General features: G+C 72.2%; 62 protein-coding genes, 1 tRNA gene and 2 pseudogenes (2 of these 65 only partly in view). 31 read left to right on the top strand and 34 right to left on the bottom strand.

The features are described 5' to 3' along the window. Positions 1 to 578, top strand: partial view of a hypothetical protein gene (locus ACTWLT_RS06850; RefSeq protein ID WP_445317573.1) — the 3' portion only. 553 nt of this gene lie to the left of the window's left edge; the window shows 578 of its 1,131 coding nt (coding positions 554-1,131); the start codon falls outside the window, past its left edge; it ends in the stop codon at positions 576 to 578. Between the two features lie 33 nt (positions 579 to 611). Here the strand turns inward: ACTWLT_RS06850 and rsmI are convergent, their stop codons facing one another. Further along, positions 612 to 1,451, bottom strand: a complete 840-nt coding sequence (gene rsmI / locus ACTWLT_RS06855; RefSeq protein WP_445317574.1) for a 16S rRNA (cytidine(1402)-2'-O)-methyltransferase — start codon at positions 1,449 to 1,451, stop codon at positions 612 to 614. Positions 1,452 to 1,544: 93 nt separating this feature from the next. On the opposite strand from rsmI, the gene ACTWLT_RS06860 reads away from it, so the two are divergent. From ACTWLT_RS06860 to ACTWLT_RS06870, 3 genes are all read left to right on the top strand, one after another. Further along, complete coding sequence (locus ACTWLT_RS06860) at positions 1,545 to 3,257, top strand: dolichyl-phosphate-mannose--protein mannosyltransferase (protein WP_445317575.1); 1,713 nt, start codon at positions 1,545 to 1,547, stop codon at positions 3,255 to 3,257. Between the two features lie 497 nt (positions 3,258 to 3,754). Continuing rightward, positions 3,755 to 5,038, top strand: a complete 1,284-nt coding sequence (locus ACTWLT_RS06865; protein WP_445317576.1) for a VWA domain-containing protein — start codon at positions 3,755 to 3,757, stop codon at positions 5,036 to 5,038. After that, a complete protein-coding gene (locus ACTWLT_RS06870; RefSeq protein ID WP_445317577.1) occupies positions 5,038 to 5,820 on the top strand; it encodes a peptidase in 783 nt (260 codons plus the stop codon). Before ACTWLT_RS06865 ends, ACTWLT_RS06870 begins: the two co-directional genes overlap by 1 nt. Positions 5,821 to 5,866: 46 nt before the next feature. Here the strand turns inward: ACTWLT_RS06870 and ACTWLT_RS06875 are convergent, their stop codons facing one another. Then, positions 5,867 to 6,136 (bottom strand): hypothetical protein, encoded by a 270-nt coding sequence (locus ACTWLT_RS06875; protein WP_252415901.1) that lies wholly within the window; start codon positions 6,134 to 6,136, stop codon positions 5,867 to 5,869. A gap of 208 nt (positions 6,137 to 6,344) precedes the next feature. Between ACTWLT_RS06875 and ACTWLT_RS06880 the strand changes: the two genes are divergently transcribed. Both ACTWLT_RS06880 and ACTWLT_RS06885 read left to right on the top strand, forming a co-directional pair. Continuing rightward, positions 6,345 to 7,001 (top strand): 4'-phosphopantetheinyl transferase family protein, encoded by a 657-nt coding sequence (locus tag ACTWLT_RS06880; RefSeq protein WP_445317578.1) that lies wholly within the window; start codon positions 6,345 to 6,347, stop codon positions 6,999 to 7,001. A 186-nt stretch (positions 7,002 to 7,187) separates the two neighbouring features. Further along, positions 7,188 to 8,204 (top strand): DUF4352 domain-containing protein, encoded by a 1,017-nt coding sequence (locus ACTWLT_RS06885; RefSeq protein ID WP_445317579.1) that lies wholly within the window; start codon positions 7,188 to 7,190, stop codon positions 8,202 to 8,204. A 63-nt stretch (positions 8,205 to 8,267) separates the two neighbouring features. Here ACTWLT_RS06885 and ACTWLT_RS06890 read toward each other — a convergent pair whose 3' ends face one another. Continuing rightward, the gene (locus ACTWLT_RS06890) at positions 8,268 to 9,014 is read right to left on the bottom strand and encodes a ferritin-like domain-containing protein (protein ID WP_445317580.1); all 747 of its coding nucleotides are present in this window, start codon (positions 9,012 to 9,014) and stop codon (positions 8,268 to 8,270) included. A 189-nt stretch (positions 9,015 to 9,203) separates the two neighbouring features. After that, positions 9,204 to 10,211: a hypothetical protein gene (locus ACTWLT_RS06895; protein WP_445317581.1), complete on the bottom strand. Its 1,008-nt coding sequence runs from the start codon at positions 10,209 to 10,211 to the stop codon at positions 9,204 to 9,206. Between the two features lie 227 nt (positions 10,212 to 10,438). Here ACTWLT_RS06895 and ACTWLT_RS06900 point away from each other — a divergent pair, with 227 nt between their 5' ends. Beyond that, positions 10,439 to 11,107, top strand: a complete 669-nt coding sequence (locus tag ACTWLT_RS06900; RefSeq protein WP_445317582.1) for a hypothetical protein — start codon at positions 10,439 to 10,441, stop codon at positions 11,105 to 11,107. Between the two features lie 10 nt (positions 11,108 to 11,117). Here ACTWLT_RS06900 and ACTWLT_RS06905 read toward each other — a convergent pair whose 3' ends face one another. Beyond that, a complete protein-coding gene (locus ACTWLT_RS06905; protein ID WP_445317583.1) occupies positions 11,118 to 12,203 on the bottom strand; it encodes a Gfo/Idh/MocA family protein in 1,086 nt (361 codons plus the stop codon). A gap of 103 nt (positions 12,204 to 12,306) precedes the next feature. Between ACTWLT_RS06905 and ACTWLT_RS06910 the strand changes: the two genes are divergently transcribed. Beyond that, complete coding sequence (locus ACTWLT_RS06910) at positions 12,307 to 13,044, top strand: hypothetical protein (RefSeq protein ID WP_445317584.1); 738 nt, start codon at positions 12,307 to 12,309, stop codon at positions 13,042 to 13,044. A gap of 39 nt (positions 13,045 to 13,083) precedes the next feature. Then, positions 13,084 to 13,536 (top strand): hypothetical protein, encoded by a 453-nt coding sequence (locus ACTWLT_RS06915; RefSeq protein WP_445317585.1) that lies wholly within the window; start codon positions 13,084 to 13,086, stop codon positions 13,534 to 13,536. Between the two features lie 349 nt (positions 13,537 to 13,885). Here ACTWLT_RS06915 and ACTWLT_RS06920 read toward each other — a convergent pair whose 3' ends face one another. Further along, a complete protein-coding gene (locus ACTWLT_RS06920; RefSeq protein WP_252415911.1) occupies positions 13,886 to 14,329 on the bottom strand; it encodes an Lrp/AsnC family transcriptional regulator in 444 nt (147 codons plus the stop codon). A gap of 93 nt (positions 14,330 to 14,422) precedes the next feature. Here ACTWLT_RS06920 and ACTWLT_RS06925 point away from each other — a divergent pair, with 93 nt between their 5' ends. The 3 genes from ACTWLT_RS06925 to ACTWLT_RS06935 all read left to right on the top strand — a co-directional run bounded on the left by ACTWLT_RS06925 (position 14,423) and on the right by ACTWLT_RS06935 (position 16,889). Continuing rightward, positions 14,423 to 15,274: an LLM class flavin-dependent oxidoreductase gene (locus ACTWLT_RS06925; protein WP_445317586.1), complete on the top strand. Its 852-nt coding sequence runs from the start codon at positions 14,423 to 14,425 to the stop codon at positions 15,272 to 15,274. After that, complete coding sequence (locus tag ACTWLT_RS06930; RefSeq protein WP_445317587.1) at positions 15,271 to 15,696, top strand: nucleoside deaminase; 426 nt, start codon at positions 15,271 to 15,273, stop codon at positions 15,694 to 15,696. Before ACTWLT_RS06925 ends, ACTWLT_RS06930 begins: the two co-directional genes overlap by 4 nt. Before the next feature lie 134 nt (positions 15,697 to 15,830). Then, a complete protein-coding gene (locus tag ACTWLT_RS06935; RefSeq protein WP_445317588.1) occupies positions 15,831 to 16,889 on the top strand; it encodes a hypothetical protein in 1,059 nt (352 codons plus the stop codon). A gap of 34 nt (positions 16,890 to 16,923) precedes the next feature. Here the strand turns inward: ACTWLT_RS06935 and ACTWLT_RS06940 are convergent, their stop codons facing one another. Then, entirely contained in the window at positions 16,924 to 17,520 is a 597-nt protein-coding gene (locus ACTWLT_RS06940; protein ID WP_445317589.1) for a DUF4304 domain-containing protein, read from the bottom strand. Positions 17,521 to 18,415: 895 nt separating this feature from the next. On the opposite strand from ACTWLT_RS06940, the gene ACTWLT_RS06945 reads away from it, so the two are divergent. Together ACTWLT_RS06945 and ACTWLT_RS06950 are read left to right on the top strand one after the other, a co-directional pair. Then, the gene (locus tag ACTWLT_RS06945) at positions 18,416 to 18,766 is read left to right on the top strand and encodes a hypothetical protein (protein WP_445317590.1); all 351 of its coding nucleotides are present in this window, start codon (positions 18,416 to 18,418) and stop codon (positions 18,764 to 18,766) included. Positions 18,767 to 19,166: 400 nt separating this feature from the next. After that, positions 19,167 to 19,614: pseudogene (locus ACTWLT_RS06950) on the top strand (IS5 family transposase); the annotation flags it as partial. Positions 19,615 to 19,756: 142 nt separating this feature from the next. Here the strand turns inward: ACTWLT_RS06950 and ACTWLT_RS06955 are convergent. The 6 genes from ACTWLT_RS06955 to ACTWLT_RS06980 form a co-directional block, all read right to left on the bottom strand. After that, positions 19,757 to 19,833: transfer RNA gene (locus ACTWLT_RS06955), tRNA-Ala, on the bottom strand. A gap of 218 nt (positions 19,834 to 20,051) precedes the next feature. Continuing rightward, positions 20,052 to 20,834, bottom strand: a complete 783-nt coding sequence (gene sepX, locus ACTWLT_RS06960; protein ID WP_252415914.1) for a divisome protein SepX/GlpR — start codon at positions 20,832 to 20,834, stop codon at positions 20,052 to 20,054. Positions 20,835 to 21,010: 176 nt separating this feature from the next. Further along, the gene (locus tag ACTWLT_RS06965; protein WP_109820724.1) at positions 21,011 to 21,661 is read right to left on the bottom strand and encodes a GNAT family N-acetyltransferase; all 651 of its coding nucleotides are present in this window, start codon (positions 21,659 to 21,661) and stop codon (positions 21,011 to 21,013) included. Positions 21,662 to 21,770: 109 nt separating this feature from the next. Continuing rightward, entirely contained in the window at positions 21,771 to 23,084 is a 1,314-nt protein-coding gene (locus tag ACTWLT_RS06970) for a molybdopterin molybdotransferase MoeA (protein WP_089017844.1), read from the bottom strand. Further along, entirely contained in the window at positions 23,081 to 24,043 is a 963-nt protein-coding gene (locus ACTWLT_RS06975) for a UTP--glucose-1-phosphate uridylyltransferase (protein WP_445317591.1), read from the bottom strand. The genes ACTWLT_RS06970 and ACTWLT_RS06975 overlap by 4 nt, the downstream gene beginning before the upstream one ends. 9 nt (positions 24,044 to 24,052) lie before the next feature. Next, positions 24,053 to 26,416, bottom strand: a complete 2,364-nt coding sequence (locus ACTWLT_RS06980) for a diguanylate cyclase (RefSeq protein WP_445317592.1) — start codon at positions 26,414 to 26,416, stop codon at positions 24,053 to 24,055. Positions 26,417 to 26,501: 85 nt separating this feature from the next. On the opposite strand from ACTWLT_RS06980, the gene ACTWLT_RS06985 reads away from it, so the two are divergent. After that, positions 26,502 to 27,179 carry a 5-formyltetrahydrofolate cyclo-ligase gene (locus ACTWLT_RS06985; RefSeq protein WP_445317593.1) on the top strand — a complete coding sequence of 226 codons (678 nt, stop codon included), beginning with the start codon at positions 26,502 to 26,504 and terminating at the stop codon, positions 27,177 to 27,179. Further along, positions 27,176 to 27,334, top strand: a pseudogene (locus ACTWLT_RS06990) (FmdB family zinc ribbon protein); the annotation flags it as partial. The gene ACTWLT_RS06985 and the pseudogene ACTWLT_RS06990, both read left to right, overlap by 4 nt. A 62-nt stretch (positions 27,335 to 27,396) precedes the next feature. Here the strand turns inward: ACTWLT_RS06990 and ACTWLT_RS06995 are convergent. Beyond that, positions 27,397 to 27,696: a hypothetical protein gene (locus tag ACTWLT_RS06995; RefSeq protein ID WP_445317650.1), complete on the bottom strand. Its 300-nt coding sequence runs from the start codon at positions 27,694 to 27,696 to the stop codon at positions 27,397 to 27,399. Between the two features lie 227 nt (positions 27,697 to 27,923). Here ACTWLT_RS06995 and ACTWLT_RS07000 point away from each other — a divergent pair, with 227 nt between their 5' ends. Continuing rightward, a complete protein-coding gene (locus ACTWLT_RS07000) occupies positions 27,924 to 28,502 on the top strand; it encodes a flagellar biosynthesis protein FlgA (RefSeq protein WP_445317594.1) in 579 nt (192 codons plus the stop codon). 112 nt (positions 28,503 to 28,614) lie between these two features. Here the strand turns inward: ACTWLT_RS07000 and ACTWLT_RS07005 are convergent, their stop codons facing one another. Continuing rightward, positions 28,615 to 28,797, bottom strand: a complete 183-nt coding sequence (locus tag ACTWLT_RS07005) for a hypothetical protein (RefSeq protein WP_252415919.1) — start codon at positions 28,795 to 28,797, stop codon at positions 28,615 to 28,617. A gap of 104 nt (positions 28,798 to 28,901) precedes the next feature. On the opposite strand from ACTWLT_RS07005, the gene ACTWLT_RS07010 reads away from it, so the two are divergent. Then, positions 28,902 to 29,234, top strand: coding sequence for a hypothetical protein (locus ACTWLT_RS07010; protein WP_445317595.1), 333 nt, complete (start codon positions 28,902 to 28,904; stop codon positions 29,232 to 29,234). A gap of 11 nt (positions 29,235 to 29,245) precedes the next feature. Here the strand turns inward: ACTWLT_RS07010 and ACTWLT_RS07015 are convergent, their stop codons facing one another. Further along, positions 29,246 to 29,728: a DUF2231 domain-containing protein gene (locus tag ACTWLT_RS07015; protein ID WP_445317596.1), complete on the bottom strand. Its 483-nt coding sequence runs from the start codon at positions 29,726 to 29,728 to the stop codon at positions 29,246 to 29,248. A gap of 203 nt (positions 29,729 to 29,931) precedes the next feature. Between ACTWLT_RS07015 and ACTWLT_RS07020 the strand changes: the two genes are divergently transcribed. Beyond that, the gene (locus ACTWLT_RS07020) at positions 29,932 to 30,360 is read left to right on the top strand and encodes a Fur family transcriptional regulator (protein ID WP_445317597.1); all 429 of its coding nucleotides are present in this window, start codon (positions 29,932 to 29,934) and stop codon (positions 30,358 to 30,360) included. Positions 30,361 to 30,384: 24 nt separating this feature from the next. Further along, positions 30,385 to 31,248 carry an oxygenase MpaB family protein gene (locus tag ACTWLT_RS07025; protein ID WP_445317598.1) on the top strand — a complete coding sequence of 288 codons (864 nt, stop codon included), beginning with the start codon at positions 30,385 to 30,387 and terminating at the stop codon, positions 31,246 to 31,248. A 19-nt stretch (positions 31,249 to 31,267) separates the two neighbouring features. On the opposite strand, the gene ACTWLT_RS07030 is transcribed toward ACTWLT_RS07025, so the two are convergent. From ACTWLT_RS07030 to ACTWLT_RS07080, 11 genes are all read right to left on the bottom strand, one after another. Then, positions 31,268 to 32,095 (bottom strand): RecB family exonuclease, encoded by an 828-nt coding sequence (locus ACTWLT_RS07030; protein ID WP_374558023.1) that lies wholly within the window; start codon positions 32,093 to 32,095, stop codon positions 31,268 to 31,270. A gap of 137 nt (positions 32,096 to 32,232) precedes the next feature. Beyond that, the gene (locus ACTWLT_RS07035) at positions 32,233 to 32,847 is read right to left on the bottom strand and encodes a MarC family protein (protein WP_030329175.1); all 615 of its coding nucleotides are present in this window, start codon (positions 32,845 to 32,847) and stop codon (positions 32,233 to 32,235) included. Positions 32,848 to 32,887: 40 nt separating this feature from the next. Next, positions 32,888 to 33,760, bottom strand: coding sequence for a PHP domain-containing protein (locus ACTWLT_RS07040; RefSeq protein WP_445317599.1), 873 nt, complete (start codon positions 33,758 to 33,760; stop codon positions 32,888 to 32,890). Between the two features lie 67 nt (positions 33,761 to 33,827). Further along, positions 33,828 to 35,024 (bottom strand): hypothetical protein, encoded by a 1,197-nt coding sequence (locus ACTWLT_RS07045; RefSeq protein ID WP_445317600.1) that lies wholly within the window; start codon positions 35,022 to 35,024, stop codon positions 33,828 to 33,830. 56 nt (positions 35,025 to 35,080) lie between these two features. Then, a complete protein-coding gene (locus tag ACTWLT_RS07050; RefSeq protein ID WP_445317601.1) occupies positions 35,081 to 35,839 on the bottom strand; it encodes a SigE family RNA polymerase sigma factor in 759 nt (252 codons plus the stop codon). Between the two features lie 101 nt (positions 35,840 to 35,940). Beyond that, entirely contained in the window at positions 35,941 to 36,816 is an 876-nt protein-coding gene (locus tag ACTWLT_RS07055; protein WP_252415927.1) for a PH domain-containing protein, read from the bottom strand. A gap of 6 nt (positions 36,817 to 36,822) precedes the next feature. Further along, a complete protein-coding gene (locus ACTWLT_RS07060; protein ID WP_165942702.1) occupies positions 36,823 to 36,981 on the bottom strand; it encodes a hypothetical protein in 159 nt (52 codons plus the stop codon). Between the two features lie 99 nt (positions 36,982 to 37,080). Next, a complete protein-coding gene (locus ACTWLT_RS07065) occupies positions 37,081 to 37,842 on the bottom strand; it encodes a DUF6758 family protein (protein ID WP_445317602.1) in 762 nt (253 codons plus the stop codon). Between the two features lie 10 nt (positions 37,843 to 37,852). After that, positions 37,853 to 38,476, bottom strand: coding sequence for a TrmH family RNA methyltransferase (locus tag ACTWLT_RS07070; RefSeq protein ID WP_445317603.1), 624 nt, complete (start codon positions 38,474 to 38,476; stop codon positions 37,853 to 37,855). A 52-nt stretch (positions 38,477 to 38,528) separates the two neighbouring features. Beyond that, a complete protein-coding gene (locus ACTWLT_RS07075; RefSeq protein WP_445317604.1) occupies positions 38,529 to 39,065 on the bottom strand; it encodes a hypothetical protein in 537 nt (178 codons plus the stop codon). 89 nt (positions 39,066 to 39,154) lie between these two features. Beyond that, positions 39,155 to 39,670 (bottom strand): MaoC family dehydratase, encoded by a 516-nt coding sequence (locus tag ACTWLT_RS07080; protein WP_252415931.1) that lies wholly within the window; start codon positions 39,668 to 39,670, stop codon positions 39,155 to 39,157. A gap of 548 nt (positions 39,671 to 40,218) precedes the next feature. Here ACTWLT_RS07080 and trxA point away from each other — a divergent pair. From trxA to ACTWLT_RS07095, 3 genes are all read left to right on the top strand, one after another. Next, the gene (gene trxA / locus ACTWLT_RS07085) at positions 40,219 to 40,581 is read left to right on the top strand and encodes a thioredoxin (protein ID WP_030329190.1); all 363 of its coding nucleotides are present in this window, start codon (positions 40,219 to 40,221) and stop codon (positions 40,579 to 40,581) included. A 143-nt stretch (positions 40,582 to 40,724) separates the two neighbouring features. Beyond that, on the top strand, positions 40,725 to 41,165 hold the full coding sequence (locus ACTWLT_RS07090; protein WP_252415932.1) for a hypothetical protein: 441 nt from the start codon (positions 40,725 to 40,727) through the stop codon (positions 41,163 to 41,165). After that, the gene (locus ACTWLT_RS07095; protein ID WP_445317605.1) at positions 41,162 to 42,106 is read left to right on the top strand and encodes an HTTM domain-containing protein; all 945 of its coding nucleotides are present in this window, start codon (positions 41,162 to 41,164) and stop codon (positions 42,104 to 42,106) included. Before ACTWLT_RS07090 ends, ACTWLT_RS07095 begins: the two co-directional genes overlap by 4 nt. Here ACTWLT_RS07095 and ACTWLT_RS07100 read toward each other — a convergent pair. Beyond that, entirely contained in the window at positions 42,070 to 42,489 is a 420-nt protein-coding gene (locus ACTWLT_RS07100; RefSeq protein ID WP_445317606.1) for a thiol-disulfide oxidoreductase DCC family protein, read from the bottom strand. The two genes, ACTWLT_RS07095 and ACTWLT_RS07100, sit on opposite strands and share 37 nt — an antisense overlap. A gap of 93 nt (positions 42,490 to 42,582) precedes the next feature. Between ACTWLT_RS07100 and ACTWLT_RS07105 the strand changes: the two genes are divergently transcribed. Both ACTWLT_RS07105 and ACTWLT_RS07110 read left to right on the top strand, forming a co-directional pair. Continuing rightward, a complete protein-coding gene (locus tag ACTWLT_RS07105) occupies positions 42,583 to 43,629 on the top strand; it encodes an Rv2578c family radical SAM protein (RefSeq protein WP_445317607.1) in 1,047 nt (348 codons plus the stop codon). A 26-nt stretch (positions 43,630 to 43,655) separates the two neighbouring features. Further along, positions 43,656 to 44,063 carry a CoA-binding protein gene (locus ACTWLT_RS07110; RefSeq protein WP_445317608.1) on the top strand — a complete coding sequence of 136 codons (408 nt, stop codon included), beginning with the start codon at positions 43,656 to 43,658 and terminating at the stop codon, positions 44,061 to 44,063. 113 nt (positions 44,064 to 44,176) lie between these two features. Here ACTWLT_RS07110 and ACTWLT_RS07115 read toward each other — a convergent pair whose 3' ends face one another. Beyond that, positions 44,177 to 45,373 (bottom strand): acyl-CoA dehydrogenase family protein, encoded by a 1,197-nt coding sequence (locus ACTWLT_RS07115; RefSeq protein WP_089017864.1) that lies wholly within the window; start codon positions 45,371 to 45,373, stop codon positions 44,177 to 44,179. Positions 45,374 to 45,550: 177 nt separating this feature from the next. Here ACTWLT_RS07115 and ACTWLT_RS07120 point away from each other — a divergent pair, with 177 nt between their 5' ends. Further along, the gene (locus ACTWLT_RS07120; RefSeq protein WP_445317609.1) at positions 45,551 to 46,033 is read left to right on the top strand and encodes a DUF4190 domain-containing protein; all 483 of its coding nucleotides are present in this window, start codon (positions 45,551 to 45,553) and stop codon (positions 46,031 to 46,033) included. Between the two features lie 19 nt (positions 46,034 to 46,052). Here ACTWLT_RS07120 and ACTWLT_RS07125 read toward each other — a convergent pair whose 3' ends face one another. After that, a complete protein-coding gene (locus ACTWLT_RS07125; RefSeq protein WP_445317648.1) occupies positions 46,053 to 46,889 on the bottom strand; it encodes an SDR family NAD(P)-dependent oxidoreductase in 837 nt (278 codons plus the stop codon). A 186-nt stretch (positions 46,890 to 47,075) separates the two neighbouring features. On the opposite strand from ACTWLT_RS07125, the gene ACTWLT_RS07130 reads away from it, so the two are divergent. Beyond that, positions 47,076 to 47,621 carry a DUF4190 domain-containing protein gene (locus ACTWLT_RS07130; RefSeq protein WP_445317610.1) on the top strand — a complete coding sequence of 182 codons (546 nt, stop codon included), beginning with the start codon at positions 47,076 to 47,078 and terminating at the stop codon, positions 47,619 to 47,621. A 76-nt stretch (positions 47,622 to 47,697) separates the two neighbouring features. Here ACTWLT_RS07130 and ACTWLT_RS07135 read toward each other — a convergent pair whose 3' ends face one another. Next, positions 47,698 to 48,654 (bottom strand): HpcH/HpaI aldolase/citrate lyase family protein, encoded by a 957-nt coding sequence (locus ACTWLT_RS07135; protein WP_445317611.1) that lies wholly within the window; start codon positions 48,652 to 48,654, stop codon positions 47,698 to 47,700. Positions 48,655 to 48,783: 129 nt separating this feature from the next. On the opposite strand from ACTWLT_RS07135, the gene ACTWLT_RS07140 reads away from it, so the two are divergent. Next, entirely contained in the window at positions 48,784 to 49,608 is an 825-nt protein-coding gene (locus ACTWLT_RS07140) for an SDR family NAD(P)-dependent oxidoreductase (protein ID WP_445317612.1), read from the top strand. Between the two features lie 9 nt (positions 49,609 to 49,617). Continuing rightward, positions 49,618 to 49,893, top strand: a complete 276-nt coding sequence (locus ACTWLT_RS07145) for a hypothetical protein (RefSeq protein ID WP_445317613.1) — start codon at positions 49,618 to 49,620, stop codon at positions 49,891 to 49,893. 12 nt (positions 49,894 to 49,905) lie between these two features. Here the strand turns inward: ACTWLT_RS07145 and ACTWLT_RS07150 are convergent, their stop codons facing one another. Further along, entirely contained in the window at positions 49,906 to 50,868 is a 963-nt protein-coding gene (locus ACTWLT_RS07150; protein WP_445317614.1) for a DMT family transporter, read from the bottom strand. Between the two features lie 107 nt (positions 50,869 to 50,975). Between ACTWLT_RS07150 and ACTWLT_RS07155 the strand changes: the two genes are divergently transcribed. Then, positions 50,976 to 51,683 (top strand): HAD family hydrolase, encoded by a 708-nt coding sequence (locus ACTWLT_RS07155; RefSeq protein ID WP_445317615.1) that lies wholly within the window; start codon positions 50,976 to 50,978, stop codon positions 51,681 to 51,683. A gap of 21 nt (positions 51,684 to 51,704) precedes the next feature. On the opposite strand, the gene ACTWLT_RS07160 is transcribed toward ACTWLT_RS07155, so the two are convergent. Continuing rightward, positions 51,705 to 52,235: a hypothetical protein gene (locus tag ACTWLT_RS07160; RefSeq protein WP_445317616.1), complete on the bottom strand. Its 531-nt coding sequence runs from the start codon at positions 52,233 to 52,235 to the stop codon at positions 51,705 to 51,707. Positions 52,236 to 52,252: 17 nt separating this feature from the next. Next, positions 52,253 to 53,122, bottom strand: coding sequence for a PhzF family protein (locus ACTWLT_RS07165; RefSeq protein WP_445317617.1), 870 nt, complete (start codon positions 53,120 to 53,122; stop codon positions 52,253 to 52,255). 33 nt (positions 53,123 to 53,155) lie between these two features. Between ACTWLT_RS07165 and ACTWLT_RS07170 the strand changes: the two genes are divergently transcribed. After that, positions 53,156 to 53,724, top strand: the 5' portion of a protein-coding gene (locus tag ACTWLT_RS07170; RefSeq protein ID WP_445317618.1) for a magnesium transporter MgtE N-terminal domain-containing protein. The gene runs 718 nt beyond the window's last position; only the first 569 of its 1,287 coding nucleotides appear in the window; it begins with the start codon at positions 53,156 to 53,158; the stop codon falls past the right edge of the window.

Raw genomic sequence — 53,724 nt, forward strand, 5'->3', positions numbered from 1 at the left:
ACGGCACCCCCGTCCGGGAGGAACCCGCGCCGGAGCGGGACCGCACCTCCGGCCCGGCGGGACGGCGGGCGTCGGCCCGTACCGCCCCGCCGCCGGACCCGCTGCCCGGCCTCGCCGCGTTGGTGCTGCTGAGCCTGGTCACGGCCTTCTTCGCCTGGGTCAGCGCCGGCCCGTTCTGGCTCGCGGTGGGTCACGCCCGGGTCGGCACGGTCGTGATCGACGACTGCACCGGCGGCGGGCTCACCCAGCGGTGCCGGGGAACCTTCGCGGCCGACGGGCCGTTCGTGGCCCACGGGGTACGGGTCACCGGGGTGCCCGCCGGGAAGGACGCCCCGGGGACGGCGCTGCCAGCGCGCATGGCCGGCCCGGACGGCGGCACCGCGTACGCCGACACCGGCGCGGGCCGTCACCTGCGCTGGGTGCCCGGCCTGCTGGTGATGATCGCCTGTACCGCCGGCATCGCCCGGTTCACCGGGTCGACCCGGCTGGCCGGGCGACGGAACCGGCGTTGGGCGGTGACCGTCGCGGTCGCCGGCCCGGTCCTCATCGCCCTCGGGTTCCTGGCCGCCGCGTGGTGACCCGGCCCGAGCCCGACGGGCCGGGAGCGCGGATCAGCTGTGCACGATCGTGTAGACGTCGCGGCGGCGCAGCGCGTACTCGGTGGCCACGTCGGTGATGGCGTCGCGGCGGGACCGGCCGGCCGCCTCCCGCTCGGCGACCGCCGCGCGCAGGGTGTCGTCGTCGGGCCGTTCCGGGGCGCTCACCGGCGCGCCGGCCACCACGAGGGTGATCTCCCCACGCGGATCCCCCTCGGCGGCCCACCGGGCCAACTCGCCGAGCGGACGACGGAGCACCTCCTCGTAGGTCTTGGTCAGCTCGCGGCAGACCGCGGCCGGCCGGTCCGCGCCGAACGTCTCGGCGAGGTCGGCGAGCGCCGCGCCGACCCGGTGCGGCGCCTCGAAGAAGACCAGGGTGCGTTCCTCGGCGGCGAGGGCGCGCAGCCGCGCCCGGCGGGCTCCGGGGGTGCGGGGCAGGAAGCCCTCGAAGCAGAACCGGTCGACGGGCAGCCCGGAGACCGCCAGCGCCGTGGTCACCGCGCTCGGCCCGGGGGCGACGCTGACCGGGGCGCCGACGTCCAGCGCGGCCCGGACCAGCCGGTAGCCGGGGTCGGAGACGCTGGGCATCCCGCCGTCGGTCACCAGCGCCACCACGTACCCGCCGAGGATGACCTCGACCAGCTCGGGGGTCCGCCGCTCCTCGTTGCCCTCGAAGTAGGAGACGATCCGGCCGCCGACGGTGATGTCCAGGTCGCGGGCCAGCCGGGTGAGCCGCCGGGTGTCCTCGGCGGCCACCACGTCGGCGCTGGTCAGCACGTCACGGAACCGGGCCGAGGCGTCGGCGGGGTTGCCGAGCGGGGCACCGAGCAGGATCAGGCGCCCAGCTTCGGACATTTCACCCACGAGATCGTCTCCTTCATCGACAGCAGATACCGGTATCGGGGACGACAGGCGCCACAGGACACGTTGGCAGCCTACGATCGCCGGGTGACGAGTGCGTCGACAGCGCAGAGCCCGAGCGCCGACCCGGCAAAGACGGTCGAAGTGACCGCAGGCGAGCACCGCCCCGACGAGGAGGCCGCGGTGCCCAGCACCGGCCGAGGCGGGGTGCCCGGCGTGCTCCGCCGCCGGTTCGCCACCGTCGATTCCCGGCTGGACCGGTCCTCGTGGCTGGCGACCGCCGTGGTGGTGGCCATCGCGGCGATCCTGCGCTTCGTCGGCCTGTCGAGCCCGAAGGGCAAGATCTTCGACGAGACGTACTACGCCAAGGACGCGTACGGGCTGATCAGTCGCGGCGTCGAGTGGAACTACAAGGACAACGTCCCGTCGTACGTGGTGCACCCGCCGCTGGGCAAGTGGCTGATCGGCCTCGGCGAGTGGGCCTTCGGCTACCAGGACGCCGATTCGAGGGTCTCCGTCCCCGGGCATCTGTTCACCACCGCGCCCGAGTTCGGCTGGCGGTTCTCGGCGGCCGTGGTCGGCACCCTCTCGGTGCTGCTGCTGGTCCGCATCGGGCGGCGGATGTTCCGTTCGACGGTGCTGGGGTGCGCGGCCGGCCTGCTGCTCGCCCTGGACGGCTTCCACCTGGTGCTGTCCCGTGCGGCGCTGCTCGACATCTTCCTGCTCTTCTTCGTGCTGGCCGCGTTCGGCGCGCTGGTGCTCGACCGGGACTCCCGGCGCCGGCGCTGGGTGAAGGCGCTGGAGGGCGGGCTCGACCCGACCCGACCGGGCCGTGCCGGCCGACCCCCGACCGGTTGGCGCACCTGGCCGTGGTGGCGACTGGCCGCCGGGGTGCTGATCGGCTGCGCCTGCGCGGTGAAGTGGAGCGCGCTCTACTTCGTGCCGGCCTTCGCGCTGCTGGTGCTCCTCTGGGAGGTCGGTGTCCGCCGTTCGGCGGGCGTCCGTCGGCCCTGGCGGGACACCCTGCTCGACGAGCTGCCCTGGCTGGTGCTGGCCGGCGTGTTGATGATCGGCACCTACCTCGCCACCTGGTCGGGCTGGCTGCTCAGCGACGACGGCTACTACCGGCTCGCGTCGTCCTACCCGAGCGCCCCGCTCAGTGACGCCCCGGTGATCGGCCCGCTGATCAACCTCTTCGAGTACCACCGCGCGGCGTACGGCTTCCACACCGGCCTGGACGACCCGCACAAGTACCAGTCGTGGCCGTGGCAGTGGCTGCTGCTCGGCCGCCCGGTGGCGTTCCACTGGTCCGGCGAGGGCGCCTGCGGTGCGCCGAGCTGCGCCTCGGAGATCCTGCTGCTCGGCACGCCGCTGCTCTGGTGGTCGTTCCTGCCCGCCCTGGTGGCGCTGGTCTGGCTGGGTGTGGCACGCCGGGACTGGCGGGCCGGTGCGATCCTGCTCACCGTGGCGGCGGGCCTGCTGCCCTGGTTCGTGTTCGCCCTCGAGGGCCGCACGATGTTCTCGTTCTACGCCGCTCCGGCGTTGCCCTTCATGGTCCTTGCCGTGGTGTACGTCCTGGGCGCCCTGATCGCCCCCGCCGGGGGTGACGTCGGTGCGGTGGCCCCGTTGGTCCCCGGCGATCCCGGTTACGAACGCCGGCTGGTGGGCAGCGTCGCGGCCGGGGCGTACGTGCTCCTGGTGGCGCTCTGCTTCGCGTACTTCTATCCGATCTTCGTGGGCACGTTGATGCCGTACTCGGACTGGCTGTCCCGGATGTGGCTGGACGGTCGCTGGATATAGGCATCGACAGGCGACGCGCCGCACAGCGCGACGAAAACGGGCCCGCACGCTTCGGCGTGTGGGCCCGTTGCACAAAGACGCGCGCCCCGATCGCCTGCCACGGGGGAAGCGGGCGATTGGGGCGCGCATGAAGAGCTTAACCACCGCGCACCACCGGCACAACGGGTCGACTTAGGTCAGATTTCCGACCGATGTCGGCCGGACCGACAGCCTCCCTCCAGCAGTTGACCGAGGGTGACCCGGCGTGGACCCAGAGCCCGGAACGGGCCGGTCGGAGGCCCTCGTCGACCCGTCCGGAGACCGCCGTCGGATGGCCACGGACGCCAGGCTCGCCGGGGGAACCGGACGTCGCGATCGCACCGGAGCGGTTGGTCGCAAATCCTCGACGCGCCGGCCTGACCGCACCCCGCCGCACCCCGCTGGTGGCGTGTGCCGTCGGCCGGGGACAGGGCTGACCCAAGTGATCATCCAAAGTGGATCTCACTACACTGCGGGCCGTGATCAACTTCAGACGATCGACGGCCGTCCTTCTCGGACTGCTGGCGACCACCGCGCTGGCCGGGCCGCTCCCGGCGGCGGCCGACGACGAGGAGCCGGTGGCCGAGCCGCCCCGGGTCGAGCTGGTGCTCGACGTCAGCGGCTCGATGCGGGCCGCGGACATCGACGGGCGCAGCCGGATCTCGGTCGCCCAGCAGGCGTTCAACGAGGTGGTGGACGCGCTGCCGGCGGAGACCCAGCTCGGCATCCGGGTGCTCGGCGCGACCTACCGGGGCAAGGACAAGAAGGTCGGCTGCCAGGACACCCAGCAGATCGTGCCGGTCGGACCGGTCGACCGGGCCCGGGCCAAGGCGGCGGTGGCGACGCTGCGACCGACCGGGTTCACGCCGGTCGGCCTCGCACTGCGCTCCGCCGCGCAGGACCTCGGCACCGGGGCCACCACCCGCAGGATCGTGCTGATCACCGACGGGGAGGACACCTGCGCCCCGCCGGACCCGTGTGAGGTGGCGCGGGAGCTGGCGGCGCAGGGCACCAGCCTGGTGGTCGACACGCTCGGGCTGGCCCCCGACGAGAAGGTACGCCGGCAGCTGCTCTGCATCGCCGGTGCGACCGGCGGCACCTACACGGCGGCGCAGAGCGCCGAGGAGCTGACCGACCGGATCAAGCAGCTCGTCGAGCGGGCCGGCGACACGCATACGCTGGCACCGACCGTGGTCGGTGGCGCGAACGCCTGCGACTCCGCTCCGCTGCTGGCCCCCGGCGTGTACGCCGACCGGGAGGCCTTCTCGGAGCACCGGTACTACCGGGTGCCGGTACGCCCCGGGCAGGAGCTGCGCGCGTCGGTGAGCATGGCGCTGGACCGGCCGGTGAACCGGGACTACGGGGTGCTGCTACGGGCCACCGCGGCGGACGGCCGGGAGCTGGTCCGTGGCGCGGACGCGGGCAGTGGACGGGCCGACGTCCTCTCCGCCGGGCTGCGCTGGTCGGCCAGCGCCGACGACGAGGACGCCACCGAGGCCGAGGCGACCCCGACCGCCGCCGAACCCACCACCGTCTGCCTGGTGGTGAGCAACTCGTTCGCCCCGCGCCCCGGCACCTCGGCGACGCCCGGCATGCCGGTGGAGCTGACCATCGACGTGGTGGCGGCCGCACCGGCACCGGACGGGCCGGACCTCGGCCGGGGTTGGGTGCTGCTCGCCCTGCTCACCGTGGCCGGCCTGCTCACCGGCCTGCTCGCCGGGCTGCTCACCCGCTGGTGGGTCGCCACCTGGAGGGAGAACTGATGCGTACCGCACTGTTCCGGTCGCTGGCGGCGCTGCTCGCCGCCGGCGGGTCCGCCCTGCTGCCCGCGGCAGCCGTCGCCGCCCCCACCCCCTCACCAGGTGCCACCCCGGTCACCCGGGCCGGCACCTCGTTCCTCACCGCCACCTCGATCACCGCCGGGCAACCGGTGCGGGTGGACGCTTCGGTCGGCGACCACCTCTACTGGTCGTTCGCTGCCACCGCCGGGCAGGTGCACGAGATCAGTGCGACCGTCTCGTTCCCGAAGGCCCGCAGCGGCGCCTCCACCTGGACCGTCGACGTCTTCGACGGGTTGCGCCGGCGGCAGGCGTGCACCGCCGGGGCGCAGACCCCGACGGTGGACGCGCAGGCGTCGAGCGTGACGCTGGGCTGCACCCTGCGTGAGGTGCGGCCCTGGGCGGAGCCGTGGTCGGCCGACCCGCTGCCCGGCACGTACGTCATCCGGCTCTCCGTGGTGGACCTGCCCGAACCGGACCTGGGCGCCCCGATCGACGTCGACCTGCTGGTCGGCACCGTCGCCGACCACGGCGCCTCGGGCGACGACGGCGAGCTGGCCGCGCCGCTTCAGCCGAACACCAGGGCGGGCACGGTGCTCAACGCCGTACCCCCGATGGACCCGGAGGCCGAGGACGAGGGTGACTCACCGGCGGACTGGCTGCCGGACCTCGGCTCACGCTGGGTCTGGACCGGCATCGGCGGCGTGCTCGCCGCCGTGGCCGGCGTGGTCGGCTTCGCCCTGACCCGGCGGCCGCGACGTCGCTGAGGCACGGCCCCGGTGGCCGCCGTGTGAGCGGCGGCCACCGGCGGCCTCAGCCGCGCCGGGAACCGCGCGGAAGCCAGCCGATGAACCGGTCCTGGAGCGACATCACCGGGGCGGCACGCAGGTCCTCCGTGGCGGCGGCGAGACAGGACCCCAGGTAGACGCTCAGCATCGCCCGGTCACCCCCGTACTCCGCCAGCAGCCGACTGCGCTTCGTCGCGCACGGCCACTCGTCACCGCACGAGCCACAGCTCCAACCGGGGGTCGTCGGGGCGTGGTCGTCAGCCCGTACCCCCGGCCGTTCCGCACCATGGGTCATCGCAGTCCTCTCCAGATGTCCGCGGGACTGGCTGTCGCCGTGCCCCGGCCAGCGGTTGATGGCCCTCCCCCGGTGCCGTCAGGGGAGCGCAGCGCGTACCCCCGGTGTTACATCTTTGCGGTACGTTCTCCCCTCGTGACAGTCGGAAAGTTGACGGTTGACCGAATGTCCCCGCACCAGGTCCATTCCTACCGACGGGTAGGCGGCCGTGCGTGACCTGCTGCCGGCGACGGTCGCGGTGGCGGTCGCCAGCCCGGACGACTGGGCCGGTGAGCTGCTCGCCGCCGAGCAGGCGTGCCTCGGCGACCGGGCCGTGCAGACCCGTCGGCGGGACTTCACCGCCGGGCGGGTGTGCGCCCGGCGGGCGATGGCCGGCCTCGGCCTGCCGCCAGCGGCCGTGCCGGCCGCAGCCGACCGTGCTCCGGTCTGGCCGGCCGGAATCGTCGGGACCATCACCCACACCACCGGCTACTGCGCCGCCGCCGCGGCGCGCAGCACGGACGTCCGGTCCGTCGGGATGGACGCCGAGCAGCACCGCGAGGTCAATGAGGGAGTACGCCGACTCGTGCTGCTGCCCGAGGAGGAGGAGAGCTGCGCCCGGCTTCCCGGCGACATCTCCTGGCCGGTGGTGCTGTTCAGCGCCAAGGAGACCGTCTACAAGGTCTGGTACCCGGTCGTCGGAAGTTGGCTGGACTTCCACGACGCACGGCTGGAGCTGGACCCGGACGCCGGGACGTTCACGGCCCGGATCGCACCCGTCCGCCTGGACGCGGCGGCCGTCGCCGACCCGCCCGCCACCGTCACCGGCCGGTTCGTGGTCGCCGACGGGCTGGTCCGCACCGCCGCCGTCCTCCCACTCCGCTGACACCGGGCGTGTGAGGTCCATCCATCGGAGTTTTCGCCGCACAGTCCACCCTGGCCCCGTCCGCGGCATCGACACGTGCCCCCGTCGGGCCGTGGGACAGCGTCCGGCGCGGCGACCGGACGCTCCGCGACGCACGGTAGCGTCGGCGGGTTCCCGAACCGCACGTACGAGGCGCCAAGGAGTACGGTGACCCACCCCCAGCCCCCCGTCGGGCAGCAGGACCCCCAGCAGCCGCACCCGGAGCGGCCGACGCAGCCGTTCCCGGCGACATCGCAGCCGCAGTCCGCCGCCGACCCGACGGTCCCGCAGGCACCCGTGCCGCCCAACCCGTGGTCGGCAGCGGCGAACGCTCCGCAGCCGCCGGTTTCCGGGCCGCCGGTGTCCGGGGTGTCGCAGCCGGGCGTACCGGCTCAGTGGGCCCCGCCGACCGCGCCGCAGCCGCCGTACGCCAGCGCCCCGCAGCCGCCGTACGCCAGCACGCCCTACCCGGCCTCGCCCGATCAGCCCTGGCCGCAGCCGCCTTTCTCGGGCGGCGCGTACCCGGCGGCCGGCGGGCCGGGTTATCCGCTGACCATGCCGCCGCCTGTGCCGACGAAGAACTCCAAGAAGACGGTGGTGGTCGTCGCGGTCACCGCGGCCTTACTCACCCTGCTGTGCTGCGCCGGCGGCATCGTGGCGGTGGTCATCGGCGCCAACCGGGCCGCCACCGAGGTGACCGAGGCACTGCCCACTCCCGGGGTGACCCGGGGCGCCGGGCAGCCTCCGAACGCCGTCCCCTCGCCGACCCCTCGCTCGGCCAACGGCGACACCCGCGACATGTCGCCCGGGGACACCCTGGTCATCGACGGTGACGACGGCACCGTCGAGATCACCGTGACGAAGTTCAGCACCGCCACCAAGCCCTGCGCGTCCTACGGCCTCCAGCCCGACGAGGGCATGTACGTGATCGCCGACGTGACGGTGACGGTCACCAAGGGCACCGGTTCGGCGAACCCGTTCTACTTCCAGTGGGTCGCCGCCGACGGCACCGAGACCAACGCGATCGGCGGGGCCTTCTCCGGCTGCGGCAAGCCCATGCCGGCGGGCAACGACCTGACCGCCGGCACCAGGCGCACCGGCAGCGTCGTGTTCGACGTGCACGACACCAGGGGCGCGCTGGAGTACCAGCACGAGTTCGAGACCGCCGGTTCCTGGAAGCCGTGACGCGACGCGGCGGGACCGCCCCCACCCGGGTCGGTCCCGCCGCGCCCGGTCGACCCGATCTCCCTAGCGGTGTCCGTACCCGCTTCGCTGCTCGACCCGCAGATCATCCCGACCAGGGGCCACCAGCACGTCGCGCACGACCGGTCGAAAGAGCGCCACGGTCTCGGCGATGAACCGCAGCCGGCCGACGCCGAGCACACGCAGTGCCGAGCCGTGGCCGTACCCGACCACGCATGCCGCCCCGAGCAGCAACCACCACCAACCGACTGCCACCGCTGCCCGCGCCGGCCCTCCGACGGAGGCGAACCCGGCGCGCAGCCGCTGGGTGTGGAACGGGACGTGTGACTCCTCGTCCGCCAGGATCCGCCCGCCCACCTCCGTCAGCAACGGATCGGCCGTGCCGTCGCGTACCGCCCGGTAGTAGCGCAACGCCACCACCTCGGCGACCATCAGCGTCATCAACTCCAACCGCAGCCCCAGTGCGCGCCGCAGCGCCACGAACACCCGGTCACTCCAGTGACCGTCGATCGTGGACGCCCCCGCGCTGATCAGCAGGAGCTTGAGGAGCCGGGCGTGATTCTGTTCCTCGGCGACGAACATCCGGACCGCCGCCAGGTAGTCCGCGTCACCGGCACGTTCGCTCTTGCCGATGAGGTTCGCGCCGTCGCCGTCCTCGCCGGCCTGGAATCTCTGCAGACTTCGAATGAGGGCTCGGTCCAATGGGCGTCCCGCGCCCCACGGCGGGTCCGGTTCGACCCGGCGGCGCTCCGCGTTGTCCTCGAACTCGCGTACCCATTCCTGGAAACCCATGTCGCCCATCCCCGTTTTCCGTGAACCGTTCCGCAACGCTATGCATCCGGTTCGGTACCGACAACGATGAGCAACCAACCTCCATGGCATCTCCACGCCGCGAGCACATCTCGTCGTGTTGTGCGGGCGAGCACCGCTGAGCGGTGCTCGCCCGCGAGCCCTTGGGCGCCCGTTGTCGCCGGTCGGGTGTCAGCAGCCCGTCCAGCGCACCGGGGTGACCCGGTCGTCGTTGCGGAACCCGACGATGGTGCCCGTGTCGGAGACCGACCGCGCACCGACGGTCACGCGCTCGCCGCCACCCGGCAGAAGCCGGGAGTTGTGCCCCCGCACGACCCGGTCGCCGCCCACGACGACGCCCTTGGCGTTGACGTCGTCGGCCCAGGCCAGTCGCTCGTCGAGCGCCGTGTGCGAACCGTCCCGCAGATCCCACCGCACGTTCAGGGTGCTGGTGCCGCCCAGGTCGACCTTGCCGATCGCCCAGTGACCCTGCGCCCCGTCGACCATCGCCATCCGGGCGCCCGGCGCGGTGAGGGCGTCGACCCGGCCGTCCGGCCGACGGACCCAGCCGGTCCAGCTACCAAAGTCCCCGGCGGAACCCACGATGGTGCCGTCCGCGGTGATCCCCGTGGGAGTGGCGTTGGCCGGGGTGTCGAGCACCTCGACCGTGCCCGGCCGGGCGGCGGGCCAGCGCAGCGCGAAGAACTCGCCGGTTGCGGTGTCGGTGCCGTGGCCGACGATGTCGCCGGCCTTGTTGATGGCCGTGACGCTGATGCCGGCAGACGGCACCACGGGCAGCAGCTCGACCCGGCCGCCGCGGTACCGCCAGGGTTGGCTGATGCCGTTCGTCCAGCCGTTACCGATCACGACACCGTGGGCGTTGACGTCGACGGGGTCTCCGCCGAGCGGCGCGTCGAGGGTGGTGAGCCGCTGCCGGTCCCAGACGAGCAGCAGGGGCTGGTTGCCGCTGTCGCTGACCCGCAGGGCTGCGCCGACGACGTACCGGCCGGTCGGGTCGACGGCGTTCGCCTCGGCACGGTACGTGTCGGCCGGGAACGGCAGCGTGCCGATCGTGCAGGCGCGGAAGTCCTGGCCCTTCGGCGCGGCGGTCGCCGCTCCGGAGACGGCGAGGCCGAGCGAGGTGCTCAGCAGTCCGGCCGTGACGGCTGCCAGCATCCTGCATCGAGCGATGTGATTCATGACCACTCCCCGTGTTCGCCCGGGTGCTCCGGGCTTCGACTGATGCTCGTTGCACATTCGGGGAGGGCCCATGGTTGCCGTGTGTCCGATGAGAGACACGACCCTTGTTCGGCCGCTCTCCGTTCGCCATGGAGCACAACGGCGGGGCCGTTCGGTCGATGTGGCCGCCCAGGAAGAGGGCCAGGATCGATGATGTCGAACGTTGTCAATACCCCACGGGGGTCCGGATGAGCAATGACCAGGACAACACCGTTGACCGCCGTCGGCTGCTGCGGCGCGCCGGCACCGTCGCCGCGGGGCTGGCCGGCACCGGCGTGGTCGGCGCGGCCGCCGCCACGTCCGCGGAGGCCGCCCCCGGCGATCCCAGCAGCACCTCCAACCACATCGTGCCGGTCATACCGCAACGGGTCGTCGACACCCGCGTTCCCCAGGGACGAACCAACATCGTCAACCTCGATGGTGAGTGGGACACCAGCAACCTCGACAGCGCCGGACGGGTGCTGGGTGGCCGGACCATCGATGTCATCCTGGCGCGCTACGCCTTCATGAGCGAGGCCATCTTCGGCACCGTGACGGTCACCGGTCCGGTCGCGGCCAGCTTCCTGCAGATCTTTCCCACCGGCATAGCCCGTCCGACGAACTTCTCGACGATCAACTTCGAGGCCAACCAGACGCTGTCGAACGGTCTCGTCTCCGCGGTCAACTGGGACAACGATCGCTTCTCCATCTACGCCGGGCGAACCACGCACGTCATCATCGACGTGGTGGCGTTCCTGATCGGAAGCGGCCAGGTCTACCCGCAGATCCTGTTGACGCATGACGGGTGGCCCACGGGGGCGGCGGATCAGGCGCAGGCGGCGCGGCAGCGCCGGCCGATCTGGGAACAGGACGACTAGCAGGACGCGGCTACCGCGCCCACGACTCCTCGGCGGTGACGACCGGCTGGCCGGTACGTACCGACTCCTCGACGGCGAGGCTGATCAGGTGGTCCTGACACGCCTCGGCCAGGGGATACGGCGCCGGGCCCTCCTCCCGCGCCCAGGCACCGGCGCGGGCCATGATGTCGGCCACCGCGATGTCGTCGTCGGACATTCCGCTGCCCACGAACGGATTCCGGTAGACGACGCGGCCGTCGAAGCTGATGTGCTTCAGGTCGAGCCCTTCGAGGTTCAGGTCGATGCCGGTCTGCCGCCGCACCAGGGTCGACTCCACCGGCGTGGTCGGATCGACCAGGCGGACGACCCGGTCGTCCACCAACTCGCCGAGCGAACCCCGCACCACCAACCGGCGGGTGCGCAGCGGATTCCACCACTGATTGTCGGTGAAGTCGTACAGCCCCACCCGTCCGCCGAAGTCGATGGTCGCGAGGGTGGTGGTGAGCTGCTGCGGGGTGGCGTCGCCACTCCAGCCGGCAGGCGACAGCGGGTTGGCCAGCGGGGCGACGAACGCCCGCGCGTCGACCTCTGCGGCGTCGTACCCGACGCCGAGCAGGCCACGGATCAACGAGACGGCGTGGTACAGGTGCGTCGAGGAGATCTGCACCGAGGTCGGCTCGCCGAGCACCCCGGCGCGGATCACCTCCAGGCGGGCGGCGTGCCCGGGCATCAGCAGGTACTGCTCGGCGACCTGCACCAGGCCGCTGCCGCCGACGTCGGACCAGAGCGACCGCAGCCCCGCCACGTCGGGCGCGGGCGGCGTCTCGGCGAGCACCGGCACGCCGGCGGCGACCAGGTCACGGGTCACGTCGGGCGTCACCGACCAGGGCACCGACACGATGACGAAGTCCGGCCGTTCGTGGGCGAGCAGCTCGGCCGTCGTGCGAAAGGTTGGCACGCCCCACCCGGCCGTCACCGCGTCACCACGCGATCCGGTACGCGTGACCACCCCGGTTGCGCGGAACCGCTCCGGCAGGAGCCGAGCCAGACGCAGGAAGAACTCACCCCGCCAGCCGCTGCCGACCATGCCGAACCGGGTCTGGGCCGTGGATGTCATGTGGGCTCCTCACGTCGAATCCGGATGCTAGCCGGCCCACCGGCGCCTCCCCCGCTACGGTTGCCCGGGATCTCCGATATGCGGAAGACGGAGGATGTCGCTGATGGCTACCGTGCCGGCTCACAGAGAACGCGGGGCGACCGTCGTCGGCACGACCGAGCCGCGGCCCTCGCTCGACTACTACCTGGTCACCGGCCACCGCCCGACCGCCGGCGTGGAGGGCATCGTCGTCGAGGAGTTCACCCGCCACCGCGACTTCTCGACCGCTGGCCTCGACAGCGCTGGTTGGACGGCTGGCGGTGCCGGGTGGTGGAGTTCCGCTTCCCTCAGCCGCAGCATGCGCACCGACCCGGAGGTGCTGACGAGGGTGGTTCCCACCTCGCGCAGCGAAGCCGAGGCGGTCTACCGCAGGCTCGGCGGCGGTCAGCTACCCGTCGAAGAGGTGCTGCGTACGTACTTCTGCGACCACCAACCGTTCGCCACCGCGCCACCGCTGCGGCTCGGCCTCACCCAGCCACCCACCGGCTTCCGGGAACGGCGCGTCTACCGGGTGCTCTTCGCCAAGGATCTCCGGGAGGGAGAGGTGGCGAGCCTCCGGGCGCTGTGGGGGACGCCGGCCGGCGGTACACCTGGACCTGTCGCCTCCGGTTCTCTGGACCAGGGCGGCGACCGGTGCTCCTGGGACCTTCGCCGGGTCGGCCGAGGGCTCGCCTGGGGCCTCGACGTGACCGTCCTGTTGAGAGCCGACGCCTCCCCAGCGCTGGGCTCGACCCTGCAGGACCTGACGAACGTCATGCGACGGCACGGCCTGATACCCGTGACGACCGAACGGTTTTCCTGACTGCCCAGCACCGTTGACCGGCGTAGGGAGACTATGGACATGGATGTCTGGGTAACCCTGGTCGCTGCCGTGGCTGGCGCCGCCATCGCGATCCTTGGTCAGTACCTGACCAAACGAGGCGAGGCCAACGTCCGACTGACCGAACTCCTGCTTGAACAGTGCTCTCGACTTGTGGCACTGGCGGAGGATTTTCGGCACCGGGTATGGGAAGAGCGGGAGCTCGGGCTCGTAGGGCGCGTGGACGGGTGGGACCTTGGGGAGTCCCGGCTCGCCCAGGCGAAGGTGCGCATCCTGTGCGGGGATCAGCGGGTACTCGCCGCCCTCGAGGAGTTGAACTCCTCGGGCAAGTCCCTCGGTGCGTATTGGAGACGCGGACAGGTAGAGCCGGCTGAGCTTGAGGCGCGGTACGAGAGAGTGAAAAGGGCCATCGAGTCGTTTACCGCCGCCAGCGCCACACTCGTCCGGAGACGCTTCGCCAGAGCCGCTGACTAGAAACGCCCGGCGGCGGCAATCCACGGGTGCCCGGGCATCGAGATGCCGTCCAGACTGCTGGAGTCGACGCTCCACCGCCCGGCCAGCTCGCCGTCGCCGCACGCGGAAGATCGCGAGCGACGTACACCTCATCTGCACCGGCCGGGACCTGCGGACGCGCCCTTCGCCACGCAAGAAATGGTGGGGTCTGCTCCCCGCTGTTCGCCCGCGTGCGGCACGGGGCGGCGAGCAGTTCCTCTGAACCAGCTACTCGATTGCTACGGGCTGCCTCGACAACACCCACGCCATGTAAGGGTGGTCACGCCGACGGAATGGCCTGCGGTCGCCGTGAGTCGCGTCCACCACTGGGTCACGGGCGCGGGCCGCGGTAGGGCAGGGTCGCGCTGTAGACGACGTTGGTGGTGGTGCTGCCGAACACGGCGAGCTCGTTGATGATCTGTTCGAGGTGTGCCATGGACGTCGCGGCGACCTTCAGCACGTAACAGTCGTCTCCGGTGGTGCGCAGGCACTCCAGGATCTCCGACCGTCGCTCCAGCAGCCGACGCAGCGGTTCGTGCCGGCTGCCGGGATACTTGAGCCGGACCACCGCGAGTACGGCGAAGCCCGCCTTGGCCAGGTCGACCTCGGCGCGGTAGCCGGTGATCACACCGGTCGCCTCCAGCCGCCTCACGCGTTCGCTGGTGGCCGACGCACTCAGTTTGACCCGTCGGCTGAGTTCGGTGATCGGCAGGCGGCCGTCCTTCTGCAGCTCGGTCAGGATCGACCAATCGACAACGTCAAGATCCTCGGCCATTCGCCAAAACTACCGGCGGATCCACGGTAGGAGCCATCAAGGTCCGTGAACATGATGTTCACAGCCGGACGCACGCTCACTAGCCTCGAACCTGTGCAGATTGGCGTGAACGTACCGAACTTCGCCCCGGGCACCGACCCCGAGATGCTGCGGCAGTGGGCGCAGACGGTGGAGGGCCTCGGCTTCGACCTGCTGATGGTCTCCGACCACATCGCCGTGACCCCCGACGTGGCCGAGCAGTATCCCGCGCCGTTCTACGAGCCGTTCACCACGCTGTCGTGGCTGGCCGGGTTGACCCGCCGGGTCCGGCTGGGCACCACCGTGCTCATCGTCCCGTACCGGCACCCGCTGCTCACCGCCCGGATGGCGGCGAACCTCAACCGGCTCAGCGGTGGTCGGCTCGTCATCGGCGTCGGCGTCGGCTGGGCCCGGCAGGAGTTCGAGGCGCTCGGCGTGCCGTACCAGCGGCGCGGCGCGCTGACGGACGAGTACCTGCACGCCATGCGGGACGCCTGGCGCAACACCGACGACTACGACACGGAGGCGATCCCGATCTGGGTCGGCGGCAACAGCGACGCCGGCATGCGTCGCGCCGTACGACTCGGTGACGCGTGGCACCCGCTGCGGTTCACGCCCGGATGGCTGACGGAGGCGGTGGGTCGACTCCAGGCCATCGCCGACGAACGGGGGCGCCCGGTGCCCCCGTTGGTGCCGCGTATGGCTCTCCGGCAGACCCGTGAACCGGTCACCGCCCCGGACCGGCTCGCCGGTGTCGGCACCATCGAACAGATCATCGCCGACATCGACCAGATCCGACTGCTCGGCGCGGAGACGGTGGTGCTGGACCCGTTCAACGGCGACCTCGCCGAGATCCGCCAGCCCGAACGCGCCTGGCAGACCCTCGCGGCCGTGGCCGCGTACCACACATCCCAGGAGGACCGATGACCCCGGACGACGAGCGGTTTCTCCGCCGTGCCGTGCAGATAGCCGACGAGGCCGGAGCGTCCGGCGAACGGCCGTTCGGCTCGTTGCTCGTCGGTGCGGACGGCACAGTCCTGATCGAGGACCACAACACCGTGGTCTCCGACTCGGACATCACCGCCCACCCGGAACTGAAGCTGGCCCGCTGGGCCGCCCGACAACTCAGCCCGGACGTGGCGGCCGGCACGACCATGTTCACCAGTTGCCAACCCTGCCCGATGTGCGCGACCGCGATCGACCGGTCCGGCCTCGGACGGGTGGTGTACGCCCTGTCCAGCGAGCAGTTCGAGGAGGTCAAGCCGGCCACTCCGCCGCTGCCCCCGGTGCGGTACGAGGGGCCGGCGCTGTTCGACGAGGCCCGCCGGCCGATCGACAACCACTACTAGTCGAAAGAGGCGCCGCCTCCACGGCCGCACGAGATCGAAAAGGCCGTCCCCACACCAAGAGACGGCCTTTGCTGGGGTGGCGCCGAGGCGTTTCGGCCCCATACACGGCACCCCTGCGGCAGACGGAGGCAAGCATGGGCGGGAGACGGCTTCGACGCGTGGTCGCCGGGCACGCCGAGCGGGCCGGGCTCGGGCGGGTCGTCCGCCTGCACCGGCAACACCGGAACGCGGATTCGATCGTCGGCTGGCTGATCCTCGCGTCGCTTCCGGCTGTGGTCGCGGTAGGCGCGCTCCTCCTCGCCGGCTCGCCGCATTGGCGACCGGTGGTGGTTGGCTACGCGGCCCTGAGCTGGGGGGCTGCCGCCTGGCGGCGCTGGGGGCCGATCCCGGATCCCGACGGGCGGCGCTGGTTCGTGGTCGCCGAGCGTGGTCTGCTCATCTGGTCGACGAAGTCGAACACGGCGGTATGGGCCATTCCATGGCAGGCACTCCGCGCCCAGAGCGGCTCACTGGCCTGGCACGAAGACGGGCAGGTGCACGAGCTTGTCGTGCCGGCCGTGTCTCGCCGGAAAGCCTTGCTCCGATCGATTGGCAACCAGACCCCGGGTCCATCGTGGTCGGTGCGTCGACTCGCCAGCATGGCGTCCGCCGGGTTGGCGACGGTGCTCGTCGCCCAGTTCGCGGCCGTGCCGCTCGCGCTCGACATCATCCGCGGCGAGCGACCTGGTGACATCGAGGACCTGTTCCGGATCTGCGCTGGCGGCCAGGCTTTCAGCGGTGCCCCGCCCTATCGCGGCCAAGGCCCGCACCCGGTGGCGGCGCGCCTTTGGACCTCTCACGACCTTCAGGTCCAGGCCGACCGCCTGGCATCGGACGTCGTGCAGCTCGTCGCCTGCCCGACCCAGATCGGCCGGTCGTCGGAGGCGCTCCGCTCGTGCACCTGGAAGGACGGGTCCACCGAGATCGAGTACCAGGGCCACTACCGGGTCGATGTCTACGAGGTGCGTACCGGTCGCAAGGTGACTTCGTTCGAGATTGCCGGGAGCAGCGATGTTCCCCCCGTCCTGGCATGCGCGCCCTACCACTACGACCTCGACGACCGACCCGAGCACAGCGAGCCAGTAACCTATCCCGCGGAAGCCGCCTTGGCGGCTCAACTGTCTCCACTGGTCGATGGCAAGGCCCTCGGCTGAGCCTGATTTCCGGGTAGCGGTTCCTGTGAACTAGCTACTCGATCGCTACGGGTCGCCTCGACAACATCCACGCCACATAGGGGTGGTCTAGCCGACGGAAGTGGTCGATGCCGTTGAGCGGATCCGGCGGGCGGGCGTCGAAGGACGCAGCCAGCTCATCCACCCGCCCATCGGTGAGGGCCTCGTCAAGTTGCGTGTAGTGCGCAAGCAAGGTATCGAAGGCCGGGATCACACGTTCCGACAACTCCCCGACGACTGCGGCTCCGCATACGTCGGCCTCCTCGACCGACCGGATCGCCCAGCGGTCGAAACCATCAGAGTGCCTGGAGACTGCCCTGAGCCGAGTCCACCACTGGGCCACCGACGCTGTGGGGCGATCCCGCTGGTTCCCGCCCAACCGCTCCTGGAACCAGTCAAGCCAGGAGGGGGTGGCGACACCAAGGTTGACGTAGAAGAGCGAGGTATCGCCCCAGCTACCAGTGGATCCCTGAAACTCGATGATCGCGACATGGCCGGCATCGGAGATCCGGCGAAAGGTGCCATGCGACCGTTTGAAACCGTGCCCGCGCAGCACCAGCCCGACCTGCTTGGCGATCATGTCGAGGTATGCCTGCCGTACCGGACGCTCCATGCACAAGATCGTATTGCCGGGTACGACAACAAGGCCGAGCCGTGAGGGACTGCCGTACTTCATTTGCTGCACAGATCGAAAAAGACCGTCTCCCACTGCGGGAAACGGCCTTTGACCTGGGGTGGAGCTGAGGGGATTTGAACCCCTTACACCTTCGCTTTTGATAGATCATCCGCTATCGGACGGATCGCCGGGCTGACCTGCACAACCGTCGCCAACGCCTCTCGACGTTTGACACGGCTTGTCGGTCCCGGTTGTGCCGGATCTGTGCCCGATGATCTTCGACGACGCGCTCCTTTCCGCCGCGTCCTCCAGCCCTCCCCGAGCGGTCGCCCCGGCGGGGCCGACCGCTCGGGCGGGAAACACTTCCAGCGGCATTGATCTGTGGCAGGAGCGTAGTCGATCAAGTCGGACGACTGCTCCCCTGAGCTGCTGCTACACCTGGCGTGGATGGTCAATGATGGTCGTTGCTGGCTTTCGTTCGACGGCTTGGAAACGGCATGATCTTGTTTGTCGCAGCCTCGCGACCGACGCTCTGCGACCCACTGGCCTTCCATGCCGTCCGGTCAGACTTCACGTACTAATCTCTCCTCGGGTATGAGGATCATCCGCATCGGGGCGGATCGCCGTCCGGACCTGGGCGAACTCTTCCGTCACCTGACGGTCGACAGCCCTTGTCGGTGCCAGTTGTGCCCGGATTGCGCCCGATGATCTTGATTGCTCATCTCTCACCGTCCATTGGCCTCGCAGCTAGAAGCCAGTCCCGCCGGCCTTCGTCCGCACGCCACAGCTACGTGGCGGCTGGAGCGGGCGACAGTGATAAAGTCGGATCCCCAAGCTCCCTGTCGCGGAATCAAGCCCGCCCCGAACGCGCGTCTGGTATGGGAGGAAAACCGTGGGCTACAAGGAACGACGGGCCAAGATGATCGCCACGCGGGCCGCACCGCATTTGGAGACCGGCGAGCAGATCCAGACGGGTTTCGTCACGGTAACCGGTTCGGGGATCTTCACGGTGCCGGCGGAGACCTTCGTGGTCACCGACCGCGCGATCCTCGTCGTGGGCCGCAGCGAGGTACAGCGTCTTCCGCGCGATCTCTCGTTCGGTAAGCCGACCGGGCTCTACTACAAGTTCGAGCTCGACCGAACGTACAAGGTGCACCGGCAGTGGTACCCGGAAGTCATCGCCGCCGACGAGGCGCTGCGTGAAATGCACACCCAAGACGATCCGGCGGTCGGCGAGCACTGAACTAGGAACCGGCAGCGGCTTCGTGCACCGGCCGCCCCTATTTCGCCGGCCCGGTACCCCATCTCAGCCTCTCAGCCATCCCAGAGCGCCCGAGCGCCCCGCCAGAGGCACTGCCCGTGTCTCGACCAAACCGAAGCCCCGGAACTGCCATCGATCATGGCGGCCCGGGGCTTCTTGTATGTCGCGCCGCCGGCGGGCTATCACCGATCGCGCCGTGGCCGCAGGCCTAAGGCGCGAGCGGCGGGCCATCGGCCCGGCCCAGGTTCGGCGGCGCGAGCGGTCCGCGAAGCGGGCCGCCTTGATCCCGTACAGAAAGTTCTCACACATGCCCAGAACCAACGCTGTCCTGCGCCGGTTGATGGTTGACACTGCAGCCTCGCTTGATGTTGGAACGCTCTGGCCGTGGAAGACCTGCACGAACGCCTGCGCCGCTGGACCGCCGACGGCACGTGGTATCCGATCCTCGCGGCGGCGCAGGTCCACGACGATGGCACACCGGTGCAGTGGACGATCAGCATCGACTCGTCGATCGTGCGGGCGCATCGGCATGCCGCTGGCGCCCGCAAGAAGGGGGCTCCCCGACAAGTCCAGCGACATCTGGTACGCAAGATGGCGAGGCCATCGGCCGGTCCCGAGGCGGGCTGAGCACGAAGATCCACCTCGTCGTCGACGGACGCGGCCGGCCGCTGTCGATCCTGCTCACCCCCGGCCAAGCCGGCGACGACCCCAAACTGTTGGCGCTGCTCGACGCGATCCGCGTCAACGAGCCTGGACCCGGTCGGCCCCGCAAGCGACCTGATGTGCTGCTCGCGGACAAGGGCTACGCCCACGACTCCACCAGACGTGCCGCCGCAACATCATCAGCGGCGCGCTGCGCGACGCGAGCGCCAAACGAAAACGGGGCCCGAAGGCCCCGGATTCTCGCTGATTTGTGCCGGATCTGTGCCCGCCGATCTTGCTGGCGGGATTTCCCCTGGTCAACGGTGTTGCTGGTGGAGCTGAGGGGATTTGAACCCCTGACCCCCTCGATGCGAACGAGGTGCGCTACCAGTCTGCGCCACAGCCCCTCCGCCGGCGAACCGGCTTCGGTCCCACCCGGCTTACACCGGGCGGGCCGGCAGCAAGGCTAACAGGTCGCCGGCCTCCACCGCGAATCCGCCCCCGGCGCGGCGCTCCCCGCGCACGAAGATCCACTCGACTTCCCGGAAATCGGGGCATCCAGGACGCCTCGACACCCCGACGTCCAAGAAACCGAGTCGATCAAGCGCCAGAGCCGCAGAGCCGATCAGGCGCCGCGGCCGGCCTCGTAGGGGCGGCCGCGCAGCCCACCGGACCGCCGGTACGAGACCGACCCGCCGTTGACCGCCGCCGGCAGGTCGCCCGGCCGGTCCAGGCCCATGGCGGCCCGCCGTACCCCCTCGCGCTGGGCTGCCAGGCGGCGCTGTGCCTCCCGGCGGGCCGCTGCCCGGCGGGCCTGCTCGCGGCGGACCTCGGCCTGCCGGGCGGCCAGCCAGGCGGCCTCCCGGGCGCGGGCCCGGCGCCGACGGCGGCCGGCCAGGGCCTGCCCCCGCAGGTGGATCACGTAGACGGCCAGCAGCAGGAAGGTGACCGAGAAGCCGATCCAGAAGCCGGGGCTGACGAACAGCACGCCGATCAGCTCGACGACGTTGAGCAGGAGCAGGGCGGCGAGAACCCGGCGTCGCCGGTACACGGCGGGGGTGTGCTGCCGGCGGGGCGGCGGGCGTCTGCGGGACCGCTTCGGGGCAGGAGGCACGGCGCGCAGGCGGCCGGAGCGGCGGGCTGCCGGAGGTGCGGAGACCGGCGCGGCCAACACCCCCGTAGTCGCGTTCTCGCTGAGCGTGATGGTCAGCGAGCGCGGTGGGTGGACGGGTCGCCGTCCCGGCACAGTGCGGCGTCGCCGGCGGCGCTGGAGCACCCGCGCCGTCGACTGCGCCCGCTCCGCCACCAACCGCTCGGTGGCGTCGTACCGGCGAACGAGCGCCGGGGCCAGGGCGAGCAGGCCGGCGGCGGCGAGGACGGCGAGGAGCACCGAGGTCGGCACCCTCACCCCTCCCGTCACCGAATTCGGAGCAACCGCCGTCCGACCGCAGGATCTTCCACCGATTGCGCTCGGGTGCGTGGATCGTCCGGACGGGCAGCGCTTGCCGCAGCTTGCAGTTACTTGAGGTTACGGCGCGCCGACCGGGATGCCGCCGCGCCGCGCCGATCCCGTCCGTGGGACGCCTAGCGTGCGGAGGCGCGTACGCGGTGCCACCGGGCCAGCAGGCCACCCTCGGCAGCGATCTCCTCACTGGTCATCGCGTATCCGATGTGGTCCCGCCAGGCGCCGTCGATGTGCATGTAGCGCACGTGGTACGACTCCTCGCGGAAGCCCAGCTTCTCCACCACCCGCCGGGACGGCCGGTTCTCCGGCCGGATGTTGACCTCCACGCGGTGCAGCCCACCCGGACCGAAGGCGTGGTCCACGGCCAGCGCGAGTGCCGTCGGGATCACCCCCTGGCCGGCGACCCGGGCGTCCACCCAGTAGCCGACGTACCCGGAGCAGAACGCCCGCCGCACGATGCTGCCCACGTTGAGGTGCCCGACCAGCCGGTCCCGGTCGGCCTCACGCAGGCAGACGGCGAACGGCATGCCCTCACCCTCGCGGGCCGAGCGCCGCTGGTCACGGTGCACCCAGCGGAACGCGGCCGGCGAGTTCAGCTCGTCCCAACTGCCCGGCAGCGACGACTCCCACGGCGCCAGCCAGGCCCGGTTGGCCCGGCGCACCTCCGACCAGGCCGCGGCGTCGGAGCGCCGGTACGGCCGCAGCAGCACCGGACCGTCGACCAGCACCGTCGGCCAGCCGGGTGCCCGGGCGGGTCCGAAGAGGCTCACCCGCACAGTCTCCCGCGCGGGACCGTGTCGTGCGCAAGTGGACCCACCGCACCCATCGCAGGGCGGCTGGACTCTCTGCACGCCCGGGAGGGGACCGACCGGGACAACCTCACCGGCGACGGTCCAGCAGCAGCACGTCCACGGTGGAGCCGGCGGCGGCGGTGGTGACGCGCTCGCCGAGCACGAGCAGCCCGTTCGCCTCGGCCAGCCCCGAGAGGGTGAACGGCCCACCGCTGAGCGGCTGCACCGTGTAACCGCCGCCGCGCCGCTCGGCGACGTGCGCGGGCCGGAACTCGCGCAGCCCGCCCGGGGACGACACGGTCTCCAGCAGGTGTGCCCGCACGCTGGGTCGGAACACCGGCTCGGCGCCGGCGAGCAGTTGGATGGCCGGGCGGGCCAGCACCTCGAAGCCGATCAGCGCGGCGCCGGGATCGCCGGGCAGGCAGACCACGGGCACCTCCTCGGCGCCGACCGTGCCGAACCCGAGCGCGGTGCCGGGGTAGAGCGCCACGTCGGTGAAGGTGACCGGGCCGGCCCGGCCGCCCTCGCGGCGGGACAGGATCCGGCGCACCATGTCGCCGGGGCCGGTGCCGGTCCCCCCGGTGGTGATGATCAGGTCGGCGCGCAGGGTCTGGTCCTCCAGCAGCCCGCGCAGCCCCTCCGGGTCGTCGTCGCAGATGCCCACCCGGTACGCCAGCGCGCCCACCTCGGCCGCGGCGGCGGTCAGCGCGTGCGAGTTCGCGTCCACCACCTGCCCGGGCTGGCTGCCCCGACCCACGTCGACCAGCTCGTCACCGGTCGCCACGATGACCACCCGAGGGCTGGGCCGGACCACCACGTGCCCGATGCCGGTGGCGGCGAAGACCGCGACCAGCGCCGGTGAGACGTACGTGCCGGCCCGGGCGAGCAGCGTGCCGGCGGGCAGTTCCTCACCGGCGCGGCGGACCCCGTACCCCCGCTTGGGGGTGCGGAAGATCTCCACGGCGGCCATGCCCTGGTCGGTCCACTCGACGGGGACCACCACGTCGGCGGCGACCGGCAGCGGCGCGCCGGCGGCCACCGAGAAGCACGAGCCGGGGGTGAGCCGGACGGGTCGCCAGCTCGCCGCGCCGAGGTCGCCGACCACGTTGAGCCGGATGGTCCGACCACCGGGCGTGCCGGAGGGAGCCGGGACGTAGCTCGGGCCCCGGCCCCCTCCCGAGATGTCCTCCCAGCGGGCCGCGTACCCGTCCACGGCCGCCTGGTCGAAGGCCGGGAACGCGTGCGGCGCGACGACGTCCTCGGCGAGGACGTTGCCGTGCGCCTGGGTGAGGTCGAGGTCGAGTGGCGGCAGCGCGCGCAACCTGCGCAGCACGCTGCCCAGGTAGTCGGCGAGCGGCGTCAACTCGTTCGCGGCCGCCTCGGCGTCGGCCGTCGCGGTCATGTACCAGATCCGCCTGCCGTGTCGGCGTTGACGAAGTCGGCCAGCCAGGAGCGGAACTCGGCGCCGAGGTCCTCCCGCTCGGCGGCGATCTGCACCACCGTCTGGAGGTAGCCCAGCGGCATCCCGGTGTCGTAGCGGGTGCCCCGGTAGACGATCGCGTGCACGGGGACGCCCTCGGTGCGCAGCAGCTCCATGGCGTCGGTCAGCTGGATCTCGCCGCCGCTGCCCGGCTTCGTGCGCCGGATCGCGTCGAAGATCGCGCCCGGCAGCACGTAGCGGCCGAGCACGGCGAGGTTGCTGGGCGCGTCCTCCGGCTGCGGCTTCTCCACCATGCCGGTCACCTTGACGACCTCACCGATGTCGGTCAGTTCCGACTCGGCGGGCTCGACGGAGGCGATGCCGTAGCGCTTGGTGTCGGACGGGTCGACCTCGAAGAAGGCGAGCACCACGCCGCCGGTGCGGGCCTGCAGCTCCAGCATCGCCGGCAGCAGCGGCTCGGACGGCTTGACGAACTCGTCGCCGAGCAGCACCGCGAAGGGCTGGTCACCGACGTGCGACTCGGCGTACCCGACGGCGTGGCCGAGCCCGAGCTGCTCCGGCTGCCGCACGGTGTAGATCTCGGCGAGTTCGCTGGGGCGGCGCACGGCGGCCAGCCGCTCGGCGTCACCCTTCTCCTCCAACCTGGTCTCCAGGTCCGGGCGACGGTCGAAGTGGTCCACCATCGATGTCTTACCCCGACCGGTGATCAGCAACACGTCGCCGATGCCGGCCTGGGTGGCCTCCTCGACGATGTACTGCAACACCGGCCGGTCCACCACCGGCAACAGCTCCTTGGGCACGGCCTTGGTTGCGGGCAGGAACCGGGTGGCGAGTCCGGCGGCCGGGATGACGGCCTTGACCGCCAGGGGACGGCCGGTTGCGGCGACCGTCGATGAGGGGTTCGCTGAGTGCTCCGACATGCCGCGAGACTATCGGCCACGGCTCTGCCGCGGCGGGTGTGGCCCAGAAGACGCGCCGCCGCCCGACCCCGGCGGGGCCGCGTCCGGGCCTGCCCGGGCCGCGTCCGCGGCGGTGTCCGTCGGGTCATCGGCCAGATCTGGCCGGGCCTGCGCCGATCCCGCCGGCGACGATTCCGGTACGCCCACAGCCGGCTCCGACCGGGCGTGCCCGCCCGGCTCCCGGGCGACCTGCACGGGCCGGCCGGCGCGCGGCAGCCCGTCGGGTGGACTCACCGCCCCCGCCGGGACCGGGATCTCCTGGGTGGGCACGTCCGGGCACACCTCGGCGACCCGGTACGTGTCCCGGCCGGCCGCCTTGGCCGCGTAGAGCGCGTCGTCAGCGGCCTCCAGCACCTCCCGCCCGTTGCTGCCGTGGTCCGGGTAGACGGCGATGCCCACCGACACGGTCACCACGATCGGCCCCGCGTACGCCTCGACGGCGATCGGCGTCTCCCGGACCGCCGCGCCCAGCCGCTCCGCCACGATCGCCGCGCCCCGGGCGTCGGTCTCGGGCAGCAGCAGCACGAACTCCTCACCGCCCTGCCGGAAGGCCAGGTCCACCTCACGGATCTCACCGCGCACGCGCCGGGCGAACTCGGCCAGCACGGTGTCCCCCGCCGCGTGCCCGTACGTGTCGTTGACGTCCTTGAACCGGTCCAGGTCGAGGGCGAGGACGCTGAGCATCCGGCCGAAGCGGCTGGCCCGTTCCACCTCCCGCCGGATCGACTCACGCAGGTAGCGGTAGTTCCACAGCCCGGTGAGCGGGTCGGTGAGGGAGAGCCGCTGCGCCTCCTCGTGCACCCGGACGTTGTCCACCGCCACCGCCGCGTGCCCGGCGAAGGTGCGCAGGGTGACCAGGTCGTCGTCGTCGAACTCGTCGGCGCCCAGCCGGTCGTAGAGGGCCAGTACACCGAGCGCGGCCGCCGGCGCGCCAGCCTCGTCGGCGGGCCCGGGGGCTGCGCCGACGCCTCCGAGCGGCCCGGCAGGACCGCCCGGGGTGGCCGTCGCGCCACCTGCCGGGGTGGCGAACGGAACGGCGACGTACGTGTGGCAGCGCGGCTCACCCGTCAGCGCCTCGCTCGGCTCGACGCGCCCCCGCTGAGGCTCCCCGGTGGCGGCCACCGCACCGACCACCCCGACGCCCACCGGCACCCGCAGCTCCTGCGGCCCGTCCGCGTCCCCCTCGGGCCAGCGGCCGTCCAGCCCCTCGCTGCACTGCGCGACGAGCACCCCACCTGTCTCGACCAGCAGCACGGCTCCGGCCCGCGCCCCGGTGGCCGCGATCGCGCTGTGCAGGATCACCCGCAGGATGCGCTGGAGGTCGTGCGTGCTGGCCAGGGTGTCGCCGAGTACCGCGAGGTGCCCCCGGAGCTGGTCCCGGCTGCTCGTGAGCGCCGCGACGTACGAGCCGGTCTCCCGGGTCATCCGGTTGAACGCGGCGGCAAGCCGGCCCACCTCGTCGCGGCTGCGCACCGGCACCCGGGCGGTGAGGTCACCGTGCGCCACCCGGTCCACCGCGCCGGCCAGCTCCACCAGCGGTCGGGTGGTCACCCGGGCCAGTCGCCAGGCCGTCAGCACGGCGAGCAGCCCGGCCAGCACGACCACGCCGGCCAGCGTGGCGTGCAGCCCCGGGGGCCTCTCGCTGGGCACCGAGAGCACCAGTGGCAGCGGCTGCCCGGACGACGGGCCGATCCGCCGCACGTAGCGGCCCTCGCTGGTCTCGGTGACCCGCTCGCTGTCGACGGTGCTGGCGGCGGCCAGCACCGCGTCGCGTACCTCGCGTGACTCGGTGGTGTGGGTGACCCGCGCGGCGCTCGCACCGCCGTCGAGCAGGGTGACCGCCACCCCGGTCACGGCCGCGAGCCGGGCCACGAAGGCCGGGTCGACCAGCTGCGCGGCGGTGACGGTGCCCAGCGGAACGCCGGCCCGGTCGCGCAGGTCGACGCGGGCGGCCAGGGCACGGACCGGGCCGGCCGACGCCGGGGTCGGGCCGGCGCAGTCCCGCCAGGGGGTCGACGGCGCGTCGGGTGAGGCGTAGGTGACCCGGCCGGTCACATCGGTGATCTGCACCGCGGCGGCCAGCCCCCGACCGACCAGTTGGGCGGCGGCACCGGCCGGGTCGGCGGTGAGGGCCACCGCGTCGGCGGTGGCGCGCAACTGCTGGCAGAGCGCGTCGACCGAGGTACGTACGGTGGACGCCGCCACCGCCAGGCGCTCGGTGGAGCGGCTGCGGTCCACGGCGGTGACGATGGAGGCCACGAAGAACGCGCCGAGCAGGACGGGGCCGAGCACCACCACGAGGAAGGCTGCCGTCAACCGTCCGCGTAGCGTCACTCGGTCCCCCCGGAAGTTCCGCCTCCGTTGCTTGCGATGCTGACACAGAGCGACCGTGGTGGAGGCGTTGCGTCAGGAGTGTTGCGTGCCGGATTTTTCTGATGAAGCGGAAGTGACGCGGGTGGCGAAGCGCGACACCCGCGTTGAGCTGCTCGCCCGCCGCCGGGCGCTGACCGGGCCGGCCCGGGCCGCCGCCGCCGGGCGCGTCCAGGCCGAGCTGGTCGCGTTGGTACGCCGGCTGCGCCCGGGCCGGATGACGGCGTACGTGCCGGTCGGCTCCGAACCGGGTGGGGCTGACCTGCCGGAGGTGCTGCGGGCGGCACTGCCGGCCGACGCCGAGCTGCTGCTGCCGGTGCTCCGCGACGACCTGGATCTGGACTGGGCCGCCTATACCGGGCCGGACGCTTTGATCGCCGCCGGCCGGGGTATCCGGGAGCCGGCGGGGCCGCGACTGGGGGTGGCCGCGGTGACCGGCGCGGAGTTGGTGGTCGTACCGGCCCTGGCCGTCGACCGGCTGGGCCGTCGGCTGGGCCGTGGTGGCGGCTCGTACGACCGGGCGCTGGCCCGGGTGCCCACGGCGACGCTGACCGTGGTGCCGCTGCACGACGGCGAGCTGGTCGAGGCGCTGCCCGCCGAGCCGCACGACCGACCGGTCCGCGCGGTCGTCACCCCCGCCGACGGGATGCGTACGCTTGACGGCGGCCCGGAGGCGGCGCATCGTGTCGCGCCCCACACGTCCGCTGGACGAACCCGGGGCGAATGACGCACCATTGGCACTCGAACAGGTCGAGTGCCAATTGGCCGAGTCCAGATCCGGAGGAGAACGTGCCCACGTACCAGTACGCCTGCACCGCGTGCGGTCACCAGCTCGAGGCGGTCCAGTCCTTCTCTGACGAGCCGTTGACCGAGTGCCCGGCGTGTCAGGGGCGGCTGCGCAAGGTGTTCAACTCCGTCGGCATCGTCTTCAAGGGCTCCGGCTTCTACCGCACCGACTCCCGGGCCTCCGGCTCCGAGACGACGGCCGCCGGCACGGCGAGCAAGCCGGCCAAGTCCGAGTCGTCCTCGGGTGGGGATTCCGGGTCGTCCTCGGGTTCCTCGACCGGTTCCTCGTCGTCGTCGGGGTCGTCGTCGTCGTCGGGGTCGTCGTCCTCGTCGGGATCGTCGTCCTCGTCGGGGTCGTCCTCGTCGGGCGGATCGAGCGGCGGCAAGGCTCCGGCGGCCAGCTCCGCGTCCTGACCCGCCCGTCCCAGCCCTGCTGGGTCGAGCGTGCCTTGATCCACCCGGCTTCACGGATGTCGGCCTGTCCCCGCTTGGCTGACAGCCCAACATCCTTGACTCCGAGTCGATCAAGGTCGGTGCCATAGCAGGCCGAGCCGGCTGGTGGGCGTTGTCCACAGGCCGGCCGGTTGTCCACAGGGCAGGGTCGACGTCCGGCCGGCCAGGCTGGAACGGCCTAACCTGCCGCCACGGGTGTCGCTGTGACGCCCTGGGCGGGAGGCGGCAGACGATGGGTGATCCAGACTCCGCACGGGCGTTGCGTCCGCTGCGCCGGCTCACCCTGCCCGGCGGGCCCACCCTGCTCCGGGCCGGTCTGGTCGCCGTGCTGCTCGGCCTGGCCGCCGCCGTACTGCACATCCCGACCGGCTGCCCGCCGACCACCGCACCATCCGGGGCACCGGCGGGAGCGGCCGGCGAAGGCAGGCCGACCGACCCCGACGGAAACGCACAGGCCGGGCCGCTGCCCATCGGCGCGACCGCCGCCACCGACGGAAGCGGCGGGCACGGCACGAACGGAAGAACCACCCCGCTGCCGCTGCCCGCTGGCGCGGTCGGCGTCCCGATCCGACTCGCCGAGCCGGCCGCTCTCGCGGTGGTCCACCCCGGCAGCCGGGTCGACCTGCTCGCGGCACCGCCCGGCGGCACGGGCACCGAAGCGACGCTGCTCGCACCCCGAGCGCTGGTCCTGGACGTGCTGGGCGCCGACGACGGGTCCGCGGCGCTCTATCTGGCGCTCGACCCCGACCAGGCGCAACGTGCGATCGGCCTCCCCGAGGGCAGCCGGTTCGCCATCGTCGTCCGCGGTTGACCGCGGCCACCAGCGGGGTTCGTGACGAACCTGGCGACTCCGCGCCGGGCACTGCCGGTCGCCTCGAGCGGGTGCCGGCCCGGCCGATCGGCCGCGACGGTTCGAGCCGGGGTCAGTCCCAGTGCGGTGGGCGTTCGGCGAGCAGCCAGTCGTCGTTGCCGCCGGGCCGCTCGCCCCAGCCGCGGTCGGTGTCGTCGGCGGTCTGCTCGGGCAGCACCACGAAGTCTTCGCTCAGGTCGACGGTGCGGTCGTCGTCGCCGCGCGCGCCCTGCGTACCGGGGTCCTCGGTGCTCACGAGCGGCAAGACTAGCGCAGCCGACGGCAGCGGACCGGTCGCGCACGGTGGCGCGCCGGCCAGAAGCGACCGGGCCGCCGGCCGCGTTGGTAGCGTCGGACGGCGTGACGACCCCCAGCGGTGGCAGCACCCCGGACGACTACTGGCGACGACCCGGGACCGGTGGCGACGAGGCGGCGGACCAACCTCCCGCCGCGCCCGGATCCGCCCCGGCCAGCCCGTACGCCGGCCCGCCGCCGAGCACGCCACCCCCGGCGGGCTGGCGTCCACCCGTACACCTGCAACCGGCACCGCCCCGGCGGCTTCCGCCGCAGGACATGGCCGGCCTGGACGCGGCCGAGCAGCGCTCGCAGCGGGTCACCTACGGCTTCGGGGCGGTGGCCGGCGTGGTGCTGGTCGTGCTGGTCTGTCTGCTCTGCTCGCGGGTCGTCTTCTGACCCGGGCACGGTCAGAGGGTGGTGCCCCAGACGGTCTCGGCGCCCGAGTGGCCGGTCAGGTAGACGTAGACCACCGCGGCGATCGACAGCGCGACGACCGCCACCGACAGCACCGGGGTCACCAACGCCGGCAGCCGCGGCACCCGGGGATGGCCGCTGGTCGCCACCAGCAGCAGGATCGCCGCGATCCCGAGCGGCCCCACGATCCGGAACAGGATGTCGCCGTAACGGGAGTGCTCGAAGATCTGGTCGAGGATCGGGCCCTGGAAACCCCGGGCGACCAGCGCGTCGGTGAACGCCTCACCCGACTGGACGGCCACGAAGGCGGTCAGCGGCGCGGCCACGGCGAGCAGGCCCAGCGCCCAGTCCAGCCGGTGCCGCCAGCGCGGCAGCCCCACGTACGCGACGGCCACCAGGGCCAGCAGCGGCACGAACATGACCACCGCATGGACCACCAGGACGTGTGCCGGTAGACCCAGGATCTCCTCGAACATCGACACCCTCCAGGTGGATCACGGTCACGGGACCGCCAGCGTACGGCCGGCCGATTGTCCCCAGGCTCTCGACCGGACACACGCAGGCCGCCCCGTTCGGGTTCACCGCGAGGCGGTCCGGGAGCGGTCCCTCCGGCGTGTCCGTGGCCACCCCGACCGGACGTCGGTTGTCGGCGCTGGTTCCACGTGCTGTCATTGGCGGCATGTCCGGTGCCGAGGAGCTGCTGCGATCGAGGGGTCTGCGTGTCACGCGACCGCGCCTCGCGGTGCTCGACGTGCTGGCCGGCGGTGGTCACCTGGAGGTCGACGAGATCACCCGGCAGGTCCGCGAACGCCTCGACTCGGTCTCCACCCAGGCCGTCTACGACGTGCTGGGGGCGCTCTCCCGGGCCGGGCTGTCCCGCCGGATCGAGCCTGCCGGCAGTCCCGCCCGCTACGAGGCGCGTACCGGCGACAACCACCACCACGTGGTCTGTCGGGGCTGCGGCGAGATCGCCGACATCGACTGCACGGTGGGCAGCGCACCCTGCCTGGAGCCGAACACCGCGCACGGCTTCGAGGTGGACGAGGCGGAAGTGACCTTCTGGGGCCTCTGCCCGGGCTGCCAGGCCCGTCGCTCCGCCGACAACTGACCCGGGCCGTGGCACTCTTGGGCGGTGGACTCCGATGACCTCGGTCTCTTCGGTCCGGGTTCGGTCACGTGGAAGGTGCACGACGAGCCGATCCTGATCGTCGCCGGCCTGCGTTCGCTCTACCTCCAGGCGCTGCACCCGCGCGCGATGGCCGGGGTCGCGCAGAACAGCAACTACCGCGCCGACGCCTGGGGCCGCCTGGTCCGCACCGCCACCTACGTGGCGACCACGGTGTACGGCACCACCGCCGAGGCGGAGGCCGCCGGAGCGCGGCTGCGCCGGCTGCACGCCCGGTTGCGGGCCACCGACCCGCTCACCGGCGAGGAGTTCCGGGTCGACGATCCGGACCTGCTGCGCTGGGTGCACGTCACCGAGGTCGAGTCGTTCCTCAGCACGGCCCGGCGGGCGGGCCTGCCGCTCACCGACGACGAGGTGGACGGCTACTACACCGAGCAACGCCGCTCCGCCGCGTTGGTCGGCCTGGACCCGGCCACCGTCCCGGGCACCGCCGCCGAGATCGCCGCCTACTACCGGGCCGTACGGCCGGAGCTGCGGATGACCCGGGAGGCCGCCGAGACGGCGCTCTTCCTCACCGCTCCGCCGCTGCCGTGGAAGCTCAGCCTGCCGGCCCGGCTGGGGCTCACCCTCGGACCGCCGCGCTGGGCGTACCTGGGGATCGCCGGGACCGCGCTCGGGCTGCTGCCGGCCTGGGCTCGCCGGATGTACGGCGGTCTCGGGCTGCCCACCACGGCCCTGACGGCGGACCTGAGCGTGCGTGCCCTGCGGCTGGCGCTCGCCGCGGTGCCCCGCCGCTACATCGAGGGCCCGCTGTTGCAGGCCGCCAAGCAGCGGGCGGAACGGCTCACCGCCACCCCGCTGGCCGGCTGACCCGACCGGCGTCGAGGGGTCAGCCGTCGGCGGGCCGGTCCACGGCCGCCCACGGCTCCTTGCCCGGCGTCTGCGCGCCCGTCGGGCAGTGGCGCCGGAAGTCGCACCAGCCGCAACGGGGGCCGGGTGCCACCGGGAACGCCTCGTCCGCATCGCCGCCGTCGGCGACCGTCCGCTCGGCCGCCATGATGTCGCGGGCCGTCTCCTCGGCCCGGGTCAACTGCCGGCCCAGCGACTCGACGGTGTGCTCGTGGGCGGCGACGGTGCCGGTCGGCAGGTGGTGCAACTCCACCCGACGGCACGGTCGGCGGAACACCCGCTCGGCCGCGTACGCGTAGAGCGCCAGCGCCTGCGAACCGCGCGCGTCATCCGTGTCCAGCCCGGTGCGGCCGGTCTTGTAGTCGACGATGACCAGCTCAGGGCCCTCCGGGCCGGGGCGGGAGTCGATGCGGTCGGTTCGGCCGTTGAACGCCAACACCGCCGTCTTGACCGCCACCACCCGCTCCACGCCGAGCGGGTCGGTGTCCGGCTCAAGGGTCTCGACGTACGCCTCCAGCCAGCCCAACGCCCGTCGGTAGGCGGCCCGCTCCTGCTCGTCGTCGCGGTAGCCCTCGCGGACCCAGGTGCCCTTGAGCAGGGCGGCCAGTGCTTCGGGGCGCCGCCGCTCGGTGGGCAGCGCATACCAGTTCTTCAGGGCGGTGTGCACGCTGGCGCCGAGCGAGTTGTGCGCCCACGGCGGGCCCTTGGGCGGGGTCGGCCGGTCGACGTAGGAGTAGCGGTAGCGGCGCGGGCAGTCCGCGTACGCGCCCAGCTTGCTGGGGGTGCAGACGAAGAGCCGCTCCGGCATGCCCTCGAAGCCGAGCTGCTCGGCGCCACCGGCGCGCTGCTGGGGGGCCCGGCCGCCAGCGGCGGGTCGTCCGGCTGAAGAGGCTCGTCGCACGCCTGCGATCCTGCCATCCACCCCCGACATCGCGCGTACGCCGGTCAGGTCATGTTCACGTACTGCGTGACGAAGGCGGCCACCGCGTCGGCGATGAGCTGCACGGCGATCGCGGCCAGCAGCAGGCCGGCGATCCGCGTCAGCACCTCGATCCCGCCCGGTCGCAGGATCTTCACGATGCCGCCGGAGAAGCGCAGCACGATCCAGACCGCGACCATCACCGCGAGGATCGCCACGGCGATGGCGCTGAACTCGCCCAGCCCGTCCGCCTGCTGCACGAAGAGCATGGTCGCGACGATGGCGCCGGGACCGGCCAGCAGCGGGGTGCCCAGCGGCACCAGGGCGATGTTCGAGGTGACCTGCTGGCTGGGGTCGTCGGCCTTGCCGGTCAGCAGTTCCAGAGCGACCAGCACCAGCAGCAGACCACCGGCGGCCTGCAGAGCCGGCAGGTCCACGTGCAGGTAGTCGAGCAGCGTCTGGCCGGCCACCGCGAAGATCACGATCACGCCGAGGGCCAGCGCGACCGCCTGCCAGGCCGCCCGGTTGCGATCGCGGGCGGGCAGCGGGCCGGTCAGCGCGAGGAAGATCGGCATCATGCCCGGCGGGTCGGTGATCACCAGCAGGGTCACGAAAACCTCGCCGAACAGCTTCAGATCCACGTGATCAACCTAGCCGCGCCACGGCTGGCCGAAATCGGGATCAGCCGGAAGCGACCTCGGTCACCCCGGCGGCGACGATCCGCTCGTACGCCTCGACGCTGGTGCCGAACGCCCCGAGCTGGACGGTCTTGTGGGTGCCGTGGAAGTCCGACGAGCCGGTGACCAGCAGGCCCAGCTCGGCAGCGAGCGTCCGTACGTGCGCCTGCTCGGCCGGGCTGTGGTCCTCGTGGTCGGCCTCCAGGCCGGCCAACCCGGCGGCGGCCAGCTCGGCGATCAGCTCGTCGGGCACCACCCGGCCCCGTCGCGTGGCGCGCGGGTGGGCGAAGACCGGCACGCCGCCGGCCTCCCGCACCAGCCTGATCGCCCGGAACACGTCGATGTCCTCCTTGGGCAGCCGGTACCGCTCGCCCAACCAGTCCGGGCCGAACGCCTCCCGGGTGCTGCCCACCAGGCCGGCCCGGATCAGCGCCTGCGCGATGTGCGGCCGTCCCACGGTGCCGCCGCCCGCCCCGGCCAGGATGTCCGGCCAGCTCACGTCGATCCCGTCCGCGCGCAGCAGAGTGACCATCCGTTCGCCCCGCTCCTCGCGGGCGGCCCGCACCCTGGCCAGTTCGGCGACCAGCTCGGGGTGCTCCGGGTCGAACAGGTACGCCAGCAGGTGCAGCGGTATCGCCGGTTGCGCCCCGGACCAGCGACAGGACAGCTCCGCGCCCCGGACGAGGCGCAGCCCGGGCGGCAGTGCTCGCACGGCCGGCGCCCAGCCGGCGGTGGTGTCGTGGTCGGTGATGGCCAGCACGTCCAGCCCCGCGTGCGCGGCGGCGCGGACCAGCTCCGACGGGCTCAGCGTGCCGTCGCTGGCCGTCGAGTGGGCGTGCAGGTCGATCCGCGGGGAGGGGCCGGTACGCGAGGTCACCGGTCGACGGTATCGAGGGCCACGGGTCCGGGCACGCCGAGGTCGGCCGGAGCGCGACCGTTGGAGGTCAGCCGGTCACGAGGACCGGCCGGTCGCCGGGCCGCACGCCCGGCACCGAGACGGGCTCGGCCACCTTCCCGGTCCGCACCTGGTCGACGTTGACCTGGACCAGCTTGCCGGCGCCGTCGACGTAGGTGGCGTCCGACTCCGTCCTCCAGGCGACCTCGCCGCTCACCGGCGGGCCGGCCGGCACGGCGGTCAGGTCCTGCCCGAGCCGGCGCAGGTCGACCAGGAGGGATCCACTGGTCTTGCCGACCCATCCGTTCACCAGCAGCCATCGCCCGTCACCGGAGACCGCGCCCGCCCCGTCCGGGCTCAGCTCCGGGCCGCAGCCGGTGAGCACCGGCTTGAGGTCGCGCTTCGGGTCGAGCACGGCCAGGCAGGTCCTGGCCGGGTCGTCCGTGGACACCTGACCGACCAGCCGTCCGTCGGGCAGCGTGCCGTAGATGTTCAGCGTGCTCCGGTCGGAACCCGCGGTCAGCTCCCCGGCACCCGGCCGCCAGAGGGTGTGACCCGGGCCGTCCGGGTCGAGCCGGACCAGCACGTTGTCGCCGATGAACCGGACCGGTTCCACCTTGCCCGGCACGGGAGTGCGCACCGGCCCGATGAGCTGGGTGCCGACGACCCCCGCCACCAGCAGGCCGGTGCCGTCGCGCCAGGCGACCTGACGGCCGTCGGGTGCCACGACGATCGAGCCCGCACCAGCGAGCAGCACCTGCACCAGCCCGTCATGCTGCGCCACCCAGAGGGAACGGCCGGCGGTGGTCGGCGCGCCGACCACCAGCCAACCACCACTGGGAAGCAGGTGCGCGCGCTCGGCCGGACCGACACCGGGCAGTTCCAGCCGCCCACCGCTCACGCCGATCAGCGTCGCGCCGGCGAGCACGTCCACGGGCGTCCCAGAGGTGGTGGCGGCGGCGGTGACGGTGGCCGAGGGGATCGGCCGGCCCGACGGGTTCGGGTCACCGATCACGACGACCGGCTTGCCCTGCCGGCCGGGGTCTCCGCCGAGTTGCGCCATACCGGTGCTGACCAGCACGGTGGCGACCGCCGCGAGGGCGAGGCCGGCACCGGTACGTCGGCGCCGGATCCGCTTCGCCCGGCGGATCGCCTGGCCGGCCGGATCGGCGCTCAGTGGGCGCGCGACGGCGACCTGGTGCGAGAGGGTCTCCCGCACCGCGCCTTCCAACTCGTCACGTCGCACCTGGTAAGGACGCGGCGGGTGGCCCGTCAGGTTGTCGGACCGGTCCGGGAAACCCTTCACCGCTGCTCACCGGAGCCGGTGCCGACGGGCACGGCCGCCGGGGCTGCGGGCAGCTCGACCGGTGGTTCGGCCGGTTGGGGCACGGCCGGCCGGGGCAGCGCGCGCCGGGCCGTCTGGGGGGTTCGACCGGCGGTGGCGCCGCGGGTGACCGGGGCCGACCCGGTCCGGGTACCCGCGCCGCCGACCCGGTCGGTGCCGGCGGCCGTCCGGCGGTCGGCGCCAGGGGCGGCGGTGGGGCGACCGGCGGCCAGGTCCGGCGCGTCGGTGCCCATCCGCCGGCGCAGCGTGGACAGCGCCCGGGACGCCTGGCTCTTCACCGTGCCCGGGGAGATGTCGAGCATCGCGGCGGTCTGCGCCTCGGACATGTCCTCGTAGTAGCGCAGCACCAGCACCGCCCGCTGCCGGTTGGGCAGCTCCCGCAGGTGCCGCCACAGCAGGTCGCGGTCCAGTTGCTGCTGGATCTCGTCGACACCCGCCCGCTCGGGCAGGACCTCGGTGGGGCGCTCACCGTGCCAGCGGCGCCGCCACCAGCTCGTCGAGGTGTTGACCATCACCCGGCGGGCGTACGGCTCGACGGCCTCGATCCCACCGAGCCGCTTCCACGCCAGGTACGTCTTGGTCAGGGCCGTCTGGAGCAGGTCCTCGGCCGTGGCCCAGTCGCCGGCGAGGAGGTACGCGGTGCGGAGCAGAGCCGCGGAGCGGGCCGCGACGAACTCGCGGAACTCCTCCTCCAACGGGTCCCTGCTCGCCACCATCGCACCTCCGCGCCCCAGCCGTCCTGGCAGAGTGCCACGTCAGAGGCCCTCGGGTCCATGACGAAAGGTGCGCACTTGCTCCGATGTTCGGACGAAAACTTTCACGCCCCGTCGTCGGCCTTGGCCTCGTCGGCCTCCTTGCCCAGCCGGGCCTCGACCGCCTGCGGCTCGTACATCTCCTCGACCACTCGGAGGTAGAGCTCGTTCGGGTTGGGCAGGTTCTTGATCTCGCGCAGCGCCTGCTCCTGGCCGGCGGACTCCAGCACGAACGTGCCGTAGTTGAGCGCCCGGCCGGTCGGCGTCTGCTCGTACTTCATGTCGGTGACCCGGACCAGCGGCATCATGGCGACCCGGCGGGTGATGATGCCGTTGACCACCATGACCCGCTTGTTGGTCAGGATGAACCGGTCATACCACCAGTCGGCGACCTTCCAGGCCACCCAGCCCATCACCGCGAACCAGAGCAGCACAGCGATGGTGGTCAGCGCGCCCACGTTCTGCCCGGCGAGGAAGCCGGAGAGGTAACCGAGCACGAAGGTCGCCGCGATGCCGATCAACAGCGGGGTGGTGAGGTGGATCCAGTGCCGCTTCCACTCACCCCGGTAGCGCTCGGTGGGGAAGAGGTAGCGGGCGACCAGGGAACTGGGCTCGTCCTCCAGGGGCAGCACCCGTCGGGGTGCCGCTCCGGTGGCGTCGGCGCGCAGCCCGGCCAGCTCGTCCTCGGAGATCTGCGGCGCCTGGTAGCCGGCCTCCGGGTCACGGATCCAGGCACGACCCGAACGACCCTCGCCGGCATAGCCGGGCCCGTCGCCGTAGCCGACGTCGTCCGATAGGGACGGACCGTCGGACAGGCCGGGCCCGGCGCCGTAGCCCGGGCCGTCATCGGGCCCGATCCGCGGAATCGGCTCGGTGTCGCGCTCCCGGCGGTCCCGGTCAGGATCGTCCGGGTCGAAGGGTGGTCCGGAGGGGCTGCCCATGGACGGTTAGGCGACGAGGCTGGTGAAGAAGTCGCCGAACCCCTGGGCGATGTCGACGATCCCGCCGCCGAGCGACTTGAACACATCCGCCGCCGAGTTTGGCCGGTAGGCGACGAAGAAGATCAAGAATGCGATTCCGGCCCAGGTGAGGACCTTCTTGACCATGGCGGGCCATCCTCTCGCGCGGCGCCGGGTCCCATTACCGCAGCGGCACCCAGAGTATCAGTGTGGTGTCGTACAGTGAATATCTGCGACCGTTCTCCGTCAATCCGGAAGGTTGTCAGCCCTCCCGGGCAGGTACGGGGACGGTGCGCCGTACACGAGTTCGGGTGGAGTCCACTCGGCAAGGTCGTGCAGCACGACTTCTTCCGCGAGCAGGTGACCCGCACTCGCCGGCCAGGCTATCGCATGCAGCCACATTCCCCGAGCCTCGCCGGCGTACGCGCTTCGATCCGTCGGTGAATTCACCAACCACAGTGGAGTCGGGTGCCCGCCGACCTTGATCTTCGCCTGTCCGACGTGGTCAGGATGACCCGAGCCCGGATCGGTCAGCGCGTCGACCAGCTCCGGTCCCGGATCCGGGCCGGCCAGACCTGCCAACCGGGTGCCCAGGCCCACGCCTGGTTCCTCGGCCACGAAGACCAGGTCGGCCGGGCCGCCACCGAGCGGCGCCGGGCCCGCGCAGGCCACCGCGGTCGCCCGCACTCCCGTCCGGTCGTCCCCGGCGTACGCCACGCCGGTGAGGGTCCAGCCGGGCGGCAACGGCCACGGGCACCACAGCGGTGTGCCCGGTGGGTCAGCGGTCGCGGTGATCCGCTCCACCACGCTCGCCACGATGTCCGCTCCGATGTGTTCGGGCACGTGCAGCGGCGGCACGGGGCCGCACCGCAGGCACCTCGACTCGGTGTGCATCAGATCCGGCGCCCGTACCGGGCCCCCGCATCTCGGACAACTCACCGCGACACTCACATCCCCACCGTCACCCTCGGCCGCCGGCACGTCAAGCCGGACCGTCCGATTCGGCACCGGTCGGGGGTCAGTCCGGCGGCGGGCCGGCGTGGGTACGGATCCAGGCGTGCATGGCGATGCCGCTGGCGACGCCCGCGTTGATGGACCTCGTGGAGCCGTACTGGGCGATCGAGTAGAGCTGGGTGCAGGCGGCACGGGCCGGTTCGGAGAGACCCGGTCCCTCCTGGCCGAACAGCAGCACGCAGTCCCGTGGCAGGGTGCCGGTCTCCAGCGGGCGCGAGCCGGGCAGGTTGTCGATGCCCAGCACCGGCAGCTCCCGCGCGGCCGCCCAACCGACGAACTCCTCGATCGTCTCGTGGTGACGGACGTGCTGGTACCGATCGGTCACCATGGCGCCACGCCGGTTCCACCGTCGCCGCCCGACGATGTGGACCTCGGCGGCGAGGAACGCGTTGGCGTTGCGGACGACCGTTCCGATGTTGAAGTCGTGCTGCCAGTTCTCGATGGCGACGTGGAAGCCGTGCCGGTGCAGGTCGAGGTCCGCGACGATCGCCTCGTGCCGCCAGTAGCGGTAGCGGTCGACCACGTTGCGCCGGTCCCCCTCGGCCAGCAGCTGCGGGTCGTAGCGCGGGTCGTCGGGTGGGTGCCCCGGCCAGGGGCCCACGCCCACCTCGAACTGGTCGTCGGTCACGGTCATCAGAGGGTACGGGTCCGCTCGGCACGCGCCGCGACGGCCTGCCTGTTCACCCCAGCCCGAGCGCGCCACCGAGCCGGTCCAGGAAGCGCCGGTCGGCCGGGCTGGTCGACTGGCTTCCCGGATGCCCGCCGGGGCCGGCCGCCGCTCGGCAGACCCGGGCCGCGACCGACTGCACCCACTGCCGGTACGCGGCCGAGTCGGCGGGGTCGGCGCGCCGGTGCAGGACCCGGACCGCCGCCCGGCAGGCTGCCAGGAGGTCCACCAGATCGGTGAGCCGCTCGGTGGGTTCCGGGGTGCCGTCGTGGCGGGCGTAGATGGCGGCGACCACGGCACGCACCAGATCGCTGTCGAACGCCCGGCCGGCGGCCACCGCGTCGAGGCCGGCCAGGCCCGCCCTGACCCCTCGTTGGGGACGGCCGGGCCCGGGTGCGGCGGCGGCCACGAGGACCCGTCCGGGCAGGCTGGTGAGCAGGTCCCACTCGACGGCGGAGTAGACAGCGGTGGTCAAGGGTGCGGCTCGGCGGCCGGCAGAGGGCGGCTCTCCGGCGACGGAGTGGCTCATCGGAACCTCCGGCGCCAGCATATGCCCCGAAACGGGAAGAGGGCCCCTTCCCCATCAGAACCGATGTGGGGAAGGAGCCCGGGTCGGCGACGGCAGATCCGCCGCCGCGCTCAGCGTGGCTCGGGGAAGCTGGGCCGCTCCGGGTCCACTCCCTCTCCGACGGCGCTGGCCGCGTACTCCCGCTTGGGGACCATGACCTTGCGCCGGAAGACGCAGACCATCGTGCCGTCCTGGTTGTAGCCACGGGTCTCGACCGACACCACGCCCCGGTCGGGCTTGGAACCGGACTCCCGCTTGTCCAGCACGGTGGTCTCGCCGTAGATGGTGTCGCCGTGGAAGGTGGGCGCCACGTGCCGCAGCGACTCGACCTCCAGGTTGGCGATCGCCTTACCGCTGACGTCCGGCACCGACATGCCGAGCAGCAGCGAGTAGATGTAGTTACCGACCACGACGTTGCGCTTGAACTGGCTGGCCGTCCCGGCGTAGTGGGCGTCCATGTGCAGCGGGTGGTGGTTCATGGTGAGCAGGCAGAAGAGGTGGTCGTCGTACTCGGTGACGGTCTTGCCCGGCCAGTGCCGGTAGACCGCGCCGACCTCGAACTCCTCGTAGTAACGGCCGAACTGCATCCTGGTCCCCTTCGACGGGCGGCGATGGAGTTCGGCACAGCATGCCTTACCGGTGGTTAAGGCGACCGAGGGGGCGCGACCCCGGCGGAAATGTCACACCGGTCACTCGCACGGGGGGAGACGCAATGAGCGGCGGGGCCCTCCCCGGCACCCGCCGCCCACGCTCTGATGCGGAGAATTCTGCCCTACGCCTGCGTAGGTTCGACAGAGACCGGCGTCACATTTATTCTTTTGTAACACTACTCATCGTAATCGAGCGCAGGTTGATCAGCGATCTCTGCAGGCCCGATACCTCCTTGTCAAGAGGCAAGTTACCGATTCGTAGTGCTCGATCGCGTTGATCTCCCTGGAAACGCTCCCATCACGTCAGGTTACGCAAGTGCGTCATGCACTTGCGTTCCGCAGCTCGGGACGCACAGACGTCAGTCGATGACCGCGAGTGCCACCGGGCAGCCCCGACCACGTTTCGTGCCCGAGCGCCCGGGAATTCGATACGGTCAGCCCTGGTTCTACGGGACGTAGATAAACCGCGGTGATCGGAGAGTGCAATGGCAACCGTTGAGCTGACCTCGGCGAACTTCGACGAGGTGACCGGCAACGACGGCATCGTCCTGGTCGACTTCTGGGCCGACTGGTGTGGTCCGTGCAAGCGGTTCGCCCCGGTCTACGAGCGCTCCTCGGAGAAGCACCAGAACATCGTCTTCGGCAAGGTCGACACCGAGGCGCAGCAGGAGCTGGGCGCCAAGTTCGACATCCGATCGATCCCGACGATCATGGCGATCCGCGACGGCGTCATCGTCTTCGCCCAGCCGGGCGCCCTTCCCGAGTCCGCGCTGGAGAACCTGATCGAGCAGGTCGAGGCGCTGGACATGGACGACGTCCGCAAGCAGCTGGCCGAGCACAACCACTGAGCCGTCCCACGACGGCACACGAGGCCGGGCCCGACACGGGCCCGGCCTTCGTCGTACCTGTGCATGATCACCGACCTGGGCAGCCGGAACTGGCCATCGGTGGGAACCGGCGCGGCCGGTACATCCCGTATCGTCACGACCCGATGGAGAACCTGACCACCCGCGGGCGCGTGACCCGGCTGGGCGCGACCGCACTTGGTCTCGTCCTGCTGCTCGTCGGCACCCTGTGGGGCAACGACGACGACTTTCCGTTCGGCCCGTTCCGGATGTACTCCACCTCCAACCCACCGAACGCGCCCGCCCCGGACACCCGCGTCGAGGGGGTGAACAGCGACGGCGCCGTCATCGACCTCGACCAGGACGCGACGGGCATCCGCCGCGCCGAGATCGAGGGGCAGCAGGACCGCTACGCCGCCGAGCCGGCGCTGCTCGCCGAGGTCGCCGACGCGTACGCCGAACGCCACCCGGACGCCGCCGCGCTGGTGGAGGTCCGCATCGTCATCCGCTGGCACGGCATCCGCGCCGGCCGGCCGACCGGCCGGCACACCGACGAGACCGTGGTCCGCTGGCAGGCGTCCCGATGATCCGCTGGCTGACCGAAGCGGTGCCGCGAGGCCGGGTGGCGGCCTTCCGGACACTGATCTACCTCTTCGTGGCCGCCGACCTGGTGATCTTCACCCCCTGGGTGCGCACCCGGGTCAGCGTGCCCGGCGATCTGTACCAGCCGCTGCTGATCGGTCGTCTGCTCCCACTGCCGACGCCCACCCCGACGCTGGTGGCGGCGATCTTCTGGGCACTGCTGCTGCTCGCCCTGCTCGCCGCGACCGGGCGGGCACCCCGGCTGCTCGGCTGGGCGGTCTGCGCGCTCTACCTCGAGTGGATGATCATCGCGATGAGCTACGGAAAGGTCGACCACGACCGTTTCGGGCTGCTGGTCGCGCTGGCCGTGCTGCCCACCGCCGGTCGGGCCCGGCACGGCGACACCACCCGCACCGAGGCCGGCGGCTGGGCGCTGCGGGTCACCCAGATCGCGGTGATCTGCACGTACTTCCTGGCCGCCTGGGCCAAGCTGCGCTTCGGCGGCCTGGACTGGCTGACCGGCTCGGTGCTGGCCCGGGCCATCATCCGACGCGGCACCGACTTCGCGGACCTGATCGCCCAGGTGCCGTACCTGCTGATCGTCGCCCAGTTCGGCATCGTGGCCTTCGAGCTGTTCAGCCCGGTGGTCTTCCTGCTGCCGGCCCGCTGGCGGGTGGCCATGGTCGGCTTCTTCTACTCGTTCCACGTGGTCACGATCGCGACCATCACCATCTCGTTCGCCCCGCACCTGGCCGCGATGACCAGCTTCCTTCCCCTGGAACGGGTCCGCCCGCTGGTCTGGGCACGCCGGCTCGCCGGCCGCCCCGTGCCGGAGCCGGCGAGGGGCGCAGTCGACGACCCGCACGAGCCCGGCACAGAGCCGGACCCGGAGGCCGTGCCGCTCGGCGGTCAGCCTCCGGTGGTCGGGCGACCGGCCGGGCCGTAGAGCCGTTCCCGGGCCTCCTGCGGCAGGGAACAGGCCGCCGTGCCGCCGGGGAGCCGGTGCCGGTTGCGCGCCACCCAGCGGTACGCCGGCCACGCGGCGGCGCGCGCTGGCGGGAACCGCAGGCCGGCTCCGGCGACCCGCCAGAGCGGGCCACTCGCGGCGAGCAGTTTCGCGATGGCGTCCGGACCGGCGGCGCGTGACCCGTCCGCACCGACCCACTGGACGGCCTCCTCGCACTCGGCGGCGGTGAGGCCGAGCACGTCCAGGTCGGCGAACTGCCAGGGCACCACCCGCGCGCCGGTGGGGATGCGGCGTTCGATGAAGTCCGCGCACCGGGTGCAGAACGCGCAGTCCCCGTCGTAGACGAAGGTCGACGTCTCCATGCCGTCCATCCTCCCCCGCACGACCGTCCGACCGGGCACCGGTGTCCGGCGGGTCACTTGCGTTGGGCTCGTACACGTGTTCGAATAGTGGCCATGCGCTGGGACAACCTCACCGCTCCCCCGGTTGAGGGAGACCCCGAGCGGGCAGCGCCAGCGACGCCACCCCTGCCGCTGGCGCTGCCCGGCGCCGTCGCCCGCACCTTCGACACCCCCGAGTTCGCCGGGATGACCTTCTACGAGGTGCGCGCCAAATCCATCATCAACCGGGTGCCCGGGCAGTCCCGCGTCCCGTTCGAGTGGACCATCAACCCGTACCGGGGCTGCTCCCATGCGTGTGTTTACTGTTTCGCGAGAAATACTCACACTTATCTCGACCTCGACGCCGGGGCGGACTTCGACCGGAAGGTGATCGTCAAGGTCAACGCCGGTGAGCTGGTCCGGCGGGAGCTGGCCGCGCCGAAGTGGCGGGGCGCCCACGTGGCGATGGGCACCAACGTCGACTGCTACCAGCGGGCCGAGGGGCGCTACCGGCTCATGCCGCAGATCATCGCGGCTCTGCGGGACTTCGCCAACCCGTTCTCGATCCTGACCAAGGGCACGCTGATCCTGCGGGACCTGCCCCTGCTGCGGGAGGCCGCCCAGGTGACCAAGGTGGGCATCTCCTACTCGGTGGGCTTCGTCGACGAGCAGCTCTGGCGTGCCGTCGAGCCGGGCACGCCGCACCCGCGTCGCCGGCTGGACGCGGTCCGGGCGCTCACCGACGCCGGCTTCTCCGTCGGGGTGCTGATGGCGCCGATCCTGCCGGGGTTGAGCGACAGCGACGAGTCGATCGACGCGACCGTGTCGGCGATCGCCGCCGCCGGGGCGAGCAGCGTGACGCCGCTGGCACTGCACCTGCGTCCGGGCGCTCGGGAGTGGTACGCCGGCTGGCTGGCACGGGAGTACCCGCACCTCGTGCCCCGCTACCAGGAGCTCTACCGGGCCGGCTCCTACGCACCGCAGGCGTACCAGCGGGAACTGACCGCACGGGTGCGCATCGCGGCCCGCCGGCACGGGCTGCACCGTGGTGAAGTGGGCGACAACCGCAGCCTGCCCGAGCCGCCGCCACCGCCGGCCGCCGAGCAGCTGACCCTGCTGTGAGGCGGGGGCGGCGCTACAGTCGGCGGGTGCGTACCGCTCAGCAGATCCTCGCCGACTCCGCCGTGATCGCCGTCGTGGGCGCGTCCCGCGACCCGCGCAAGGCCGCGCACGGCGTGCCGTTGCAGATGCAGCAGTACGGCTGGCGGATCATCCCGGTCAACCCGACCGTCGATGAACTGTTCGGCGAGCGGGCGTACGCGACGCTCGCCGACATCCCGCACCCCGTCGACCTGGTGGATGTGTTCCGGCCGGCTGCCGACGCCGTGCAGGTGGTCCGGGACGCGGCGGCGATCGGCGCCCCCGCGGTCTGGTTGCAGCTGGGCATCGTCTCGGGCGAGGCGCGGCGGATCGCCGAGGAGGCGGGAATGGACTACGTCGAGGACCGCTGCCTCATCGTCGAACGGGCTGCCGGCGGCCTGACCCGCCTCGGCTGAGCGGCCGAGGGCGTCGCGTTCGCGGCGGTCGAGGGAGATGGTGCGGCGAGCGTGATACCTCAGAGTCATATTGATACCTGAGAGTCATCACGCTCATGACCGACCGGCGGAGGTCAGAGCTTGTACTCCTTGAGCAGGCCACGGGAGATGATGGTCTTCTGGATCTCGGAGGTGCCCTCGCCGATGAGCAGGAACGGGGCCTCCCGCATCAGCCGCTCGATCTCGTACTCCTTGGAGTAGCCGTAGCCGCCGTGGATGCGGAACGCCTCCTGCACGACCTCGGCGCAGTACTCGGAGGCGAGCAACTTGGCCATGCCGGCCTCGACGTCGTTGCGTTGGCCAGCGTCCTTGAGTCGGGCGGCGTTGACCATGAGGGCGTGCGCAGCCTCGATCTTGGTGCCCATCTCGGCGAGCTTGAACGCGATGGCCTGGTGCTTGGCGAGTGGCTGGCCGAAGGTCTTGCGCTGCTGGGCGTAGCTGACCGCCAACTCGAAGGCGCGGATGGAGATGCCGCAGGCGCGGGCGGCGACGTTGACGCGGCCCACCTCGATGCCGTCCATCATCTGGTAGAAGCCGCGGCCCACCTTGTCGGCGCCACCGAGGATCGCCGAGTCGGGCACGGTCACCCCGTCGAGCACCATCTCGGTGGTCTCGACCCCCTTGTAGCCCATCTTGTCGATCTTGCCCGGGATGGTCAGCCCGGGTGCGGTCTCGCCGAAGCCCGGCTCCTTCTCCAGCAGGAAGGTGCTCATGTTGCCGTACACCGACTCGGCGCCGGTGTCGGTCTTGACGAGGGTGGCCACCACGGAGGAGTACGCGCCGTTGGTCAGCCACATCTTCTGCCCGTTGAGCACGTAGCGGTCGCCGTCGCGGACCGCCCGGGACTTGATCGCCGAGACGTCGGAGCCGGTCTCCGGCTCGGACATCGAGAAGGCGCCGCGCACCTCGCCGGTGGCCATCTTCGGCAGCAGCCGGGCCTTCTGCTCGGCGGAGCCGTGCTGGGAGATCAGGTACGCCACGATGAAGTGCGTGTTGACGATGCCGGAGATCGACATCCAGCCCCGGGAGAGCTGCTCCACGACGAGCGCGTAGGTGAGCAGCGACTCGCCGAGCCCGCCGTACTCCTCGTCGATGGTGAGGCCGAAGAGCCCCATCTCGCGCATCCCGTCGAGGATGTCGGTGGGGTACTCGTCGGCGTGCTCCAGCCGCTGGGCGTGCGGGATGATCTCCTTGTCGGCGAACTCCCGGACGGTTTCCAGGATCGACCGCTGCACATCGGTGAGGCCGGGCGTCTGGGCGAGTCGGGCCATCTCAGCCTCCGGGGATCAGCGCACTACTCATGGGTAACTGAACGCTGGGTCAGTATCGGTCTCCAGGGCCGGCGAGGCCAAGGTGACCAGTCCACACAACCGCTGTGAAAAGGTTCACCGCTGCGGGTAGCGTCCGGCAAGAGGGACTTTCCCGGCACCGGCAGGAGGAGGACAGCCGTGAGCTACCCGCCGCCGTCGGGACCGCCGGGGGACGAGCAGCCGCCGTCACCCTACGAGCCGCCCGGAGACCAGTCGCCGTACGCGCCGCCGCCGGAGCGCTCACCGTACGGGCCGCCGGCCGACGATCCATCGCCGTACGAGCAGCAGGGGCCGCACCAGCCGGCGCACTGGGCGCAGCAGCCGCCGTACCCGCCGCAGGGCCCCTACGGCCAGTACGGCCCGCCGTCCTCGGGACCGGGTCGGGGCACCAACGTGCTGGCGATCCTGTCGCTGGTGTTCGCGTTCGTGTTCCCCCCGGCCGGCGCCGTTCTCGGCCACGTGGCCAAGCGGCAGATCCGCACCAGCGGCGAGGAGGGCGACCAGCTCGCCACCTGGGGGCTGATCCTCGGCTACGTCTTCACCGGGATCACCGTGCTGGCCTGCTGCGGCTGGCTGGCCCTGCTCATCGTCGGCAACAGCGGCGACAGCGGCGGCTACTGACCGGTCCGAGGTGGACCCGTCAGCGGAACCGGGCCTCGCGGACGCTGTTGCCGCCGTCCACCACCAGCATCTGACCGGTGATGTACGAGGCGGCCGGCGAGCAGAGGAAGCTGATCGCGGCGGCGACCTCGTCCGGAGTGCCCGGTCGACCGACCGGGGTGCCCAGCCCCTGCTTGATCTCCGCCATGGTGGACGCCGCGGTGTAGATGGTGCCCGGCGCCACCGCGTTGACGGTCACCCCGTCGGCGATCATCTCCATGGCCAACGCCCGGGTCAGCCCGACCACGCCGGCCTTGGCCGCCGCGTACGCGGCCTCCGTGGGCAGGGCGTTGACCGGGCCGGCGGTGGCCGCCAGGTTGACGATCCGCCCCCAGCCCCGCTCGGCCATCCCGCTGATGAACGCGCGGCTGCACAGGAAGGCGGTGGACAGGTTGCGGTCGATCTCGCCCTTCCACTCGTCGTAGCTGAGCTGCGCGACCGGCCGCAGGACCTCCGGGCTGGCCCGGCTGGCGAGGCCGGCGTTGTTGACCAGCACCTCGACGTCGCCCAACTGCTCGGCGACCGCGTCGGCCAGCGCGCCGACCTCGGACTCGTCGGTCAGGTCCGCGACGAAACCGGTCACCCCCAGCTCGGTGGCGCGCTCGTGGATGCGCCGGGTCGTGGAGACGATGGCCACCCGGGCTCCCAGATCGGCGAGCCGGCGGGCCGTGGCGTACCCGATGCCGTCCGCGCTGCCCGCCCCCGTCACCAGGGCGACGCGCCCGTCGAGCCGCATGGTCACCGGGTCGGCGAGCGCCACCGGCTCGTCGGGGCCGGGAGTTCCGGCCGGTGTGGCCGCACGGCCGCGTCGGGCCACGCCCGGGCGGCTCGCGTCCCGTCTCGGTCGACTACCGGATCGGTCCGCGGCGCGCGCCTCGATTGCCATGCCTGGATCCTGCCCGTTGCGACCGGCCCGGGCAACGCGGCACCCGGTAGCGGGGGCATCGGGTTTCGCCTGCCCTGACTACCCTGACGGGCGCACCCGACCTGACGGAGAGTTCGCATGACCAATCCCCCACCGCCCGGCGGCTGGACCGATCCCACGTGGTCGGGCCCGCAGTCGAGCCCACCGGTGGACCCGACCCTGGTGGCCGGCTCGCCGGTACCCACCCAACCCGGGCCGCCCGACCCGTACGCGCCTGTCGACCCGTACGCCGGCGGGCAGTTGCCGCCGGGTCAGCCCGTGCCCGGATACGCGCCGCAGGGGTATGCGCCGCCCGGGTACGCCGCGCCCGGCTATCCGCCGCAGCACCCCGGGTACGGCTACCCGGCGCCGCCGAAGACCAACGGCATGGCCATCGCGGCGTTCGTGCTGTCCCTGATCGGCATCACGTCCTGCATCACCGCGCCGGTCGGCGCGATCCTCGGCCACGTGGCCCGCAAGCAGATCCGGGCCACCGGCGAGAGCGGTGAGGGCATGGCGAAGGCAGCCATCATCATCGGCTGGATCTTCACCGGACTACTGGTGCTGCTGATCGCCTTCTACGTCGCCGCGATCGTCTTCGCGATCGCGACGGGCGACAGCGGCACCAGCACCAGCAGCTACTGATCGGTGGGCGAGCCGGCGTGGCGCCGGTTGTCGGGGCGGGACGACGGCCGGCGGCGGTCGTCCCGGCCCGCCGCGCTCACTCCGCCGGTGGGGTGAACGACGAGGTACGGAACATCCCGGCCGCCCGGCCCTTGGCGGCGATCACCAGCGCCATCTTGCGGGACGCCTCGTCGATCATCTCGTCGCCGAGCATCACGGCGCCGAGCCGGCCGCCGGCCTCCGAGGTGTAGTGCTGGTAGGCGTCGAGGATCAGTTCGGCGTGGTCGTAGTCGGCCTGCGCCGGCTGGTAGACCTCGTTGGCGGCGTCGATCTGGCCCGGGTGCAGCACCCACTTGCCGTCGAAGCCCAGCGCCGCCGAACGCTTGGCCACCTCGCGGAAGCCGTCCACGTCCCGGATCTGCAGGAACGGGCCGTCGATGGCCTGCTTGTCGTGCATCCGCGCCGCCATCAGGATCCGCATCAGGATGTAGTGGTACGGGTCGCCCGGGTAGTCCGGGATCAGCGCGCCGACGACCAGCGACCTCATGTTGATCGAGGCCATGAAGTCGGCCGGCCCGAAGATGATGGTCTCCACCCGGGGCGAGGCGGCGGCGATCGCGTCCACGTTGACCAGACCGGCGGCGTTCTCGATCTGCGCCTCGATGCCGATGCGGCCGACCTCCAGGCCGAGCGTCTTCTCGATCTGGGTGAGCGTCAGGTCCAGCCACTGCACCTGGGCGGCGGTCTGCACCTTCGGCAGCATGATGCAGTCCAGGTTCGCCCCGGCGCCCTCGACGACCTCGATGACGTCCCGGTAGGTCCACGGGGTGGTCAGGTCGTTGACCCGGACCACCCGGGTCTTGCCGGCCCAGTCACCCTCGTTGAGCGCGGCCACGATGTTCTTGCGCGCGTCCGGCTTGGCCAGCGGGGCGACGGCATCCTCCAGGTCGAGGAAGACCTGGTCGGCCGGGAGCCCCTGCGCCTTGCCGAGCATCTTGACGCTGGAACCCGGTACGGCGAGGCAGGACCGGCGGGGACGACCGACTGCGGCCATGGATGCGCTCCTTCCAGCGTCCGGCGGGCACGCCGACGCCACCTGACGACAGATCCGAGAAACTTAACGATCCCAAAGGGCGTGGTGACGCCACGGTAACCTCGCGCCATGACCGGGGTGAATGGACCTGTGGAAGATCTCACTGGGCGTCGACTCGTGGTGGTGACCGGGGCCAGCTCCGGCATCGGACTGGCCGCCGCCGTGAACCTGGCCTGCCGTGGTGACCGGGTGGTGCTGGTCGGCCGGGATCCGGCCCGACTGCAGGCCGCGGCGGAACGCGTGCGGGAGAATTCGGGTGAGCGTCCGGAGCTGTTCCGGGCGGACTTCGCGGTGCTCGACGACGTACGCCGGCTCGCCGAACGGCTGCGCGACGCGTACGACCGGATCGACGTGCTGGTCAACAACGCGGGCGCGATCGCGCTGCAACCGCTCACCACCGTCGACGGCTTCGAGCTGTCGATCCAGGCCAACCACCTGGCCCCGTTCCTGCTGACCAACCTGCTCGCCGACCGGGTCGGCCGGATGGTGGTCACGGCCTCCGGCGCGCACCGCAGCGGCATGCTGGACCCGGACGACCTGAACAAGCCACTGCGCCGCTACCGGCCGATGGTCGCGTACGGCACCAGCAAGCAGGCGAACATCCTGTTCACCGCGGAGGCGGCCCGCCGCTGGCCGGGCGTCCCGGCACACAGTTTCCACCCGGGGGTGGTGCGCACCCGGTTCGCCAACGACAGCCGGCTGGTCGCCCTCGGCATGCGGTTCCTGCCGTTCCGCAGCCCCGAGAAGGGCGCCGAGACCCTGGTGTGGCTCGCCAACCAGGACCCGGCGCGGCTGGTCCAGGGGGGCTACTACGCCGACCGTCGGCTGCGTCGGCCGTACCGGAAGGCCGCCGACCCACAGCTCGCCGCGCGGCTCTGGACGGCGAGCGCCAAGGCCGTCGGCATCGCCGAATAGCGTGGCCACATGCTGAATCTGGTGGCGGTGGTCGACTATCCCGCCGGAGCCGAGGCTGCCGGGCAGCGGTACGAGGACGAGGTGCTGGCCCTGCTCGGGCGGCACGGTGGCCGGCTGGAACGCCGGCTGCGCGGCAGCGACGGGCGGGCCGAGGTGCACCTGATCCGGTTCGACGCACGGGCGGGGTACGAATCGTTCCTCGCCGACCCGGAGCGGGCCGCGCTGCGCGCCGCCCTCGGCGAATCCGCCCCGACCACCCGTGTCATCGAGGTGCGCGAGAGCTAGCCGCTAGCTCGCTCAGTCGGTCAGCGGGGCGGCGTCGGCGGGCAGCGGGGTGGGCGGCGGTGTGGCGCGGCGGCCGGCCCGGGCGCCGCCGAGCACCACCACCGCGACTCCGACCAGCAGCAGCGCCAGCCCCAGCAGCGCGTACGGGCGGGGCATCTGACCCAGCCAGGCCCAACCGAGCAGAGCCGCGCCGGGCACCTCCAGCAGGATCAGCACGCTCACGGTTGTCGCCGGGATCCGGTGCAGGGCGTAGTTGAACATCGAGTGGCCGAGCAGTTGGGCGCCGGCCACCAGGGCCAGGATGGCCAGCCAGGTCCGCCCGTCGAAGCCGACGGTCCGGACGCCGCCGAGCAGGCAGACGACCAGCAGGATCAGCGCGCAGATCCCGTAGCAGATGGTGGTGTACGTGGTGGTGCTGATGCTGGCCCGGGCCCGCTCGCCGAAGGCGGTGTAGACGGCGGCGAACAGGCCACCGGTCACCGCCAGCAGGTCACCGAGGACGGCCCGCCCGGAGATGCCGACGTCCGCGCCGGTGGCGATCGCCGCGCCGACGACCGCCACCGCGATGCCGATCCAGACCACCCGGGGCAGCCGGCGGCCCTGGAAGCGGGCGATCAGCCCCTGCCAGACGGGCTGGGTGGCGACCAGGGCGGTGGCCGTGGCGACCGACGTGAGCTGCGCGCTCGGCATCCAGGTGGCGAAGTGCGCGGCCAACGCGACCCCGGAGAGCACGCAGAACAACCCCTCCCGGCGACCCACGCCCATGGTCAGGCGGCGGAACTCGGCGCGGCGCCGGGCCAGCGAGAAGGGGCCCAGGACGACCACCGCGAGCAGGTTGCGCCAGAACGCGATGGCCAGGGCGGGAGCGGCGGCGTAGGCGATCAACGGCGCGGACGACGACACGGCGACCACGGCCAGGCCGACAGCGCCGGTGGTCAGCGGATCCAGAGGCGGGCGGGGTGAAGGAGAGGGCACGGGAAGCAATCCTCACACGGTCGTGAAGCACACGGACCGTCAGCGCTCCGTTACGATCACGCGGGTCCGCGCCGGCGACCCCTCGACCGCCCGGAGGCGCTCCTCCCATGCCCAGCTACCAGGCGGTGCTGTTCGACTTCTTCGGCACGCTGACCCGTTCGGTGCAGCGCGGTGCCGCGCACCTGGGCACCGCCGAGCTGCTCGGATGCCCCACCGACACGCTGACCGAGGTGCTGAACCGTACGTACTACGAACGGGCCACCGGCCGGCTCGGCAACGCCGAGGCGACCCTGCGCTGGGTGTGCGCCCAGGCGGGCGTACACCCCAGCGACCACGCGCTGCGCGCGGCCGTGGCGTCCCGGCACCGGGCGGTGCGCGCGGACACCCGGCTGCGGGGCGACGCGGTGCCCGTGCTGGCGGCACTGCGCCAGCGTGGTCTGCGCACCGGTGTGATCAGCGACTGTACACACGAACTGCCGGCCTTCCTGCCGCAGCTCGCGATCGCTCCACTGCTCGACGTGCGGGTCTTCTCCGTGCAGGTCGGACTGTGCAAACCGGATCCGGCGCTCTATCTGACCGCCTGCCAGCGGCTCGGGCTGGCACCGGATGACTGCCTGTACGTGGGCGACGGCGGCAGCCAGGAGCTGACCGGCGCCGAGCGCGCCGGGATGACCGCCGTCCGGCTCGCCGCGCCCGACCTCGGCGAGCACATGGTGTTCAACGCCGACCGGGACTGGCGCGGTCCGAAGCTCGGCACGCTGCGCGAGGTGCTCGACGTCGTCGACGCCCAGGTCGTCGGCGCCGGGGCCGGCTGAGGTGTCGGGCCGGGCGTCGGGTCAGCGGCGGCGAACCCGGTGCAGGCGGAACGGCTTGCGGGTGGCCCGGACCGCCGGAGTGTCCCGGGGCACCTCGGCCTGCGCGTCGGCCGGCAGGTCGGTGCCGGCCAGCGGGTCGCCCGCCGGCGCGAGCCGGTTCACCGCGCAGCCGTCGGCGGCCCACCGGGCCACCAGGTCGGCGGTCGGGCCGGGCGCGTTGAGCCGCTTGCCCGCGACCAGCGGCGCGGTGGTGTCCCACGCCTCGGTGCCCGGCTGGACCCGGGTCACCCGGGCGGGCCAGGTGACGATCCGGCCGCCGTGGTCGCCGCGCAGCGTGACCTGCGCCTCGGTCGCGTCGGCCAGCCCCGGTGCGGCCTGCTCGCCGGGCCCGCTGACCACGTACAACGCGCCCTCCAGCGGAGCGCACCAGAGCGCGAGCGCCGGGCCGCCGGGCACGCTGACCCAGGCCACGGCGGCCTTCTTCATCGCCTCGTCGACCAGTGGCGTGCCACGGGGGCCATCGTCGTCCGTCACATCCGCATTCTCCCGCATGGGCACCTCCGCGCCGGTCAGCCCACGAAGGGTGGCACGGCGATCTCGCCCTTGGCCACCGGCACCACCTGGCCGGCCACGGTCGCGCCGACCGCCACGCCGTTCGCCGCGGTGACCGTGCAGGACAGCGCCGACGGACGGTTCATCTCCACACCCTGGCTCACCGCGTAGCGGGACATCCCCTCCCCGGGCAGCAGGCCGCTGGCCACCAGCCAGACGCCGAGGCCGAGCGCCGCCGAGCCGGTCGCCGGGTCCTCCGGTACGCCGAGGCCCGGCACGAAGACCCGGGCGTGCGCGGTTTGCGTGGTGCCGTCCCAGGAGAAGACGCTGACGTGCGCCACCCCGTACCGCTCCGCCGCCGCCGGGTTCACCCGTGCCCGGGCGACCGACTCCGGCCGCACCGGCAGGTACGGGAACTCCAGCCCGCAGCCGGCGACCCGTGGCGCGGGCCCGGCGTAGTCGTCCGCGACCAGCCCCGCGATCTCCAGCAGCGGCTCCGGGTCCAGTTCGGGGCCGAGGGTGGCGGCGCCACCGGTCAGCGTCGCGCCGGACTCGGTCACCTCGATCGGCAGCACTCCGGCACCGCACTCCTGGGTGATCTGCCCCACATCGAACATCCCGCGCCGACGGGCGGTGACCGCCGCGCCGACGCTGGGATGCCCGGCGAACGGCAACTCCTCGACCGGGGTGAAGATCCGGGCCCGGTAGGTGGCGCCGAACTGGGTCGGGGGCAGCACGAACACCGTCTCGGAGAGGTTGAACTCCAGCGCGAGCGCCTGCATCTGCTCGGTGGCCAACGCCTCCGCGCCGAACACCACGGCCAGCGGGTTGCCGGCGAACGGGCGGTCGGTGAAGACGTCCACGATCTCGTAGGCCAAGGTCGACATGTTGATAAACACTAGGCGCTTAGGCTGGTGCCCGTGAGCACGCCGACCCGGGTCTACATCGCCCGCCTCGCCGGAGTCGCCGTCTTCGACCCGAACGGTGACCAGGTGGGCCGGGTTCGTGACGCCGTGGCCCGGCTGCGGGCGACCAAACGTCCCCCGGAGGTCGTGGGCCTCGTCGCCGAGATGCCGATGCGTCGGCGGATCTTCCTGTCCATCAACCGGATCACCTCCATCGACGCGGACGCGGTCGTGCTCGGCTCCGGCACCCTCAACCTGCGGCGCTTCGAGAAGCGCCCGAACGAGCTGTTGGTGCTCCAGGAGTTGCTGGACCGACGGGTGCAGCTCGACCCGGGCGGGCAGCCCGGGGCGGTGGTGGACGTCGCCATGGAGTGCAGCCGGGGCGGTGAGTGGTCACTCACCCGGGTCGCGGTCCGCGAGCAGACCGGCCGGCTCAGCCGTCGCGGCCACCTGCACCAGGTGGAGTGGGACCGGGTGCGCGGGCTCAGCGGCATCGCCGACAACCGGGGTACGGCGAACCTGCTCGCCGTCCTGGAGGACATGCGCCCGGCCGACCTGGCCAACGCCCTGCAGGACCTGCCCGA

The organism is Micromonospora yongxingensis (genome assembly GCF_052601155.1).

Excerpts from the sequence above, each read along its gene's own strand:
- ACTWLT_RS07030 (WP_374558023.1), bottom strand. The coding sequence starts at position 32,095 with ATGCCGGAGCGGCTCTTCGTCTGCACCCCCAGCAAGCTGGGCGCGTAC.
- ACTWLT_RS07165 (WP_445317617.1), bottom strand. The coding sequence starts at position 53,122 with ATGTCGACCTTGGCCTACGAGATCGTGGACGTCTTCACCGACCGCCCG.
- ACTWLT_RS07020 (WP_445317597.1), top strand. The coding sequence starts at position 29,932 with ATGTCCGGTGCCGAGGAGCTGCTGCGATCGAGGGGTCTGCGTGTCACG.
- ACTWLT_RS07105 (WP_445317607.1), top strand. The coding sequence starts at position 42,583 with ATGCGCTGGGACAACCTCACCGCTCCCCCGGTTGAGGGAGACCCCGAG.
- ACTWLT_RS06975 (WP_445317591.1), bottom strand. The coding sequence starts at position 24,043 with ATGTCGGAGCACTCAGCGAACCCCTCATCGACGGTCGCCGCAACCGGC.
- ACTWLT_RS07145 (WP_445317613.1), top strand. The coding sequence starts at position 49,618 with ATGCTGAATCTGGTGGCGGTGGTCGACTATCCCGCCGGAGCCGAGGCT.
- ACTWLT_RS07115 (WP_089017864.1), bottom strand. The coding sequence starts at position 45,373 with ATGGCCCGACTCGCCCAGACGCCCGGCCTCACCGATGTGCAGCGGTCG.
- ACTWLT_RS06890 (WP_445317580.1), bottom strand. The coding sequence starts at position 9,014 with ATGGGTTTCCAGGAATGGGTACGCGAGTTCGAGGACAACGCGGAGCGC.
- ACTWLT_RS06970 (WP_089017844.1), bottom strand. The coding sequence starts at position 23,084 with ATGACCGCGACGGCCGACGCCGAGGCGGCCGCGAACGAGTTGACGCCG.
- ACTWLT_RS07130 (WP_445317610.1), top strand. The coding sequence starts at position 47,076 with ATGACCAATCCCCCACCGCCCGGCGGCTGGACCGATCCCACGTGGTCG.
- ACTWLT_RS06930 (WP_445317587.1), top strand. The coding sequence starts at position 15,271 with ATGACCCCGGACGACGAGCGGTTTCTCCGCCGTGCCGTGCAGATAGCC.
- rsmI (WP_445317574.1), bottom strand. The coding sequence starts at position 1,451 with ATGTCCGAAGCTGGGCGCCTGATCCTGCTCGGTGCCCCGCTCGGCAAC.
- ACTWLT_RS07080 (WP_252415931.1), bottom strand. The coding sequence starts at position 39,670 with ATGCAGTTCGGCCGTTACTACGAGGAGTTCGAGGTCGGCGCGGTCTAC.
- ACTWLT_RS06870 (WP_445317577.1), top strand. The coding sequence starts at position 5,038 with ATGCGTACCGCACTGTTCCGGTCGCTGGCGGCGCTGCTCGCCGCCGGC.
- ACTWLT_RS06875 (WP_252415901.1), bottom strand. The coding sequence starts at position 6,136 with ATGACCCATGGTGCGGAACGGCCGGGGGTACGGGCTGACGACCACGCC.
- ACTWLT_RS06905 (WP_445317583.1), bottom strand. The coding sequence starts at position 12,203 with ATGACATCCACGGCCCAGACCCGGTTCGGCATGGTCGGCAGCGGCTGG.
- ACTWLT_RS07075 (WP_445317604.1), bottom strand. The coding sequence starts at position 39,065 with ATGCTGGCGCCGGAGGTTCCGATGAGCCACTCCGTCGCCGGAGAGCCG.
- ACTWLT_RS07095 (WP_445317605.1), top strand. The coding sequence starts at position 41,162 with ATGATCCGCTGGCTGACCGAAGCGGTGCCGCGAGGCCGGGTGGCGGCC.
- ACTWLT_RS06895 (WP_445317581.1), bottom strand. The coding sequence starts at position 10,211 with ATGAATCACATCGCTCGATGCAGGATGCTGGCAGCCGTCACGGCCGGA.
- ACTWLT_RS07155 (WP_445317615.1), top strand. The coding sequence starts at position 50,976 with ATGCCCAGCTACCAGGCGGTGCTGTTCGACTTCTTCGGCACGCTGACC.
- ACTWLT_RS07090 (WP_252415932.1), top strand. The coding sequence starts at position 40,725 with ATGGAGAACCTGACCACCCGCGGGCGCGTGACCCGGCTGGGCGCGACC.
- ACTWLT_RS06910 (WP_445317584.1), top strand. The coding sequence starts at position 12,307 with ATGGCTACCGTGCCGGCTCACAGAGAACGCGGGGCGACCGTCGTCGGC.
- ACTWLT_RS07135 (WP_445317611.1), bottom strand. The coding sequence starts at position 48,654 with ATGGCCGCAGTCGGTCGTCCCCGCCGGTCCTGCCTCGCCGTACCGGGT.
- ACTWLT_RS06920 (WP_252415911.1), bottom strand. The coding sequence starts at position 14,329 with ATGGCCGAGGATCTTGACGTTGTCGATTGGTCGATCCTGACCGAGCTG.
- trxA (WP_030329190.1), top strand. The coding sequence starts at position 40,219 with ATGGCAACCGTTGAGCTGACCTCGGCGAACTTCGACGAGGTGACCGGC.
- ACTWLT_RS07050 (WP_445317601.1), bottom strand. The coding sequence starts at position 35,839 with ATGGTGGCGAGCAGGGACCCGTTGGAGGAGGAGTTCCGCGAGTTCGTC.
- ACTWLT_RS06915 (WP_445317585.1), top strand. The coding sequence starts at position 13,084 with ATGGATGTCTGGGTAACCCTGGTCGCTGCCGTGGCTGGCGCCGCCATC.
- ACTWLT_RS07015 (WP_445317596.1), bottom strand. The coding sequence starts at position 29,728 with ATGTTCGAGGAGATCCTGGGTCTACCGGCACACGTCCTGGTGGTCCAT.
- ACTWLT_RS07055 (WP_252415927.1), bottom strand. The coding sequence starts at position 36,816 with ATGGGCAGCCCCTCCGGACCACCCTTCGACCCGGACGATCCTGACCGG.
- ACTWLT_RS07100 (WP_445317606.1), bottom strand. The coding sequence starts at position 42,489 with ATGGAGACGTCGACCTTCGTCTACGACGGGGACTGCGCGTTCTGCACC.
- ACTWLT_RS07060 (WP_165942702.1), bottom strand. The coding sequence starts at position 36,981 with ATGGTCAAGAAGGTCCTCACCTGGGCCGGAATCGCATTCTTGATCTTC.
- ACTWLT_RS06900 (WP_445317582.1), top strand. The coding sequence starts at position 10,439 with ATGAGCAATGACCAGGACAACACCGTTGACCGCCGTCGGCTGCTGCGG.
- ACTWLT_RS06935 (WP_445317588.1), top strand. The coding sequence starts at position 15,831 with ATGGGCGGGAGACGGCTTCGACGCGTGGTCGCCGGGCACGCCGAGCGG.
- ACTWLT_RS07000 (WP_445317594.1), top strand. The coding sequence starts at position 27,924 with ATGGGTGATCCAGACTCCGCACGGGCGTTGCGTCCGCTGCGCCGGCTC.
- ACTWLT_RS07160 (WP_445317616.1), bottom strand. The coding sequence starts at position 52,235 with ATGCGGGAGAATGCGGATGTGACGGACGACGATGGCCCCCGTGGCACG.
- ACTWLT_RS06940 (WP_445317589.1), bottom strand. The coding sequence starts at position 17,520 with ATGGAGCGTCCGGTACGGCAGGCATACCTCGACATGATCGCCAAGCAG.